40 protein-coding genes and 3 pseudogenes (1 of these 43 running past the window's edge) are annotated in these 57,671 nt (G+C 49.1%); 26 read left to right on the top strand and 17 right to left on the bottom strand.

The genetic code is table 11. From position 1 onward, the window contains the following. From AC2A06_RS11990 to AC2A06_RS11980, 3 genes are all read right to left on the bottom strand, one after another. A protein-coding gene (locus AC2A06_RS11990) for a DUF294 nucleotidyltransferase-like domain-containing protein (protein WP_473197737.1) crosses the window boundary here: on the bottom strand, positions 1 to 955 show its 5' portion. 914 nt of this gene lie to the left of the window's left edge; the window shows 955 of its 1,869 coding nt (coding positions 1-955); it begins with the start codon at positions 953 to 955; its stop codon lies off the left edge, out of view. 57 nt (positions 956 to 1,012) lie between these two features. Beyond that, the gene (locus AC2A06_RS11985) at positions 1,013 to 1,543 is read right to left on the bottom strand and encodes a YgjV family protein (protein WP_484380422.1); all 531 of its coding nucleotides are present in this window, start codon (positions 1,541 to 1,543) and stop codon (positions 1,013 to 1,015) included. Between the two features lie 98 nt (positions 1,544 to 1,641). Then, positions 1,642 to 3,414, bottom strand: coding sequence for a sodium:solute symporter family transporter (locus AC2A06_RS11980; protein WP_484380421.1), 1,773 nt, complete (start codon positions 3,412 to 3,414; stop codon positions 1,642 to 1,644). Between the two features lie 298 nt (positions 3,415 to 3,712). Here AC2A06_RS11980 and AC2A06_RS11975 point away from each other — a divergent pair, with 298 nt between their 5' ends. The 8 genes from AC2A06_RS11975 to AC2A06_RS11940 all read left to right on the top strand — a co-directional run bounded on the left by AC2A06_RS11975 (position 3,713) and on the right by AC2A06_RS11940 (position 14,874). Further along, entirely contained in the window at positions 3,713 to 5,740 is a 2,028-nt protein-coding gene (locus AC2A06_RS11975) for a heparinase II/III domain-containing protein (protein WP_484380420.1), read from the top strand. Positions 5,741 to 5,759: 19 nt separating this feature from the next. Next, on the top strand, positions 5,760 to 6,785 hold the full coding sequence (locus AC2A06_RS11970; protein WP_484380419.1) for a hypothetical protein: 1,026 nt from the start codon (positions 5,760 to 5,762) through the stop codon (positions 6,783 to 6,785). Positions 6,786 to 7,048: 263 nt separating this feature from the next. Then, complete coding sequence (locus AC2A06_RS11965; protein WP_484380418.1) at positions 7,049 to 7,825, top strand: SDR family NAD(P)-dependent oxidoreductase; 777 nt, start codon at positions 7,049 to 7,051, stop codon at positions 7,823 to 7,825. A 152-nt stretch (positions 7,826 to 7,977) separates the two neighbouring features. Further along, positions 7,978 to 8,331: a VOC family protein gene (locus AC2A06_RS11960; RefSeq protein ID WP_484380417.1), complete on the top strand. Its 354-nt coding sequence runs from the start codon at positions 7,978 to 7,980 to the stop codon at positions 8,329 to 8,331. 561 nt (positions 8,332 to 8,892) lie between these two features. Beyond that, positions 8,893 to 9,372 (top strand): hypothetical protein, encoded by a 480-nt coding sequence (locus tag AC2A06_RS11955; RefSeq protein WP_484380416.1) that lies wholly within the window; start codon positions 8,893 to 8,895, stop codon positions 9,370 to 9,372. A gap of 21 nt (positions 9,373 to 9,393) precedes the next feature. After that, positions 9,394 to 10,197, top strand: a complete 804-nt coding sequence (locus tag AC2A06_RS11950; RefSeq protein WP_484380415.1) for a TIGR02391 family protein — start codon at positions 9,394 to 9,396, stop codon at positions 10,195 to 10,197. 20 nt (positions 10,198 to 10,217) lie between these two features. Then, positions 10,218 to 11,651, top strand: coding sequence for a restriction endonuclease (locus tag AC2A06_RS11945; RefSeq protein WP_484380414.1), 1,434 nt, complete (start codon positions 10,218 to 10,220; stop codon positions 11,649 to 11,651). A 61-nt stretch (positions 11,652 to 11,712) separates the two neighbouring features. Further along, on the top strand, positions 11,713 to 14,874 hold the full coding sequence (locus AC2A06_RS11940) for a hypothetical protein (RefSeq protein ID WP_484380413.1): 3,162 nt from the start codon (positions 11,713 to 11,715) through the stop codon (positions 14,872 to 14,874). 134 nt (positions 14,875 to 15,008) lie between these two features. On the opposite strand, the pseudogene AC2A06_RS11935 reads toward AC2A06_RS11940, so the two are convergent. Further along, positions 15,009 to 15,320: pseudogene (locus AC2A06_RS11935) on the bottom strand (IS66 family transposase); the annotation flags it as partial. 322 nt (positions 15,321 to 15,642) lie between these two features. Between AC2A06_RS11935 and AC2A06_RS11930 the strand changes: the two are divergent. Continuing rightward, complete coding sequence (locus tag AC2A06_RS11930) at positions 15,643 to 17,262, top strand: phosphoethanolamine transferase (RefSeq protein ID WP_484380465.1); 1,620 nt, start codon at positions 15,643 to 15,645, stop codon at positions 17,260 to 17,262. A gap of 220 nt (positions 17,263 to 17,482) precedes the next feature. Here AC2A06_RS11930 and AC2A06_RS11925 read toward each other — a convergent pair whose 3' ends face one another. From AC2A06_RS11925 to AC2A06_RS11900, 6 genes and pseudogenes are all read right to left on the bottom strand, one after another. Beyond that, the gene (locus AC2A06_RS11925) at positions 17,483 to 17,920 is read right to left on the bottom strand and encodes a nuclear transport factor 2 family protein (protein WP_484380412.1); all 438 of its coding nucleotides are present in this window, start codon (positions 17,918 to 17,920) and stop codon (positions 17,483 to 17,485) included. A gap of 91 nt (positions 17,921 to 18,011) precedes the next feature. Beyond that, a complete protein-coding gene (locus tag AC2A06_RS11920; protein ID WP_484380411.1) occupies positions 18,012 to 18,221 on the bottom strand; it encodes a DUF1471 domain-containing protein in 210 nt (69 codons plus the stop codon). 643 nt (positions 18,222 to 18,864) lie between these two features. After that, entirely contained in the window at positions 18,865 to 18,969 is a 105-nt protein-coding gene (tnpA, locus tag AC2A06_RS11915) for an IS66 family insertion sequence element accessory protein TnpA (protein WP_484380410.1), read from the bottom strand. A 473-nt stretch (positions 18,970 to 19,442) separates the two neighbouring features. Continuing rightward, complete coding sequence (locus AC2A06_RS11910; protein WP_484380409.1) at positions 19,443 to 20,651, bottom strand: MFS transporter; 1,209 nt, start codon at positions 20,649 to 20,651, stop codon at positions 19,443 to 19,445. 178 nt (positions 20,652 to 20,829) lie between these two features. After that, a pseudogene (locus AC2A06_RS11905) lies at positions 20,830 to 29,943 on the bottom strand (non-ribosomal peptide synthetase); the annotation flags it as partial. Positions 29,944 to 30,610: 667 nt separating this feature from the next. Further along, positions 30,611 to 31,185: pseudogene (locus AC2A06_RS11900) on the bottom strand (Tn3 family transposase); the annotation flags it as partial. Positions 31,186 to 31,275: 90 nt separating this feature from the next. On the opposite strand from AC2A06_RS11900, the gene AC2A06_RS11895 reads away from it, so the two are divergent. The 4 genes from AC2A06_RS11895 to clcB all read left to right on the top strand — a co-directional run bounded on the left by AC2A06_RS11895 (position 31,276) and on the right by clcB (position 34,680). Further along, the gene (locus AC2A06_RS11895) at positions 31,276 to 31,812 is read left to right on the top strand and encodes a metal-dependent hydrolase (protein ID WP_484380408.1); all 537 of its coding nucleotides are present in this window, start codon (positions 31,276 to 31,278) and stop codon (positions 31,810 to 31,812) included. A 109-nt stretch (positions 31,813 to 31,921) separates the two neighbouring features. Further along, positions 31,922 to 32,671, top strand: a complete 750-nt coding sequence (gene ydfG / locus AC2A06_RS11890) for a bifunctional NADP-dependent 3-hydroxy acid dehydrogenase/3-hydroxypropionate dehydrogenase YdfG (RefSeq protein ID WP_484380407.1) — start codon at positions 31,922 to 31,924, stop codon at positions 32,669 to 32,671. 225 nt (positions 32,672 to 32,896) lie between these two features. Then, positions 32,897 to 33,259, top strand: a complete 363-nt coding sequence (locus AC2A06_RS11885) for a DUF1283 family protein (RefSeq protein ID WP_023492563.1) — start codon at positions 32,897 to 32,899, stop codon at positions 33,257 to 33,259. A gap of 140 nt (positions 33,260 to 33,399) precedes the next feature. Further along, on the top strand, positions 33,400 to 34,680 hold the full coding sequence (gene clcB / locus AC2A06_RS11880; RefSeq protein WP_484380406.1) for a voltage-gated ClC-type chloride channel ClcB: 1,281 nt from the start codon (positions 33,400 to 33,402) through the stop codon (positions 34,678 to 34,680). A gap of 3 nt (positions 34,681 to 34,683) precedes the next feature. Here the strand turns inward: clcB and bioD are convergent, their stop codons facing one another. Next, positions 34,684 to 35,349: a dethiobiotin synthase gene (bioD, locus tag AC2A06_RS11875; protein WP_484380405.1), complete on the bottom strand. Its 666-nt coding sequence runs from the start codon at positions 35,347 to 35,349 to the stop codon at positions 34,684 to 34,686. A gap of 277 nt (positions 35,350 to 35,626) precedes the next feature. On the opposite strand from bioD, the gene AC2A06_RS11870 reads away from it, so the two are divergent. Both AC2A06_RS11870 and AC2A06_RS11865 read left to right on the top strand, forming a co-directional pair. Continuing rightward, positions 35,627 to 36,385: a hypothetical protein gene (locus AC2A06_RS11870; protein WP_484380404.1), complete on the top strand. Its 759-nt coding sequence runs from the start codon at positions 35,627 to 35,629 to the stop codon at positions 36,383 to 36,385. 185 nt (positions 36,386 to 36,570) lie between these two features. After that, the gene (locus tag AC2A06_RS11865) at positions 36,571 to 36,918 is read left to right on the top strand and encodes a YgiW/YdeI family stress tolerance OB fold protein (RefSeq protein ID WP_484380403.1); all 348 of its coding nucleotides are present in this window, start codon (positions 36,571 to 36,573) and stop codon (positions 36,916 to 36,918) included. Between the two features lie 281 nt (positions 36,919 to 37,199). Here the strand turns inward: AC2A06_RS11865 and mlc are convergent, their stop codons facing one another. Further along, entirely contained in the window at positions 37,200 to 38,417 is a 1,218-nt protein-coding gene (gene mlc, locus AC2A06_RS11860; RefSeq protein WP_484380402.1) for a sugar metabolism global transcriptional regulator Mlc, read from the bottom strand. A gap of 316 nt (positions 38,418 to 38,733) precedes the next feature. On the opposite strand from mlc, the gene AC2A06_RS11855 reads away from it, so the two are divergent. From AC2A06_RS11855 to tus, 3 genes are all read left to right on the top strand, one after another. Next, a complete protein-coding gene (locus AC2A06_RS11855) occupies positions 38,734 to 40,029 on the top strand; it encodes an MFS transporter (RefSeq protein ID WP_484380401.1) in 1,296 nt (431 codons plus the stop codon). 50 nt (positions 40,030 to 40,079) lie between these two features. Then, positions 40,080 to 41,006 (top strand): fumarylacetoacetate hydrolase family protein, encoded by a 927-nt coding sequence (locus AC2A06_RS11850; RefSeq protein ID WP_484380400.1) that lies wholly within the window; start codon positions 40,080 to 40,082, stop codon positions 41,004 to 41,006. Between the two features lie 198 nt (positions 41,007 to 41,204). Next, positions 41,205 to 42,122 carry a DNA replication terminus site-binding protein gene (gene tus / locus AC2A06_RS11845; protein WP_484380464.1) on the top strand — a complete coding sequence of 306 codons (918 nt, stop codon included), beginning with the start codon at positions 41,205 to 41,207 and terminating at the stop codon, positions 42,120 to 42,122. A gap of 39 nt (positions 42,123 to 42,161) precedes the next feature. Here the strand turns inward: tus and AC2A06_RS11840 are convergent, their stop codons facing one another. Further along, positions 42,162 to 42,863: a helix-turn-helix transcriptional regulator gene (locus AC2A06_RS11840; protein WP_484380399.1), complete on the bottom strand. Its 702-nt coding sequence runs from the start codon at positions 42,861 to 42,863 to the stop codon at positions 42,162 to 42,164. Positions 42,864 to 43,148: 285 nt separating this feature from the next. On the opposite strand from AC2A06_RS11840, the gene manA reads away from it, so the two are divergent. Both manA and AC2A06_RS11830 read left to right on the top strand, forming a co-directional pair. Then, positions 43,149 to 44,327, top strand: coding sequence for a mannose-6-phosphate isomerase (manA, locus tag AC2A06_RS11835; RefSeq protein ID WP_484380398.1), 1,179 nt, complete (start codon positions 43,149 to 43,151; stop codon positions 44,325 to 44,327). 154 nt (positions 44,328 to 44,481) lie between these two features. Then, the gene (locus tag AC2A06_RS11830; RefSeq protein ID WP_484380397.1) at positions 44,482 to 45,963 is read left to right on the top strand and encodes a YdgA family protein; all 1,482 of its coding nucleotides are present in this window, start codon (positions 44,482 to 44,484) and stop codon (positions 45,961 to 45,963) included. Between the two features lie 152 nt (positions 45,964 to 46,115). On the opposite strand, the gene AC2A06_RS11825 is transcribed toward AC2A06_RS11830, so the two are convergent. Continuing rightward, positions 46,116 to 47,147, bottom strand: a complete 1,032-nt coding sequence (locus AC2A06_RS11825; protein WP_037386059.1) for a Mal regulon transcriptional regulator MalI — start codon at positions 47,145 to 47,147, stop codon at positions 46,116 to 46,118. 226 nt (positions 47,148 to 47,373) lie between these two features. Here AC2A06_RS11825 and malX point away from each other — a divergent pair, with 226 nt between their 5' ends. Together malX and AC2A06_RS11815 are read left to right on the top strand one after the other, a co-directional pair. Continuing rightward, positions 47,374 to 48,957, top strand: a complete 1,584-nt coding sequence (malX, locus tag AC2A06_RS11820) for a maltose/glucose-specific PTS transporter subunit IIBC (RefSeq protein ID WP_484380396.1) — start codon at positions 47,374 to 47,376, stop codon at positions 48,955 to 48,957. A gap of 45 nt (positions 48,958 to 49,002) precedes the next feature. Continuing rightward, entirely contained in the window at positions 49,003 to 50,184 is a 1,182-nt protein-coding gene (locus tag AC2A06_RS11815) for a MalY/PatB family protein (RefSeq protein ID WP_484380395.1), read from the top strand. 173 nt (positions 50,185 to 50,357) lie between these two features. Here the strand turns inward: AC2A06_RS11815 and AC2A06_RS11810 are convergent, their stop codons facing one another. From AC2A06_RS11810 to AC2A06_RS11800, 3 genes are all read right to left on the bottom strand, one after another. Continuing rightward, on the bottom strand, positions 50,358 to 50,675 hold the full coding sequence (locus AC2A06_RS11810) for an NIPSNAP family protein (protein ID WP_484380394.1): 318 nt from the start codon (positions 50,673 to 50,675) through the stop codon (positions 50,358 to 50,360). Between the two features lie 31 nt (positions 50,676 to 50,706). Continuing rightward, positions 50,707 to 51,705, bottom strand: coding sequence for a bile acid:sodium symporter family protein (locus AC2A06_RS11805; RefSeq protein ID WP_484380393.1), 999 nt, complete (start codon positions 51,703 to 51,705; stop codon positions 50,707 to 50,709). A 168-nt stretch (positions 51,706 to 51,873) separates the two neighbouring features. Continuing rightward, positions 51,874 to 52,914: an oxidoreductase gene (locus tag AC2A06_RS11800; RefSeq protein ID WP_484380392.1), complete on the bottom strand. Its 1,041-nt coding sequence runs from the start codon at positions 52,912 to 52,914 to the stop codon at positions 51,874 to 51,876. A gap of 222 nt (positions 52,915 to 53,136) precedes the next feature. Here AC2A06_RS11800 and AC2A06_RS11795 point away from each other — a divergent pair, with 222 nt between their 5' ends. The 4 genes from AC2A06_RS11795 to rsxC all read left to right on the top strand — a co-directional run. Then, a complete protein-coding gene (locus tag AC2A06_RS11795) occupies positions 53,137 to 54,549 on the top strand; it encodes a glycoside hydrolase family 1 protein (protein WP_484380391.1) in 1,413 nt (470 codons plus the stop codon). Positions 54,550 to 54,735: 186 nt separating this feature from the next. Then, positions 54,736 to 55,317, top strand: coding sequence for an electron transport complex subunit RsxA (gene rsxA, locus AC2A06_RS11790; protein WP_484380390.1), 582 nt, complete (start codon positions 54,736 to 54,738; stop codon positions 55,315 to 55,317). Further along, positions 55,317 to 55,892, top strand: a complete 576-nt coding sequence (rsxB, locus tag AC2A06_RS11785) for an electron transport complex subunit RsxB (protein WP_484380389.1) — start codon at positions 55,317 to 55,319, stop codon at positions 55,890 to 55,892. The genes rsxA and rsxB overlap by 1 nt, the downstream gene beginning before the upstream one ends. Beyond that, positions 55,885 to 57,671, top strand: a 1,787-nt coding sequence (rsxC, locus tag AC2A06_RS11780; protein ID WP_484380388.1) for an electron transport complex subunit RsxC, incomplete at its 3' end; no start/stop codon positions are given. The genes rsxB and rsxC, both read left to right, overlap by 8 nt.

Here is a 57,671-nt window from a genome sequence, read left to right as displayed (position 1 = left end):
CGCCTGGCACATTTCCTTCTACTAAGGCTTCAAAAATAGCCTGGCGTTCCACAGTGAGTGCGCTCAGGGCTTCAATACTTTCGCAATATTTAATTTTTTCAATCAGGAAGATGGCTTGTACGCGGTGGTTATGAACCAGATGCGAAGTGGTCAACAAACCCAGTACCTGATGGTCTCGAACTATTGGCAACCCACGAATATTGTGCTGCATCATTAACGATGCCGCTTTCAGTACCAAATCATCAGGATGAATGGTCACTGGGTTCGGGGTCATCACTTCACGGATAGGGCGTGTAATATCGAACCCTTCGGCAATCACCCGTTTGGTCATGTCACGATCGGTGATCAGGCCAACCAGCTCTCCTGCGGCCATCACGACCGCCGTGGAAGAGCGGCAATTCAGACGCATTTCCCGTGCGACTTGCTGGATGGACATATTTTCATCCACCACTGCAATCTTGCCGCTATGGATTTCACTGACACGGCGCATGAAGAGCCCTTTGTCATTATCCGACCAAACCACATTCAGTGCGGATTGCAAACGCTCTCGCGCTTGGGCCGCAAACAGGTTGGCATACTGCGGGTGTTCATGCAGTAACTGCTTGAGCTTGCTATGGGGGATTTGGTACAGCAAAGTGTCATCAATAGCCGTGACGTTGTAACAATCAGCAGGGTTGCCCGGCGTACTGGCAAGAAAGGTAAAACCAAACAAGTCATCAGGCCCGAGCTTTGCACGCAACACGCCGTTGGACATACGCTGCTCTAACGCACCAGTACGCACAATGTAGAGATAACGCTCCTGCGCATCAATATCAAAGGGCAAGCTTTCTCCTTGCCCAAGATAACTGATACGCACGGTTTGGGCGATTCCCTGTTGTAATTGGGCTGGCAACTGATCGAATGGATCGATACGTGCGATAAAATCAATGATATTGGGCAGTAGGGTCTGAGACATGTTAGCAACCTGTTGGATGTGGTTTCAGGCTGTGATGACAACCTGAATGCTGCTCGACTAGGGGTTTTCTTTAACCAGTGATGGCGTGCTCCGCTGAGTGCGGTACATTTTCAAAATAGTGTAGCTGTTGATAACCAGGAATGAGCCTTCCAGCAAAATGCCACCAATGGAACCGGCCCAAATATTATGTGTCACCCAACAGACCGTACTGGCCAGCATGCACAGGCGCAGCGCCAGCCCATCCAAGCGAAATAGTGCATAAGTGCTCAGGGTGGTACCAATCACGGTGAGCCATTGGATCGGATGATTGATCTGTGGAATCACCAGTCCCCAAGCCAAGACAATGAATAGCAGCATCACCAGTGTGGTGCGGTAATAACCTGAGATCCAGGTGCGCACGGCACATAACAAACAATTGATGGCGGCGACGGTTGCGCCCAGCATCAGGAAATGAACCGCCAGTAGGGCGCCGTTAAGGGTAAGATGCAACCGCAGTTTGCTATCTTGCCGTTGTAAAAAGGCGGTGATACCGATAGCACAGGCTAATAGCCCAAGGAGTTGTGCCAGCCAATGTGTATCAAAAGACATTATCAGTTTCCCTATGTGTAATTGGCAACAAAGGCGCCATCCGGCGCCTTAGGTCTATCGAGGCGCTCACCAAGCCGCCTTGTAGAGTATCCATCTTATTAATGAGAATTCAGAGCCGCTTTACGGCGGTCTTCTGCACCCGCACTGCGCTTTAATAGATAACCAATCAGCAAGATGGAGCCCGCACAGGCGGCATACAACACACGTCCCCACAGCGGGTTAGGCAGCAACACCATCAACATTAAACCCGCGCCCATCATCAGGGTGATATGCCCCAACTTGTTACGCTGCATACGGTCAAATGTATCTTGTTCATCATCAGCGATGACCGGTGTTTCTATATCTTTAAAGAAATCCTGAATGCGCTGACTTTCTGCCGCAGTGAAACTCTCAGGCTTGTAAAATAGGGTTGTCGCCCAGAAAAAACCACCTGTGAGGAATAAATGAGCAGCAACAGTGATAGTGGTGGTGAGTTCAGAGATTTCACGCTTGGTCAGAGTGACGCCAAACTGGTCAGCCAACCATTGTGCAGTAAAGACATTCATCACCAGCCACGAGACAAACATCCCGAAGCACACGGTACCCCATGCAGCCCATTTAGGCGTTTTACGAATAAACATGCCAAAAAACAGCGGGACTAAAATTGGCGACTGGAGCAGGGTGGCAACACGCATCATCAGCTCAAACAGGCTCAGCCCTTTAAGTTGAGCAAACAATTGAGCAACCAAGATAACTAATATGCCATTGATCAACGTCACCAACTGACTAATGCGCAAGGTTTTCGCTTCACTCATTGGTTTGTTACGGCAAACAATAGGCGCCCAGAAGCTGCGGACAAAAATACCCGCATTACGGCACAAGGCAGAGTCCATGGAAGACATGGTCGCTGCAAACAGCCCGGCAACCAGCAGACCGACGACACCCAGTGGCATATAACGTTCTGCAAACACCAGATACACCGCATCGCTTGCTTTATTGCCCAATTCAGCGTGTGCAGCTGCCGCATCAGGGACCAGGACCGCCATCGACCAAGGTGGAATAAACCAAATTATCGAACCAAAAATCATCAGGGCCATCGCTAATAGCGCGGCTTTTCTGGCGTTATTAGAATCTTTGGCATTCAAGAAGCGGTAAGAGTCCTGCATGTTATTGATGCTTTGCAGTTGCTTGACCAAGAAGAACAGGAAAGAACCAACCAACAACAGGCCATAGTTCATATCTGGCCCCATCACAAAGTTGGTTGGGAATTTCTCAATAATTTCAGTTGGCCCACCGACAACAATCAGCGCAACCACCGCACAAGCAACAGAAACTACCGCCACAACCAGTGTTTGCACAAAGTCACTGGCGACCACGCCCCATGCGCCACTAAGCATCGAAATCAACAGTACTGAGATGCCGGTAACCCAAATGGTGGTATCCATATCGTAGCCAAATACCGCGCCGACAAAAATAGCCAACCCGTTCAGCCAGACACCGCCGTTGAGGATACTCAGCGGAATGATGGCCCAGGTAAAGAATTGTTCATTGCCTTTGCCGAAACGACGATCGATCGCTTCGGTAGGGGTATCCACGCGCATTTGGCGGAAACGTTGGCTGAACCACCAGTAAGAGACAATATAGGCAAAGATATTGCCGAGAAAGACAAAGGTGACCGCGAAACCATCAGTAAACGCTTTACCCGCAGCGCCGGTAAAGGTCCACGCGGAAAATTGCGTCATAAAGGCGGTAGCACCGACCATCCACCATAACATCCGACCACCGCCCCGGAAGTAGTCACTGGCGGAGTTACTCGCCATTTTTTTGAAGGCGAGACTGATGAAAATCATCAGCAAGAAGTAGCCTCCAAGGACCAAGATATCAATATTCATAGCGTCTAACGCCCCTATTTAATTAAAAGTATTCCATTCTCGGGCCACAGAAAAAGATAAAATGAACCGATGTTTTAAAAATATTTGCACACTTTACATCTTTTAGGAACATTGTTTCAATTTCTTATCGATCTAGATCACAAAATTTAGGTGAGAATGACTAGTTTTTTTCGTTATTGAGGGGGTAGTCCCAAATTTATGAAACATGGGTTTAATTAGGTTTATTTCTCACCGTGCTGACTCTATCCTTTTGAAAACATAAAGCCTTGTAGGCAATAGGGTTAGTGGAGAGGGTGGTATGCAACATCATGAACGGTTACAGCAGGTGCGCGCTTTACGCAGTCATCAGTTTGCAGCGCAAGTGGTGGAGCGTCTCAAGGCTGATAATCAACAGGTTCTGACACACAGCGTATTGGTGCCCAACCATTCTAAAGCCACATGGAATCTCTACTACTTTTGTCCTGATCACGGTGTGCGTCTTGATTGGCGTTGGGACTCGCCAGAAATACATCGCTGCCCGGTGGATGGGGCGTTATTTACCGGGGAACCCTATGATGGTGGGTGGTGGCGCGGTCTGAATGGCTTGAATGCCAAAGCGTGCCATGAATTGGCGTTACTGTGGTTGCTGACCGATAACGTTATTTACTTACAAAAAGTACGTGAGTTGTTGCTGGGATATGCGGAACAATACCCTGATTATCAGGAACATGGGGGTATTCCTTATAATGGACCTGGAAAAGCCAACGCGCAAACACTGTGTGAAGCCAACTGCCATCTGGATTTCGCACAGGGTTATGACTACATTCGTACCGCACTGTCTACGGAAGAACAGCAAACCATTGAACAGCGTTTACTCCGTGAAGGGGCTGAGTTTTTAATGGTGCACCGTGGCGAACAACTGCATAACCATGAGGTTAAGATCGGGGCAACCATCGGCATTATCGGGTTTATTTTACAAGAGCCGCGTTATCTTGAGTTTGCGCTAGCTGGGAAGTATGGCTTGAAAGGGCAGTTGCAGCGCGGTGTCCTGGCTGAAGGCCTCTGGTTCGAAGGGTCGATCCATTATCACTACTACGCGTTGCAGGCATTTTTGCAGTTCGAAAAGTGGGCTTGTGATACCCCTTACTCGCTGGCTGCGGAACCGAATCTTGCCAAGATGCTCGCTTTCCCCTTGAAGTTACTGGATAGCAGCGGCCGTTTTCCGCGCATCAATGATTGCATCGCCGGGCAGGAGTGGTTAACGCATAATCATCTGTATGAGTTTGCTTACCGCAAGTATCGGCAACCGGCTTATGCGCAGGCACTGCAGACCATCTATCGCTGTAAACCACGAAATGATCTTGATGCATTACTTTATGGCTGTGAACCATTGCCCGCCGCTGATGATCAACCGCTAGCGGCCGAAGTGTATGCCCCTGTGGCGGGGTTGACCTTATACCGTGACCTGCAACATGGGCACCAATTATTGGTGAAGCACAGCCCCTATGGCGGTGAACACGATCACTATGATCGTTTATCGATCTCGCTGATGCGTGCGGGCGTTGATCTGCTGCCTGATCTTGGCACTACTGGCTATGGTGCTGAACTGCATTATGGTTATTACAAAAACTCCTCTACGCATAACACATTGGTGATCGACCAAAGTAATCAGCCGCCCGCTATCCCGCAATTGCTATCACGGCAGGGGGGCGATGGCTTCAATTTGCTGGATGTGAAAGTGGATTGGAGTCAACCTTATCCGGGGCTTGATAGCTATACCCGAGTTCAGTGGGATCAACAGGCCTATCAGGATGTCACCTACCGGCGCATTCTGCTGTGGCTGGATCAAGCGGCAGTGGAAATCGATCTGGTTCACAACCCGCATCAGCGCCAGATGGATCTGGTTTGGCTGGTCCGTGGGGAGTTAGCGCGGCCAGAAGCTATTTGGCAACCATTAGATAACCCGATCACCACCGGAGCATTGGCACGCATGCATCACTGCATGGGGTTACCGTTATCGGCCAAGCCTACACCGAGTGAAAGGTTACACTACAACGTGAATGCCGCAGCACCATTCCGCCAGTGGATCTTCGGTGAGGGTGAGCTCCTGAGCGGGCGCGCACCGGATAACCCTGCCACCCAGGATCTTTCCTGCCTGCTGTTACGTAGCCGCGCAATTCAGGGGCGGACGTTGATGCTACATGACTTGTCAGTGGATCGGCCGATAGAGGAAGTTAATGTAGAATGGCAACACAATAGACTGAGCTTGACTTGGGCGCGTGACGGCGTCACAAAATCACTGGTGTTGGAGATTACCGAAACACAATCACATGCTGGTTGGTGTTAAGGGGAATAGAAGGGGGCGTATGGCCGTTTATAGTAGAAAATTAGCCGTTTTAACTTTTTCGTTTCTTATCGTATTAACTGCTTATCCAGTTTCTGGAGCTGAAATAACCAATGTTACATTGAGCGAAAATCCGGTAGCCCAACCCATTCGGAATTGTGCTATTCCTCTCAGAAAACTCTTAGCAAGTTCTAACCAGGCTATGGTTGCCAGTGAACATCCGCGTCCAGAAGATCTGGGGTTCCTGATTGAACACCATGATGACCGCAAAGGGCTCGAATTTATTCAAATCATTAATGAACATCAACGGAAAACCGATTCAGCACCCAATGCAGGCCATTATGGATGGGTAATTTACGATCCAAAAACAGGTGAATTATTGGATGAGAGTCTCGATGAGGGCCATCCAGTAAAATTGAAGGTTGATACAACAGCAGCTAAGGAATATCAATCATGCCGTGCTGCTGATGAACAATGTTTTCAGGCCATTCAAAATATGGGCGATGATCCCACTGGGGGATTTTATCCTAATGCTTTCGAGGTGGCTGGCGATTCCAGCGAACGATATGTGAAGATTGCTGAAAATCGTCAACCCTTTTATTGGGCCCCCAACAAAAACTGTGCCGTGAAAGCATTTCTGGTTAATCGAGATAAGGTGCTGGCGTTATCCTGGGGGCAGAATAATGGTTTTGTATGGACTCGCTATATACATCCAGCAACGCAGAAAATGACTGAAGGATGGCTACCGCAGGAAGTTTTGGAAACAAAACAACAACGATGTGATGATGTTCGGCAGGAGTCTGGCGTGGGTTCCACCTCTATTGTGGAGTTTATAACACGAGAGGTCGCCAATAATCAGCAGCGGCTCTATTTCTACGATGCACCTGACCCGATTTGCCTCGGTGAAGAAAAGTCATTTATTGTCGATGGTGATAAAGTGCAGGTATTGAACGAGCCAGTTTTTGCTGGCTATCTCTTGGTTCGCTATACCCATCCGGTGACGCATGATGTGACGGAAGGATGGGTACCGGTGAGTGGATTGAAGTAAACCATAACAATTGGTGTCGAATGCCAACCCAATGCACTGTTCTTGACTTGGGGGTGTCGTGACGGTGTCATAAAATCACTGGTGTTGGAGATTACCGAAATCCAATCACATACTTGTTGGTGTTAACCTGCCTGATTAAATTCTTGCAATGATAACAAAACCATTTGGAGCAACAGATGTTTTCGGTGGATATTATCTGAGTAGCCAAAAATTGATTGTGTCGGGTTGGCTAACTGTATATTCACTTATATTTTGAGGTGCACATGTTTACTGATTTACAAGGACGACGCGTCTTGATCACCGGATCCAGTGCGGGTATCGGGTTGGCGGCAGCTAAAGCCTTTGCTGCGCAAGGCGCATCAGTGGGGATCTGTGGGGCGCGTGATGCTAAAGAAGGTGCTAGTCTGCTGGCAGAATTCAAGACACTGGGTGCTAACGTCGCCTATTTCCAAGCTGATTTGACCCAATCCTCTGAGTGCTCCCATTTGGTTGAAGCCTTCGTCAACCATTTCGGTGGTATAGATGTACTGATCAACAACACCGGTGGTTTGGGCGGCCGTCAGGGCTTGGAGAATATCGACGATGCTTTTTTTGATCATGTGATGGACCTCAATGGACGTTCAGCTTTAATGATGACCAAATATGCCATCCCGCATTTGCGCCATAGCGTAAAAACCCATGGACAGACGGCCTCGGTGATCAGTACAGGGTCGATTGTCGCTCATGAGGGCGGGGGGATGGGAACATCACTCTATGCCGCTTCCAAGGCTTGGTTGCACAATATCAATCGTAGCTGGGTCAAAGAATTCACTCAGGACGGGATTCGCTTCAATATTATTTCCCCAGGTGTGATCGATACTGCTTTTCACGCTGATAAGAGCGATGAGTTTAGAGCGCGCATCGCAGAAAATATCCCGATGAAACGCTTTGGGCACAGTGATGAAGTGGCTCCTGCATTCCTGTTCTTTGCTTCCCACACCTGCAGTAGCTATATCACCGGCCAAATCCTTGATATTAATGGCGGGCAAATAATGCCTTAAAGGCTTTAGCAAACGGTGCGTTAAGTTAATGCAACTGGCTGTCGCGATGGCAGCCAGTAGATGTGGGGAATGGCGGGGGATTCGTACTATTAATATTTTGAGCCTACAAGTACAAAAAACGGATATTTTAATTTGATAAGGAGAATAAGGAAGTGTCGAATAACAACTTTACGAACATAGTCTCCGTTCTTCACGTGAATGATTTCGACGGAGCCGTTGAATGGTATGCCAAATGGCTTGGGCGCAAGCCAGATGTTACACCTGATGAGGGAATCGCCGAATGGCAACTGGCAGAAAATGCTTGGATTCAAGTTTCGGTTGCTCCTGACCCAAGCCTTGCAGGTAAATCATTTGTAGTTTGCGGTGTCCGCGATATCGAAGTACAAAGGGCCGTTTGTCAAGACGCTGGTGTTACCGCTAGCGAAACGCAGGACCTAGGATTCGTAAAGCTTGCGCAAGTCTGCGATCCAGCCGGAAACACCGTGATGTTCGTCCAAGAAATGTAGATGAGTATCTTAAAGGCAAAGTGACTGGTATGAATCTGGAAAGCCGATAAGAGATCAAGTGATTGTGTCCGTGTTAAGCGTAAGGCGGGTAACACCATATATATGCTGTTTTTGTATGATCTTGCCCGATAATGTCTCTGAGCAAAAAAAGCCATAAACCTTGGGGATGGTAAGACTGAAGCGAGTGGTGAGGGAAGTGTATGACTAGCAGGGTTCACAGGGGAGTTATGTACTAAGTAACCCGATATTCAATTTAACTATTCTGGGTTTGAGGGAAATACATAATTAAATTTATAATCAAAAAGTTCACAACCCACTGTAATAAAATAATTTTTTCTCATCGAGCAATCAAAGCATGCGCTTATGAACTAAGTTTTGGTTCATAACTGTGCAAGTAGCCGAACACAAATCATACGAATTTTCTACCATTGGTTCATGAACTGGTTTTTCTGATTTTGTGATGAGCATCAAGTTTTAGTATTCAGTTATTATACCTTTTAGTTGGTAACCGAATGCGTACTGAAAAATCCAATAAAATTCCTTAAGTATGCGAGCGTGATAATGGCACTGACCCCGGATCAAATACGCTACCTCAATCAATGTGAACCAGGCGAACCTGTGTCACATGCATTGTCCGAGCTACTATTCAATGATCATGATCTACTCAGTATTGATGCTAACGAACGGTCCATTACCTTTCGCTTTGCGATGTACCTCCAGCTATCTTTCCCCGGTTGGAATGTAGATTGCGAATATAACCGGGATGGTGTAGAACCTAAACGGCTCAGGCATTTGGAGCTTTATCCAGACAGCGAAGACGTTGAAGCAAAGACAGTATTTCCTGATGTGGTCGTGCATCGGCGAGGTACACAACAGAATCATCTGGTCTTAGAATTCAAAAAATCAACGAGTCGCGTCGATAGACGAATCGATCTACTGAAACTTCAAGGTTATAAGCAGCAGCTTGGCTACGAGCACGCTTTGTTTGTGGAGGTCGGTACTGAAGGACAATCGATTATCACGGCGCTCGAGTGGGTCTGAAAGGTGATAAAAAGATAATTTATGATACGTATTCCATTATTCAACTCTCAGCACCTTGAGGCCGCCTGTCGCGTTCTTGCTGATACCGAACGTGGCTTGAGTGGGTCGCAGATCGAGCGACTTCTACAAGAAATCAAAGTTGCCGACACATCGCCAGGCATGACAAAATGGAAACGGCTGTATAATGCGCTCGTAGGTGCGCAGAACCAATATCAGGTCGGCAACCATCTCATCATGTTCATTAACCGTGCGATGAACCCGGTAAATTACGCTCGTGATCCAGCAGTATTTACCTGGAGGCGTGATGAACTCAATGTTGTCCTAGCTTTTTCCGGCTTTTATGTCCGTGAAGATGGTAAGGTCACGAACGCCACTAAAGCAACAACACTCGATTCTGCCCGAGCCCGCGCCGGGCGACTTAAGGCTGCACTCGAAAGCCGTGCTGTGCATGCAGAAGTTTTGAACTATTGTCGTGCAGAACTTCTGGACGAAAACTATTTTCATGCCGTCTTCGAGGCGACGAAAGGGGTTGCGGAACGTATTCGTCAGTTGTCTGGGTTGAGCGGCGATGGTGCCGACTTGGTGAACAAGGCATTTACCGGACAACAACCAGTTCTGACCTTGGGACCGCTCACTACCGACTCAGAAAAGAGTGAACAAAAAGGTTTTGCGAACCTACTCATTGGTCTATTCGGCGCTGTGCGCAATCCACTGGCCCATTCGCCTAAGAAGAATTGGCCCATGTCTGAACTGGATGCGCTGGACATCCTTACGTTGGTTTCGCTTATTCATCGCAAGCTGGATGGCACACAGAAAAAAATATAGTCACATTATTGGGGAGTTGCATGAGCTACGCGGACTGGCGAGTTTATCAGGAGGCCACAGCTGACGTATTTCGACGTCTTGGATGTAATGCTTTGGTTGATTATCGAGCCAAAGGTGTTCGAGCGACCCATGATATTGACGTCTACGCGACCTTTCTTCGATCGGGTATCCTCTGTACTTGGGTAATCGAATGCAAATTGTGGAAAACTCGCGTTCCTAAGGAAAAGGTGCTTGCTCTCAAGAGCCTCATTGATGACCTTGGTGCCGATCGAGGAATCATGGTCAGTGAGGTTGGTTTCCAACCTGGAGCACAGGATGCGGCACGAGGGTCGAACATCACTCTGGTCACATCCTTGGATGATTTTGCCAAGACTGCACGGGCAGCAACATCAGAAGCCTCTCTTACTCTAGACAGTAGTGGTGATGGAGCCCCGATTTATAAATTTCCAAGCCGCTCTGAACCACATGACATTCTCCTGCATAACAACTTCCTGATAACTGCAAATTGGGCTGGATGCAGCATTTCAATCGTTAATCCATCATCCAAATCAATCATACGTACCATCGACCTGGATAAATATGAGTCGATCTCCCCGCAAAACGGTGAAAGAGAGATTTTGAGCCATCCTCCTGGTAGCTTAGTTATTGCAGATGGCCGTTTGTTTGTCGGCCAGGTTTTTTCGGACTTTGTGCTCGTTATTGATTTGGCTACGCATGCTATCGTTAAAAGAATAGTGTTACCTGGGGGCGGTGACGGACAATTAGCCGTGTCACAAAACGAAAAAGAAATCTATTTCGCAAGCAATCGAGTCAACCAGTTCTACATCATTGACAGTGCCACATACGTTGTAAAGACAGTAGCATATCCCGAAGGTGGCCGAGGCTGCATGTCGCTGCTACGACATCCGACGCTGCCATTAATTTACATTGGCATTCAACGCGGCGGACGCATCCACGGGCTGAGTTATCCACATGCTAACTGCTATTTAGCTATCTACGACCTAAGTCGTCAAACATATACGGCGGACGTCCAGCTCGCCGAGATAAGCAATGGTCGCGCAGATGATTCAACCCCTGCATGTCTAACATATGACGATCTCTACAATCGCATCTATGTCGGCATGTTCCAGTCCAAGCGTGGCATCTGTGTAATAGAGCCGGAATCAGGGGAGCTAATTCAAGAAATTCGCTTTGCCTCAAATGATAATAATAATTTTTTCGCATGGGCAGACCCGTTATCGCAAGCGGTGAGTGGAGACTTGCTGTTATCGGTCAATCGAAACAATCATGCGCTTGTAGCGTTAGATCGTGCTTCACTTCAAATAAAAAAAAGTCTATTTGTTGGTGAAGCGCTTAACGGCCCGAGAGCCGTTTTGGTGTGGGGAGATCATGCCGTTGTCAGCTACCCAAGTCGAAATGGATTACTTTTCATTCCACTTGGAACTCTGAAATAATAAAATCTACTCCTGATGCTTGACTAGTCACGTTCTTGAGGATGTGGTTAAAGCGAAGGCGATGACTGTTCCTCAAAATACTTACAAAGTGGCTTGTGCAATGGACTTTATTGACAAACAGATTCTCCCGCCAAAGTCGTGGGAGAAATTCGAAGATTTGACTCGTGCATTGTTTGCCGCAGTGTGGAGGTCTCCCCTTACGCAAAAAAATGGTCGGTCTGGGCAAAAACAGCACGGTGTTGATGTCTATGGAACGCCACAGGCAACACCTGGCATAAATTTTGGTGTGCAATGCAAAGGGAAGAACGAAGGTTATGGGGCCAAGGCGACTATCGTGGAGTTCGATACGGAACTCATCAAGGCCGAAAATTTTAAACCACAGCTTGGACACTGGACATTTGCTACTACAGCGCCTAATGATGCGCGACTTCAAGAACATGCCCGACTAGTGTCCGAACAACGCGTGAAGGAAGGAAAATTTCCCGTAGTTGCTATTGGATGGGATACGATTCAAGCGCTGCTATCCACTCATCAGGAAGTGATCGAAGAAATTTATCCCGAACATGCAAGCGATCTGCCTAAAATCATGGCAGCTCTGCGCGCGTTACCAAGTTCCGAGGAGCTCGATCAGATCCGGCGGAGCCTCATTGTGTTCGCACCAAGATCATCCGTACTCAATATTGAAGCATCAGTTTGGTCTGAGGTTAAGTTCGAAAAGCCTCGTGATCTTGGGCCTGCTCTAATGGGTCGTCCACTCGGGCCTGCAGATGTCGCTGCTTGTCCCATCCTTCCGGAGGTAGCTCTACTGACTGCAGACCTGGAGCGCGCAGGAACTGCTCGACTAGCGGGGGTGCCGGGAGCTGGGAAATCAATCTCAATTCTTCAAGTGGCACTTCAAATGTATTGTCGCGGCTGGCGTGTCCTAAGATTAGCCGACCCAATTGGAAAGATACCTTCTTTTGATGAGAGTCTGAAACCGACACTCTACATCGTTGATGATGCACACCTGACTCGCCCAGCATTGCTTCGTGAGTTGGAAGAACGGGCCACTGCATCTCGATGGGTATTAAGTGCGTACACGATTTCCGAAGATAAGAGCGGCTTTCCAGGCGCCATCCATCTTGATGCTAAGCGAGCGGTTCGGGTTATTGCGAATGGTTTTCTGGCTTCCCGCGAAGCAACACTTGCCGCTGTTCGTCAAGCCGATGATCGCATCGGCGATCGGCCTGGAGATGAGCAGTTCGATCTACGCCTTGAGCATGCAGCGGAGAAAGCGCTTTATCCCTGGCAATTCTGTTTCATCCTTGGAGGAGGATGGCGTCGAGCGAATGCAATGGCAAGTTCTGCGCGCGCAGCAGGCGCTGACGTGGTTCTTGCCGCTGCGGCAATTCGACAGTTGGCATCACGTGATGCGCACTGTTCGCGCGAAATGTTGTTGCGGTTAGTCGGGGACGAGTTGTCGAATTCTGATGGAAATGCTGCGATTGATTGGCTTGTAGCGCAACGATTTTTACTGAGTTTCAACGACCTTCGCTGTCCACACCAGCGTCTTGCCATTGTACTCCTGGCACGTATTCTCGACGGACAGACAGCCGAAGAGCGCCAGACAATTGCAGTTATGCTCAGAACAGTTCTGACCGACATTCAGATGCCTCTCAGTGGCCTAAGTGTTCTACTTAGCGAACTTTCGTTAGCTGGCGAATTTGGGATGTGGCGAAGGCTTGTACAGCCCGCATGGCTTACTCCCGCTTTAGAACGCTGCTGGGTAGCGACAGAACCACTTGATATTCGGCATGCTTGCTGGTTACTGAATAATTTGCATAGCTATCTGCCCGATGAGATGGAAACGATTGCCGATCATAGTGAGACTCTTGCAGAGTGGATACAGGCGGCGCCGGAAGGTGCATGCTATGCGATTGGCCGCGTGCTTAATCATGTACTCAATACTAATAGGGCACTTGGTGAAAACATCGTCATGCTAGTTGATCCACGCGCATTAGCAAAGGCGATCAGTGCTGCTGCCCCGTTGCATGCGGGTGAGATTGCCGATCTGCTTTCGATGATAGGTGCTTGTAGAGATGATATGTGGAAAGCATGCTATCTCGAACACATTGATCACGATGCGTGCCTTCGCATTGTGTCACAGTGGCCGCAAGATGCCTACCTATCGGTCGTTGCCGATTTTTGCGAACATTTCTGCTACGTCGAATCAGAGTTTGGGTTCACGTTGATCGAAGCACTTATCCCTGCCATCGCCGATCGACTGCGTGCCGCTCCGCAAGAGTCTTTCCACGAACTAAACGATATCGTGTGGAACGCGTTGCGGCTCTACGATCCGCTTAACATCTATGTAGGCAAGTTGGCACCGTCCCGAAGAATGCGGCAGGTGGGGCGAAAAATCTGCCGTTGCTGGTCGCCGAAGGATCTCGCGATCTCTTTGTCGCGCAGTACGCAACGAAACTTCCAAGCTGCCGCAGGGCTTCTTAGCTTCATGCATAAGGCCTCGCCAAAGCAGTTCGAGGAGACGGTATTAGCACTCAATTGGAGCGAGATCGACCAAGCGATAGGCTCGGATTGGGCGGAAAATATCGGCGATGCGAGAATGCTTCTCGGAGTTGCGTACACCGTACCAGCAGCGAGACTCGCAATTCAGGAGATGATTGCGCGCAATGAGCCGCGTATCGTCAACATGTCGACGCATCTCGCAGCCATCGCGCCGGCTAGCGCGTTACGTCATATAGCCGCGGGCAGACGCATTGCACTAAGCCATTGGGGTCACGTCGATTGGCAACTGGGAGCATTAGTTTTGGCGAGGATTGCTCAGTCGGAGCCAACACTGGTTTCTACATTTCTTGGACCGCACTACAGTGGGTTAGCAGAGGCGTTATCTCAGCCCAGCCCCACTTTTTACAATGAGGCTCTGATGTTTCTTCGCCTCCTCGTGCAAGTCCAGTCTTCAGGCTTAATTCGAGTGCTGGATCAAATTGATGTAAACAAGGCAACACTGGGGTGGCGTAATGCACTTCGCGGGCAGGATAATAGTCGTGAGCCTGGCGCAAAGGCTCAGGTTCGGCAGGTTGCGTCTTTGCTAGTCCATCATGCGATGGATCGTAGTGATGCATTGGGGGAGCTAGCCCGCCGACTCCGACGTGACTTTCCCCGTCAATCTATACCTTTAGCAAAGACTATTGAGTCCATTGATTTAAGCGAACCGATTGTATGAACACACGTTAGCGGTTGCCGGATCGCAGTGGTGGAATCAGGCAAACCAGCCACTATGGCCGATCTAGAGCATTCTGCTCAAACAAGAAAGAGAAATTGGAACAGAAACGATAAGCAGGACGTTATCAATCAATTTAATTTGTACAACTCGCGGATGCCGTCCAGTACGCGTTTGGCCAGTGGCTGATGGTTAACTTTGTATTGCTCAAAGAACTTGCGTCTGACGTGGGCAAGGCACCCGGCTTCTTTTATTGCGTCAGAAGCAAAGAGTGCTTTATAGCCGGCATAGTCATCAATAACCAACGTACCGGTAAATGTCGCGATGGCAGCCAGTAGATGTGGGGAATGGCTATAAACATAATTAAACATGAAAGGTGAGGGAAGTGCATGACTAGCGAGGTTCACAGGGCAGTTATGTACTAAGTAGCCTGATACTCTATTTAACATAATATACATTATGCGCACCATGATGACGCTACGTGGAATCTAGATATCTAGCGCAGATTGCCCCAAACCAGGCAAATCCTCTCGCAACGTCACTGTGTACATTGCTATTAGGCAGACATTTCTAATGAGCCTTGACAAATGGAACGATAAGCGAAATCAGAGGTCATATGGTCTTGGTTATGTTCATGCGACAACTCAATGGCGCTTGGATGACCGATTGGCGTGCTAATTTGCGTTAGGAAATGCTATCTGGCAACCTGTTTGCGAATTTGATGAAGCACCTTATGTATAGATTTGAATGGATTTATTTATGGAGTTCGCAATGCCCGTACTTTTCAGGATGAAAGTTGTACCACTGGTTTTACTGTTGGCAGTCGTTTTTGCATTCTTACTTAACTGGCCCGTGTTATTGCATTTTTACGATATTTTGACCCATCTCGAACACGTTAAGATTGGTTTCATGATCTCGATTCCGTTCGTGTTGGTCGCGGCACTCAACTTCGTGTTTATGCCCTTCTCGATTCGTTATCTGTTAAAACCATTCTTCGCCTTGTTGCTCGTCACAGGCTCCATGGTTAGTTACTCCACACTCAAATACAAAGTGATGTTTGATCAGACAATGATCGAAAACATCATTGAAACAAACCCTCAAGAAGCCCATTCCTACCTGAATGGATCACTTATTTTATGGATTCTATTAACCGGCATTGTTCCGGCTATCTTGCTGTTTTTGATAAAAATTGAATATCCATCAAAATGGTACAAAGGCATTGCCTACCGTTCTCTGTCAATGATGGCATCGTTGATTTTAGTTGCAGGTGTTGCCGCGCTTTATTACCAGGATTATGCCTCTGTCGGGCGCAATAACTCGACGTTGAATAAAGAGATTATCCCGGCAAACTACACTTACAGCACTTTCCAGTATGTTAAGGATAGGTACTTTAAGACTAAAGTGCCCTTCCAGACGCTGGGGGATGATGCTAAACGCGTCGCCAGTAACGAAAAGCCCACGCTGATGTTCCTGGTGATTGGTGAAACTGCACGTAGCCAGAATTTCTCGATGAATGGTTATTCACGTGATACCAACACCTTTACCAGCAAATCTGGCGGCGTTATTTCGTTTAAAGACATGCATTCCTGTGGTACTGCGACAGCAGTTTCCGTGCCGTGCATGTTCTCGAATATGAACCGCACCGAGTACGATGGTAATAAAGCATCCAACAGTGAAAACTTCCTCGATATTGTGCAGAAAACCGGGGTCTCGCTGTTGTGGAAAGATAACGATGGCGGTTGTAAAGGCGTGTGTAGCCGCATTCCGACTATCGAAATTAAGCCTAGTGATAACGCAAAACTGTGCGATGGAAAAACCTGCTATGACGAAGTGATGCTGGAAAACCTTGATAAGGAAATCGCAAAAATGGCTGGAGACAAGCTGGTCGCCTTCCATATGATTGGCAGCCATGGCCCGACCTATTACCAACGTTATCCGGCTGAGCATCGGCAATTTATGCCAGAATGTGCGCGTAGCGATATAGAAAACTGTACTCAGGAACAACTGGTTAACACCTACGACAACACCGTTCATTACACCGACTATGTCTTAGCGCAGATGATTGAAAAACTAAAATCATACAGCGGTCAGTACAACACCGTGCTGCTGTATGTTTCCGATCACGGTGAGTCTTTGGGCGAAAGCGGGCTGTATCTCCATGGCACACCATACAAACTGGCACCGGATCAGCAGACGCATATCCCGATGCAGGTCTGGATGTCACCGGGATTTATCGCTGAGAAACACATCAACATGTCTTGCCTGCAGGAAAATGCGGCGAAAAAACCGTATTCCCACGACAATCTGTTCTCGTCCGTTCTGGGGCTTTGGGACATCAGCACCAGCGTCTATAATCCGGACAGCGATTTGTTCCGCGAATGTCGAGGCTAATGGTCCGTTGACAATGGCATAAAGCTTGGCACAGAGGTGACGGAAAAATCAGGGGTTCCAGTGTAGAACCCCTATACGTTACATATTACGATTTTCAGTGCGCGAGTTAAGCAGCGGAATAGAGCTGCCTTGTACTTCTTTCGCAAGGCTATCCGTCATCACTGAAAACCCGATGAGGAAAAGATTACCCTAATGAACAACCTTTTACCCAGAGTTCAGGTTACTTAGGGGCATAAAGCGGAGCAATGTCCATATAGATATATGTGCCAGCCACTTTATTATCTTTTATTTTAAATACATCGGTCACTGGTAATGTGATGGTGCTGCCATCATGACGGGTATAAGTGACATTCATTTCAGCAACAATACTTGATTTATCATGCCAAGAGTGAACAACTTCATGTTTTAACCCTTTAATGCTGCTATAAAAGTCAGTCTGATATTTTGCAATCGCTTCTTTTCCAACTGCTTCTGGAAAATTACCGAATTTAAACTTTGAATTGTCAGTTAATACTTTGGCAAATTGCGTAGGATCCATGCTGTCAATTGCCTGTAAAATCGAATCAAGTTTGATAGTTTCTTGTTGAGCCGCTTGGGGAGCAGTAGCCATAACAAAGCTAGACATCAGGATCATCGAGGGGATTAGAGAGTTTTTCATTAAATTACCTATTGTTAATAATTATTTATTTTTGCTGCGCAATTTATTGTTAAATAGAGCTGCTTTTGTGATGTAGAATCAAAATAAAGTATTAATTTACCAGCTTGGCAAGCATATACACGCCATTTTTATCGAGCGTAGCAATAATATTATAATTCATGTTGGCTTTTTTCGCCTGAGCGGCAATCTGTGCCTCAGCGCTGTCAATGGTAGAGGCTCTTGCAGTGACATTATGAGCCTGACTACTGAAGGAGACTAGAGTAACAGTAGATAATAAAGCAAATAATTTGACTTTCTTCATGGCATTATCCTGGTTAAAATATTTAGATTTAACAAAGTGATTTATTGTATTAAATAAGCATACATCAGTTATCATCATTAAAGAACACTAACTATTTGCACCAGTCTTTCAGAAAAAATGAACTAGTCGGTTTTGTTGAAGTATATGGATGGCAATAGAGATTATATGCTGATGGACCATGATGTATTAAAGGGCTTTAAACTTTTTTGCTCTTTAGCCCATTAGCCATCCCACTATTTCCAGGCAATAAATCTGGCTTAACGAAAGTGGAGCGGTGGTAAGCAAAATTTGCTCTATCACCAAGTTGCCTTTTATATCTCAGTCCGAAATTCAGCAATTAGCGCGTCAACAAAACTCCGCAGTTTGATTGTTGGCTTGCGCGATGCTGGATATACGTAACCGCCGTTAAATCGACGTACTTGCCCTATTCATATTGCGGCACATTTTTTGAAAAAGGGGCCAGGTCAACATTCCACGGTAACTGTGCTTCTATCTTGTCCACCGTATAAAATCATCGAGATCACAGAAGAGTTCTACTAATTTGTTCATGCCTGTTCCCCACTCGATTGATCCGTTTGTTTTTTCATCAAAAGATCGGATCTGGGAACAGGCACTTAGTTCAATTTTTTATCCAAAGCTCAGGTTAAGTAAGTTGATGTTGCTGACAAAAAATCTGACCGGAGAGTCCGGATGTTTGCCAGAGAGTAATTTGTTCACGCCAATAGTCGGCACGTTGTTGAGATTTCATGATTGCGCCCTGTGTTTATCGTAGAGAGCAACAGTGTGGCGCAGTGAATAGCTGAAAAACAGATGCTGAATTAAGGGCGCTTAGTACGTCAGAGCCGGTTTGTTGATGAAGTAGCCAAGCTGTGGTTAAAGGCGTTAAGACGGCGAAGTCAGCGACAGCACATGACTTGGTTACCCTTCAAGGGTCTGTTAAAACGGTGGATACCTATCCCTCGAATTCTCCATCCTTATCCTGGACAGCGCTTTTACGCCAAACACCCGTGGTAGGAGCCGGATGCGTTAGCAGCGCACGTCCGGATCTGTGCGGGGGGTGGCAGGTGACTGCCATTCCTACCGCGACCCATGTTCAAAACTAAGCCAAATGTCGTCATATTGTAGTTTCCCTCACGTTAGGTCATGTAGACAAGATGTGGTCATTTAACGTAGCTCGAAAAGTGCTGCCCTCAGACAACAAGGGCGGCCTGATCGGGACGATTACTTGAAGGTAGGTTCGGCATCAACCGCTGACGTGGCACGAAGTGTACGTAGTCCCAAAAGCACGATAACCACCATGACCAAGCCCGAAACAATGGCTACACTGAACCCTGACCGTGCGCCATAGACATCGATGACCATGCCCGCGAGGACACTCCCGAGCGCTACACCGATGCTGATACCCGTCGTCATCCAAGTGAGTCCTTCGGTGAGCCTGGACGGCGGAACAATGATCGTACCGAGATTCATAACAACGACCATCGTTGGTGCAAATGACATACCTGCCACAAAGAGCATCATGGAAAGGATGTAGACATCCGGTGAGAAAATAGGCAATACAGCTGTGACTGAAGTTACCAGTACCCCCACGAAGAACTGCTTTTCAATGGGTAAGGAAATCCTTAATGCACCGAATGTCAGGCCCGCGATCATTGAGCCTAGCGCATAGGCTGCCAGGATGAAACTGGCAGACGCTGGCCAACCTTGTGCGTTGGCAAAGGCAACCACAGCCACATCGATGGAGCCGCCAATCACTCCCATCGCCAGTAGTGCCAGAACAATGGTACGAACGCCGGGGATAAGTAAGGTCGAGCTTGTGTTCCTCCTGACGCCTACGACGACCTTCGGTTCTGTCTCTCGCTGTAGAAGAAACGCTGTCACGCCGGTGATCAGTAGCAATACGGCAACAAGAGGTCCGGCCTCGGCGAAAAAACTGGTACTCAGGCCAATGGCGAGTGGTGGGCCGATTATAAAAGCGAGTTCAGTGAGAACTGTGTCCAAAGAGAAGGCCGTGTGTAATTGCGGCTTGCCGCGGAAAAGCTGTGTCCAGCGTGCTCTTATCATGGCAGGCATGCTTGGCATCGTGCCCGACAATGTAGCAAGAATAAAAAGCAGTGGAGTCGGAGCACTCATATAGACAGCAATTATCAGTGCCAGCAACATACCAATGCTAAAGGCGGTCACAAAGGGGAGAATCCGGCTCTGGCCATGCTGATCAACGAGTTTCGAGACTTGCGGGCCGACAATCGCATTCGCCAAGGTAAAGGTCCCGGCGACCGAGCCAGCCAGCCAATAAAGACCCGTCTGCTGCACTAACATTGTAATGATGCCGATGCCGGACATTGCCTGTGGCAGGCGAGCAATGGAACTCGCGATCACTAACCCCATGACGCCGGGGGTTGTGATAAGTTCGCGGTAGGGATTAGCCATGGTTTCTCCGGTTTATAATTCGGCGCTGAGGAGTATCCCGCTGCACGGGATACAAGCTTTTGGGATAGTTTACTGGCGACAGAATGTTGTATTTAATCGTGCAAGCAAGTGAGGGAGTTACAGCATGTTTAACAACCCCACTTGCATATAGATGAGCGTACTGCTCAATCATTGTTTACTACAAAAGTGCTCGATCGAATGCTTCAGCCAAGTGTTTGCGATTACTAATATCCTCCATCATGGACACATGTCTGCCTGGAATAGAAACAGAACTAATTGCTAAATCAGGTAATAGTTCTCTCCAACCGCCCACCATATCAACTTGAGGCAGATGAGAATGTTCACGTTCAGCCGCGTAGAAATAAGAGATATTGATCGGTAATGTCAATGGCTTATAGGCTCTGGCAATTTTTGAAAAATGATAAATGGCTTGCCATTTGACTGTTTCCAGTGAGATGTCTGCATTTAAATCATAGCCTCCCAATTCCTGTGCTTTTTTAATCAGCACAGCAAGCTCATCTCCTTTATTTAGCGTATCGAATTTATGATATTCATCCTCTGAAACTACCGCTTTAACATGTTCAATGAAATAGTGTTTAATATCTTGATTTTTATAAAGTAAATCCTGTGGCGCAGGAACATCAATAAATCCTAAAAATTCAACGTTTTCCCCTGTGCAAATAAGCACATGGGCGATGGTATAAGCAAGTATCCCTCCAGAAGAATACCCCGCAATTCGATAAGGTCCTTCTGGCTGTATCGCTTGGATAAGCGGTATCATCCTTTCGGCCATATCCTCTATTGAATGAGGTAGAGGGTCGCCAATGGCTGACCACGGCAATACATGGATTGGGCAGTTAACGCGGATTTGTTGGGCCAGAGAAATTGCATACGAATAATCAGCCAGTCCCGAGGGAACAAAAAAGACCGGAGGCTCACTTCCGCCAGCGCGCACCGTGATCGCTCCGCTATGTGATTGAAATACAGCAGTTTGTGCGATTTGTGAGGCAAGGTTAGCCAATCGTGGGTGTTCAAAAATGTCGCTCAGTGAACACTCCAAGCCATAACTCCTGACTTTCTTCATCAGTTGGATGGCCATGAGCGAATGACCGCCGAGGGCGAAGAAGTTGTCATGGCGACCGATCTGCTCAATCCCGAGCAACCCTGACCAAAACGCTGCCAGGATAGTTTCAATCTCACCTTGTGGTGCCTTGTAGGCTACATGGGCAAAAGCCTCGCCCTCAGGTACAGGTAACGCCTGTCGATCAAGCTTGCCGTTAGGGGTTAGCGGCAAGCATTCCATGAGCACAAAAGCAGACGGTACCATGTAATCGGGTAAACGTTCACTCAGATGATCGCGTAATTGTCCCGCAAGTGGTAAACCCTCCTCTGATCCGACTTGGGATATGAAGGTATCACTTCCTAAGACTGGATGAGCCACGACATAAGCGACCAGTCGTTTGTCCGTGTCTACACCTTGCACTTCCACTACCGCCTCGCGGATGGAAGGATGCTCGGTCAGTCTGGCCACAATTTCACCCGGCTCAATCCGCAAACCCCGGATCTTGACTTGGTCGTCATTGCGGCCCAGGAACACCAGGTTCCCGTTGGGCAGATAGCGGACCAAGTCCCCTGTCTTATACATACGTGCGTCAGGCTTGCCTACAAATGGATCAAGCAAGAAACGCTCGGCCGTCAGTTCGGCGAGATTCAGGTATCCACGTGCAACACCTACCCCTCCGATATACATCTCTCCCACCGCGCCTATCGGAACAGGTTGACCATGTTCGTCAAGAAGGTAAATGTATGTGTTTGAAATCGGACGGCCTATCGGAACCTGATCAACGTCACTAGAGGAGCAGCGATAAACTGTTGCCCAGACTGTCGCTTCAGTTGGGCCGTATTCATTGAATAATTCAACGGCAGTAAATACTGAGGTTACTTCCTGAACTAATTTCGCAGGGCACAATTCCCCAGCCACGATCACCTGACGGAGTTGGCCATATCCGAGTTGGGCGACTTGCGGCAGAACTAATCTGGCAAGAGATGGTACCAGCAAGACTGAGGTGACTTTGTTTTCAATTAAAAGGCGGCTGATAATGTGTGGATCTACGACCTTATTGCTCCCTGGCAAACACAAAGCACCACCGGTTGTTAACGTTCCGAATATACCTGCAATGGAACTGTCAAACGCCATCGATGATAGGAGTAAAAATACAGCCTCGGAATTCGCCTTATAGACCGTGGTTCTTGCCAGAGTTGATGCGATTAATCCACGGTGCTCAATCATGACGCCCTTTGGGTGCCCGGTTGAACCTGAGGTATAAATGATATAAGCGAGGTTGTGGGGTGTAAGACCGAGAACCTGGGGATTGGCATCAGTTTCCGCAAATACCCTTGTTTGGGTCTCATTGGGATCAAGCACAGTGTGGGATTGCAACGCCTCACCCAGTACCTGCCGCCCAGCCGTATCGGCTAGCACCAGGACCGGAGCAGTGTCGGCAAGAATGTAGGCCAGTCGATCTCCCGGATAGGTCGGATCAAGCGGCACATAGGCCCCACCTGCTTTAAGGATCGCCATAAGGCCAACAACCATGGCCACCGAGCGCTCGACACAGATCGCCACCCGCTGGTCTGGCTCAACGCCCAACGCGATTAGCCGGTGTGCCAGTCGATTGGCCCTGACATTGAGCTCACCGTAACTGAGTATTTCTCCCTCAAAGATCAGTGCTGTTGCCTTTGCACTGCGCTCTACCTGCTCCTCGAATAAATGATGAATACACAAATGATCTGGACATGATGTATCTGTTGCGTTCCACGTTTTGAGCAGCAATGTACGTTCAGACGCAGGCAGAATATCCAACTGTCGAATCGGACGGTGCGGTGAGAGCTCCAAGGTTTGTACCAGACTGTCTAATGCCTGTTCCATATAGCTACACACACGCTCGGAATCAAACGGTGTGATCACTTGGGTTGTCAACCCCAGTGAATGGCTGAAATCTTCCACAGACAATGTGAACGGATAATTGGTCCGCTCTTGTTCACTCAAGAACTCGGCGCCTGGCATTTTCCGCATGGTTTGGACAATGTTACCCTCACCAGACAGATCATTGTGCCGATAGTTGAGCAATGCGCTGAACAGTGGCGTACCTGTGGCGACCGCACTGCACCGTTGCGCCAGCGCCAGAGAAGCATGCTCGTGGGCGAGCAACTCTGCCAGCCTAACATGAGCCTGCTGGACACTCTCAGCAGTATCAAGGTCACCTGAATCAAATCGGATTGGTAGCGTGTTGATGAACATGCCCATGGCGCGATCTAACCCGTGGCCCGCTTGCATACGTCCAAACAGTACTGTGCCAAACACAACCTTTTCCTGGCCGCTGGTGCGCGCCAGTACCTGAGCAAAGGCAACGTGACACAGACTTGCGAGACTCACATTCAAACGCCTCGCCTGCGCTCGCAACCGATCATTTAGTTCGGCCGAAACCATGCGGTGGGTCTGACCTACCTGCGCGCCGTCCAGATGCACCTCCGCTAATCCGAATGGCAGCGTCGGCTCTTCTATGTCAGCCAGCATTGATTTGAAGAAATGCTCATGTTCCTCCACGCTTTTGCCCAACTGCACTTGACCGATCAGGTTGCGGAACGACTGAGGCGACGATAATTTCTCACTCTTATCGGCAAGGAAAGCCTGCACTTCGTTATAAAAAAACTGTAAGGAAGAAGCATCATCAATCAAGTGATGCTGCAGTTGCATCAGAATGTAGCAGCCTGAGACGGGATCATGGGCAACAATAAAGCGCAATACCGGTGCTTGAGTCAGGTCAATTCGGTACCGGCATGAATCAAAGCGCCAAGAAAGTTGCTCGGTAATGGGGCCATCTGCCGAATCGAGGACAATATCCGTGACTGAGAGTGGAGCCTGTCGCCAGACAACTTGCGCGGGTCGAGACAATCCTTCCCAAACAAAGGCGGTACGCAAAATGTCGTGGCGGTCTACAACCTGTTGCACGGCAGCCAGATACCGCTCCAATGTCTCACGATCAGCAAAGGTCATCTGGGCAACCAGCAAATAGGGGTCACCTTCTTTTGCCAGCATATGGTGGAACAGGATGCCGTCCTGCATAGGCGAGAGTGCATAGATATCCTGGATGTTAGCTGCCCCCCCAGGAACCTGTGAAATGATCAGGTCGATGTCTGATTGGCTGAGGTCTATCAATGGCAGCAGTTCGGGCGTAATTCTTGACGTATCGGGCTTGATCAGATTGGGCGGTACCACCATCTCACCGTGCTGCCCAAGTGTGCTGGCCAGAGTCGACAACACGGGAGTTTGAAACAAATCACGCACAGCAAGACTCAAACCTTGGCGGCGTAACCGCTCGATCAACCGCACTGCCAAGAGTGAATGGCCTCCGAGGGCGAAGAAGTTGTCATGGCGACCAACATGTTCAACGCCAAGCAGTTCTGACCAGACTCCAGCAAGAGTGAGCTCTGTTTCGCCCAACGGTGCTTCGTATACCGCATGAGCAAAGGCATCGCTTTCGGGCACCGGTAACGCCCGCCGATCAAGTTTGCCATTGCCCGTTAGCGGTAAGCTCTCCAAGCGTACAAAGGCAGACGGCACCATATAGTCGGGTAAACGGCCGCTCAGGTAATCACGCAGTGCTCCCGCCATCGTCAAGCCAGCTTCAGCGTCTACCGACGTGTTTTGAGCCCCGAACTGTGCCACTATATAAGCAACCAGGCGCTTATCGGTCTCCTTGCCTTGGGCCACCACCACCGCTTCGCGGATGGTGGGATGTTCGTTCAATCGGGCCGTAATTTCACCCAATTCAATCCGGAAGCCCCGGATCTTGACTTGGTCATCATTGCGACCCAGAAATGCCAGATCGCCGTTCGGAAGATAACGGGCCAGATCCCCTGATCTGTACATCCGTGCGTCAGCCTTACCCGCAAAGGGATCGTGCAGGAAACGCTCTGCCGTCAGTTCGGGACGATTCAGATATCCACGCGCAACACCGGCTCCCCCTACGTACATTTCACCCACGGCACCCATCGGAACAGGCTGGCCATGCGCATCCAGAAGGTAGAGATTCAGGTCCGGCAGACGCTGGCCGATCACGCTGTCGTCTTGTTGCGTATTGGATGAGGTCAACGGGTAATAGGTGACATGGACCGTAGTTTCCGTGATCCCGTACATGTTCACCAGTTGTGGGGGAGATTCGCCACGTATTCTATACCAGTCGCGCAAGGTTGATGGCTGCAGCGCTTCACCGCCAAAGATGACATAGCGCAGCCGATCCGATGACGGTTGTGCATACACCATCAGGGCGGTAAAGGCGCTCGGAGTCTGGTTCAAGACGGTGACACCCTGCTCGCAAATCAACTGGTAGAATGCCTGCGGAGAGCGGGTAATGGCATGGGGAACCAGCACCAGCGTGCCGCCATAACGAAGGGCTCCCCACAATTCCCAGACCGAGAAGTCGAAGGCGAAAGAGTGGAACAGGCACCAAACGTCATTGGCCTCAAAACCAAAGGTGGCGTGTGTCGTGTCGAACAGACGCACCACCTGAGCATGCTCGATCATGACCCCTTTGGGCTGTCCGGTCGAACCCGAGGTGTAGATGATATAGGCAAGGTTATTGGGAGTAAGACCAGGAATTTTAGGGTTGGCATCCGTTTCAGCGTGGTCATCACAGGGATCGAGTACGGTATGCGCCTGCAAAGTGTCCCCGAGTGCCTGGCGTCCGGCCGCATCAGCCAGCACCAGGACCGGTGCCGTATCGGCAAGAATGAAAGCCAGTCGCTCCCCCGAGTTCTCTGGGTCGAGTGGCACATAGGCCCCACCTGCTTTCAGAGTTGCCATCAGGCCAACAACCATCGCCGGAGAACGCTCGACACAAATCGCTACGCGCTGATCAGGCCTGACACCTAAAGCAATCAGTCGATGCGCTAGCCGATTAGCCCTGGCGTTGAGTTCGCCGTAGCTGAGAGTTTTTTCCTCAAAGACCAATGCTGTGGCTTCAGGACTGCGTGCAACCTGCGCCTCGAATAGATGATGAATACACAGATGGGTTGGACAGGATTCATCCAACGAGTTCCACGTCTTAAGCAACAATGTGCGCTCGGACGCATCAAGCAGGTCTATTCTGGCTACAGTCTGGCTGGCATCCCTGGTCATCTCGGTAAGGACGGTCTTCAGATAGCCCACATGACGCTCAACAGTGGCCGGGTCAAACAACGCGGTCGCATAGGCAAGGGCACCAACGATCCGATCACCAACCTCGGCCAGGTTCAATTCCAGATCGAACCGGGCTACTTCATAGGTAGAACCAACTGGGCTGACTTCAAGGTCGGGTAAAGCCCATTCGCCTGCATCATGGTTTTGCCAGGCAAACACCACCTGAAACAGTGGCGTATGGCTCAACCGCCTTGGCGGTTGCGTTATCTCCACCACCTGCTCGAACGGCAGATCCTGATGGTACTGGGCCTTGAGTGCCTGTTCGCGTACTCGAATGATGAGGTCGGCAACGCTTGGGCTGTTGCTGAGATCAATCCGTAGCGCCAGTGTGTTGACGAAGAAACCGATCAGCGGCTCAATGTCACAATGACCCCGGTTGGCACTGGGCGCTCCGATGACAATATCTTCCTGCCCCGACAGACGTGACAGCACTGCGGCCCAGGCCGACAACAGCGTCATGAAGAGTGTCACCCCCTGCTGCTGGCTAAAACGCTTGAGGGCCGTTGTCAGCTCGGCACTGAGTTCGATCGGCACAGAGGCACCTACAAGGGACTGCTGCTCAGGTCGCCGCCGGTCTGTTGGCAAGTCGAGCAGTGTTGGGACATCAGCCAATGCCTGCTTCCAGTAAGCCGCTTGCTCATTCCTGCGCTCTCCCGACAACCATTGCCGCTGCCAGGCTGCATAGTCTGGATATTGGATCGCTAATGGCGATAACGGACTTGCCTGATGGTTGCTAAAAGCTGTGTACAGCGCACTTAACTCTGGCAAAAGAATACCGAGCGACCAGCCATCTGAAACGATGTGATGTTGTGTGAGCAGTAATATATGCTCATCTGCGGCTGAGGTAACAGGCACCGAGATCAGGCAAGCCCGGATCAACGGACCGGTATCTAGATCAAAGGGTGCCCGAGCCTCGTCGGTGCAAAGCCTTGTAAGCTCGGCCTCCGTGCTCGATCCACCATGGAGACCAATCCGGCGCAATGGTAAACCGTGGTCGCATGCCAGCAGACGTACTTCTACCTCCCCCTCATTGGTGACGAAGACCGAACGCAATGCTTCATGACGTGCCCACAATGCATCAAGGGCCTGCTGCAAGACCGCCACGTTCAACTGGCCACGTAATCTCAGCGCCAAGGGGATGTGATAGGCGTCGCTGATCCCACTGTCGAGTTGGGCCAGAAACCAAAGCCGCTGCTGAGCAAAAGACAGCGGCAAGGACCCGTCGCGAGAGAGAGGCTTGATTGATCCACGCACCACAGAGCCAGCATTAGGCTTAGCTTCAATCGCCAAGGCAACAGCCTTGAGCGTTGGAGAGGTAAACAAAGTTGCGAGCTGCAATTCAGTTCCAAGGGCAGCTATGCGACTGACCAATCGCACGGCCATGAGTGAATGGCCGCCGAGGGCGAAGAAGTTATCATGGCGACCAATTTGTTCAACGCCAAGCAGTTCTGACCAGATCCCGGCAAGAGTGACTTCTATTTCGCCCAACGGTGCCTCGTATGCCACATGGGCAAAGGCATCCATCCGCGGAGCAGGCAATGCCTTGCGATCAAGCTTGCCATTATCCGTCAAGGGGAAGCTTTCTATCCGTACAAAGGCAGATGGCACCATGTAGTTGGGTAAGCAGCCACTCAGATAATCACGCAGTGTTCCCGCCAGAGCCGAGCCAGCCTCAGCGTCTACCGACGTATCCTGAACCTCAGACTGCGCTACAACGTAAGCAACCAGGTGCTTGTCGGTCTCCTCACCTTGCGCCACGACTACCGCCTCGCGGATGGAGGGATGTTCGCTCAACCGGGCTGTAATTTCACCCAATTCAATCCGGAACCCCCGGATCTTGACCTGGTCATCATTACGGCCCAGGAACGCCAGATTGCCGTTCGGAAGATAACGGGCCAGATCCCCCGACTTGTACATCCGTGCGTCAGTCTTACCCGCAAAAGGGTCGTGCAGGAAACGTTCTGCCGTCAGATCAGGACGGTTCAGATATCCACGTGCAACACCGGCACCCCCTATGTACATTTCACCCACGTCCCCCATTGGAACAGGCCGGCCATGCGTATCCAGAAGATAGAGATTCAAATCCGACAGAGGTTGGCCGATCACACTGTCGTCTTGCTGTGCATCCGATGAGGTCAACGGGTAATAGGTGACATGGACCGTGGTTTCCGTGATCCCGTACATGTTCACCAGTTGTGGGAAAGATTCATCATGCACTCCATACCAGTCGCGCAGGGTCGATGGCTGTAGAGCTTCACCGCCAAAGATGACATAGCGTAGCCGGTTCGATGACGGTTTTACATGTCCCATCAAGGCAGTAAAGGCGCTCGGAGTCTGGTTCAAGACGGTGATGCCTTGCTTACAAATCAACCGGTAGAATGCCTGCGGAGAGCGGGTAATAACATGAGGAACCAGCACCAGCATTCCACCATAACGAAGGGCCCCCCATAACTCCCAGACCGAGAAGTCGAAGGCGAAAGAGTGGAACAGGCACCAAACGTCACTGTCTTTAAAACCAAAGGCGGCGTGTGTCGTGTCGAACAGACGCACTACCTGTGCATGCTCAACCATAACGCCTTTGGGCTGTCCGGTTGAACCTGAGGTGTAGATGATATAAGCGAGGTTATTGGGAGTAAGATCGGGAACTTCAGGATTGGCGTCTGCTTCAGGGTAGACATCACGGGGATCGAGTACGGTATGTGCCTGCAAAGTGTCCCCAAGTGCGTGGCGTCCGGCCGCATCAGCCAGCACCAGGACCGGAGCAGTATCGGCAAGAATGAAAGCCAGTCGCTCCCCCGAGTTCTCCGGATCAAGCGGCACATAGGCCCCACCTGCTTTAAGGATCGCCATCAGGCCAACAATCATCGCCGGGGATCGTTCAACACAGATCGCTACATGTTGATCAGGTCTGACGCCCAAAGTAATAAGCCGATGCGCCAGTCGATTGGCCCTGGCGTTGAGTTCCCCATAGCTGAGCGCCTCTCCCTCAAAGACCAATGCCGTGGCTTCAGGACTGCGTGCAACTTGTGCCTCGAATAGATGGTGAATACACAAATGAACAGAATATTTAGACATAAATTGGTTGTACATCCTTGCCTCCAGAAGTGAAGAAATTCATTTTTATTAGTTAATTTTATTTATATGATGTAAGTGCGAGTCCATGGAGTATTATCTATTTAACCCTACCTGCCATACGTCTTAAATCGTCCAACAGCAAAGTATCGATCATTAGAGCTCATCACCATCTATTACATAGAACAGGCGCATTAGTTGATGCCATATTGACAGTGTTATCACACATAACCTGCATCGTGATGGTCATGGTCAGTATGGTCTAAAAAATTGGAAAGTAATTATTTTTATTCATTATTGCCTCTGAATGAGCATTTAGACCCCCCAAGCAGTGTCGGCTTGATATCGGGATTTGGAATCCCATCGTGCGAAGGTATGTTATTGAGTAAACTTTTTGAACGGAAATATAAGATTAAAATAGCTTAAGATTAGTGAGTGTTATAGACGAAAGGATGTCAATTTTTTGAGTAGGTTAATGTTCCTTCCTCACATAACCCTTGATATACAGTATTCATAAATATCCCAGGGGATTTGACAGCACCACAGTCAGGGGGGATCACTGTTGTGATGCGGGTTTCAGTAGCCGTGGTGGTCAGGAGAATCTGTAAAATCGCCAGCAGAAACGTGCTCAGTGAGATTCTGATACCAGGTGAGAAACCAACGACTCATTAATCTGGATCCCCTTTCGTTTTAGCGATTCGACGGCCCTTTCTATATACACCGTATTCCACAACGTGATCGCCGCAGTCAACAGCGTCAGCCCGCTGGCGCGATAGCTTTGATTTTCCAGCCCCTGTCTCTTATTTCACCCAACCGATGCATAAAAACGGCCCGCGCAAGCGCATTGCGGGCTTCACCCTTATTCAAACCGGCTTGCACACGACGGCGCAGGGCCGGATCGCGAAACCAGTCCAGCATAAACAACGTTCGCTCGATACGGCTAATTTCCCGTAACGCTTTTGCCAAGCCGTTTTGTTTGGGGTAGCTGGCCAACTTTTTTAACATCAGCGATGCGGTTACCGTGCCCTGCTTGATCGAGGTCGCCAAGCGCAGTACCTCATTCCAGTGTGTCTCAATTTCTTTGAGATTCAGACTGGTCGTGGATATGATCGACTGAAGCCCAGAATATTTTTCCGCCTTTCCATGAATGAATAGCCGTTTGTCATGGAGATCCCGGATCCTTGGTGCAAATGCAAACCCAAGTAGATTCATTAGCGCAAAATGATATCCAAGTAACTCACTTGCTGTAACTTGCAGACGACCAGGATATCATGTACCACTGTTGCCAACTTGAAATCACGCAAGATAATTATGCCCACAATTATTACCCATGCTGCGGTGCCCTTGTGTCTCGGTTTGGGCCTCGGTCAGAAGGTTATCCCCCCTCGCCTGTTACTGGCGGGTATTGCACTTTCCATGCTGCCGGATGCTGATGTAGTGGCGTTTAAATTTGGTGTAGCTTATGGCAATGCTTTCGGGCATCGGGGTTTTACCCATTCACTGCTGTTTGCGGTACTCATGCCTACCTTGGCACTGCTGTTTTACCGTTGGTTTAAAGTGGCTCCCATCAAAACCTGGTTATTCCTGTTTATCTCGTTACTGTCGCATAGTCTATTGGATTCAGTCACCACCGGGGGTAAAGGCGTTGGTTGGTTATGGCCTTGGAGTAGCGAACGCTTTTTTGCACCTTGGCAAGTGATCCGTGTTGCTCCTTTCGAACTGCACAAATATCTCACTCCAAGCGGGCACGCTGTGATTGTTTCAGAATTGCTTTGGGTATGGTTGCCTGGCGTAATCCTTATGGCTGCCTTGATCATCGCGCGTAAATACCGGAGCAATAGCCAGTAAAAATAGACAATAGCAGATATAACTCTTGCGCTATTGGCAATTCAATTTGTGAGTATTACGCCATCGCGCTAGAGTAGCCGGTAAAGTAAAAACAATTGAGGACAGTAATATGATTATTTTTGTCACCGGTGCTACCTCCGGTTTTGGTGAAGCGATCGCCCGTAAGTTTGTCGGTGAAGGTCACCAAGTGATTGCCACAGGGCGTAGAATTGATCGCCTGGAAGCATTACAGGCAGAGTTAGGGGATGCACTGTATATTGTCCGCTTGGATGTTCGCAATCGTGCTGCCATTCAACAAGTTATTGCTGAATTGCCAGCCACACTGCGTGATGTGGATGTATTAGTGAATAATGCAGGCTTGGCATTAGGCCTGGAACCGGCCCATAAAGCCAATATTGATGATTGGGAAACCATGATCGATACCAATACCAAAGGGTTGGTCAATATCACTCGGGCCTTATTGCCAGCCATGGTCGAGCGCAATGTGGGCCATGTGATTAATATTGGCTCCACCGCCGCCAACTGGCCGTATGCCGGTGGTAATGTTTATGGGGCTACCAAGGCGTTTGTGAAGCAATTCAGCCTGGGGCTACGTGCTGATCTGCATGGAACACATATTCGTGTCACCGATATTGAACCCGGCATGGTAGGCGGCACAGAATTCTCTAATGTCCGCTTCAAAGGCGATGATAACCGGGCAGAAAAAACGTATGCGGGGGTCGATAGCCTGACACCAGAAGATATTGCCGAAGCGGTATTCTGGGTAGCGACATTGCCTGCTCGCGTTAACATTAATACTCTTGAAATGATGCCGGTCAGCCAGTCCTTTGCCGGGTTAAGCATTCACCGCAGTGCTTGATGTTTTACCTCGTTAATGTTTCTTCGTTAATGTTTTCCCCGTGGCAGGGCCGATGCTCTGCCGCGAGGGGTTTCCCCCCACATAAGCCCACTTCCATCTCATTTTCTCGCCCCAAGCTGCCTTTACAGGCTGGTGTAATGCAAGAGCAGAATGATATATTTAGCCATTGCAGGAGCCTGTGTTGTTTTGCTGAGGGATGCAACACTCACTAATAAGGATAAAACGATGAAACCCATTTTTATTCAACGACTGATGCGCGGGATGTTGCCAGTCACCATGGTTATGTTGGCAGGCGTCTGGCAAGCCCCAGTGTTTGCCGACACCTGTACTCAGGGGGGGACCTGCGTTACGGTCAACGGTAGTAATGCAATGAGCAATGAGCAAGCTCGCCAAAGCAAAGAGCAATGGGATGCCAGCCGTTCTCTGCGTAACAAGGTTAATACTCGCGTTGAAAAGGAGTTTGATAAGGTTGACCGTGCCATTGACGATGAAGAACGCTGTGATAACAGCTATAACGTTAATGCTTATTGGGAACCCTCAACCCGTAAATGTCTGGATCGTACAACTGGCCGTCAGGTCACACAATAATTCGGCCATAACGTTAAACGATACATCTGTAATCGGTGGCACAGCATGCTGTGCCCTGCTCTATTTATGATTGACTGACTTCCAACTGGACAGGCAAGCATCATGCCCAACGACTCAGTGATTCTCATCTTTACCAACCTATGAAACGATGGGTACATCTACGTCGCTATCGTGCCTTATTGCGACGTTTGCTTATTGCTATTTTTCTCGGTATTTCAGCAGCATTGGCGGTATGGCTTTTTCACCAAGCCATGCTGATGCTTGAATGGCTATTTTTCGATCATGCCAATGGTAGCTTGGTCGCGGCGGCCGCTACACTGCCAGGATGGCGCAGAGCTTTGACACCCATGCTGGGTGGCCTGGTGGCCGGTTTATTACTTTGGGCTTACCAACATTATCAACACCAACGGCCAGTCGCGCCCACCGACTATATGGAAGCCATTGAAACTGGTGATGGTCGGCTAGATGTGGGCGCCAGCCTGGTGAAGAGTCTTGCTTCACTACTGGTGGTCTCCAGTGGTAGCGCCATTGGCCGCGAAGGGGCGATGATCCTGCTGGCCGCCCTGGTGGGGTCGGTATTTGCCCAGCGCTTTACTCATGCCCGAGAGTGGAAGTTGTGGGTTGCTTGCTCCGCAGCGGCCGGTATGGCCAGTGCCTACCACGCCCCATTGGCCGGTAGCCTGTTTATCGCTGAGATTTTGTTTGGTTCATTAATGTTAGCGTCCCTTGGCCCGGTGATTATTGCTGCCGTGACTGCACTGTTAATGACCAATCTGCTTAACGGGGGGCAAACACCGCTGTATATCGTCACGCCACTGAGTGCTCCATGGCCAGAACAATACCTGCTGATGGCCCTACTAGGAATATTGGCAGGTATCTGCGGCCCACTTTTTTTATGGGGGATGGCGGCCAGCGGGCGAGCATTTCGTTCACTTAACCTCAAACCCCCATTACAACTGGCATTAGGTGGCTTAATTGTCGGGTTGCTGTCCTTGCTGTATCCCGAAGTGTGGGGAAATGGTTATAGCGTAGTGCAATCATTGCTCTCCGCACCGCCGGGTATTTTGCTGCTTGGCGGCCTGCTGGTTTGCAAGTTATTGGCGGTGCTTGCCAGTAGCGGTTCTGGCGCGCCAGGGGGAGTATTTACGCCAACGCTGTTTGTTGGTGCCGCTTTAGGGTCGCTGGTCGGTCAGTTTTTAACCAACTGGCCGGAGCTCGGCATGGCAGTACCGATTCTGATGGCCTTGACGGGGATGGCAACGCTACTGGCTGCCACCACTCATGCCCCCATTATGGCTGCCTTGATGGTATTTGAGATGACCGGTGAATATACCCTGTTGCCCGGTCTGCTGTTAGCTTGTGTTATTGCCACAACCATTGCTCGCGGATTACGTCCACAATCGGTTTACCATAATGCGTAGCGTTTACTTTAGGCGCGAAATATCCAGATATTGCGCCAATTCACGCTGTTCGGTACGGGGAAGATAAGGGATCTCACCCAGTAATGGGGCCGGAATACGTTTTTGCAAAGCATCAATGGTTTCGGCATAGTGGGCTAAACCCGGGTTGATACGGTTAGCCACCCAACCTAATAAAGGCAAGCCATCGTTAATAATTGATTGTGCAGTAAGCAAGGCATGGCTGACACAACCTAGTTTAATTCCCACAACCAGAATAACTGGCAACTGTTCCTGTACCACCCATTCGGCATACGGGCGTAGATCGCTCATCAACACACGCCATCCCCCGGTCCCTTCTACCACGACAACATCAGCCTTGCTGGATAAATGCACTAGGCCACGGCTCATCACGCCATAGTCAATATCTTGGGTTGTCGGTGTGTGAAACACCTCATCAATACAGGTAATGGGGTTAATTTCATTATAGGACAATGGCATGGTGGAAGATGCCTGTAGAACCAAAGCGTCTCTATTCTGAAAGCCTTCGCTGGTTTCCTGGCAACTTGCAGCAATGGGTTTATACCCCGCAGCAGAACGGCCCTGTGCGGCGAATGCCTGCAATAAAGCACGAGAAACTACAGTCTTACCTACGTCGGTATCCGTGCCTGTAACAAATAAACGCTTTAACATGAATAGATTGCCCTGATATGCCACGTTAATGAAATGACCTCTGCGAATTACGGAGAAAGTAACTCACTGAGAAAAGTCTAGGGGATACCAATCAACAGGGGCTTGAGATAGCTCAATCTTTTAGCGGTAAGCAATAATAAATTTTGATAATGTTGTTGCGAGAAACAAAAAATAATCATGCTAATGATTAGTTATCATACATAAATGGGTGCACTCAAAAATGATATCATCCTGTGATTTTATATTTGTCATCAGCCAGAGACTGCAACGAATGAACATGAGATTAAATCTGTCTATTCTCCTGACAACAGCAATAATGTTATTCCCTGCTCTATCGCCAGCGAATATGCGAGCCCCCCATTTAATCTGGCAACCCCCTTCGTTTTCTCTGAGTTCGCCGCAGAGCAACAAATTCACGGTAAAAAGAGAAAAGTTAAATATTGATTGTGACTACGAAAACTGTCAGGTTCAGGCTGTTTACGAGATCACTTCTGATATTCAAGCTGATGTTGCATTTGTTTTTGTGATGCCTGCAAATACGCCTGTTAGCGCAAGGGTGAATGGAACGCTGCAGCCTGCGACGGTTACGCTTGATGAAATAAATGCATGGAAATTACGCGATAGCGATACTCGAGAATATCCGTTATATAAGGCGGCTTTTACTGGGCAGGTCTCCATAGGCAAAAATACAATCAATATTAAATACAATCAACCGTTAACATTACTAGAGCGTGATTATGGTTACTTTACTGACAGTCGCTCTATTGAGCAATTTTCCTACCAGCTCGGGCCATTAAAAGAGTGGCCGCTTGCTGATGATTTTTCCCTTGATGTGACATTATCCAGCCTGCGTAAACGACCAGAACGTGATGGTGGTTGGAGTATATTGAAGTCTCGTACTATTGATTGTATGCAGCCTGAACAGAAAATAGAAAAAGATAGTGATCATCTGAATTTGAGTGTTAAATTCGGCAAAAAATTCCCAGATACGCTGATTTGTAAAATTGGGGATAGTGATTTATTAGAGGAAAAATAAGAGGCGCTAATACACAGTGACACTGGAGCCGCCGGGAATTTTTACCCTGACTTAAACCCTTACAATGCCAATTAGTCATTACAGTGAAATTTTTGAGACTCAACAGGCGCTTTCTTTGCCAATTTGACAATAGCTTGACATCATCAATACTTAAGGCTCTACAAAAATGCAAAGAGGAACACAATATGAAGAAAGTTTTATCTATCATTATGTTATTAGGTACTCTTTTTGCGGTTAATGCTTCAGCCAATTTCACAGGGCCTAGCGTAACTGGCCAAACCAGTACTGTACAGCAAGCCATGAGTGCACGGGTAGGAAGTTATATTACTCTGACTGGTTATATTGTTGCACACCAACGTGAGGACTATTTTACTTTCCGTGATGACTCTGGAACTTTGCGCGTCGAGATAGAAAGTTCCGTTTGGCGCGGTCGTGACGTAAGCCCACAAACCCGAGTTCGATTGATGGGTGAAGTTGATACTGGCGCTGCAGGACGTTATTTGTGGGTAAAATCATTGGATGTAGTCAACTAGAAACCGCCTGAGTGGATTAAGGGCCAATGTGACAAAAACTTACACTAAACATTGGCCTTCCCATAAACTTCCCGACCCTTTGTTTTTAATCCTTCCAAAGCGTGGCTCATAAAACCAAGATCATCAAACCAAGAACTTGGTGGCCCCACTATTGTCCTTAATTCCTGCTAGTGCTTTCACTTTCTGTTGCAGCGATAAAGGTCTTTGATAACAGCTGATTATAATAGTGGATAGAAAGTGAGCGGGATTTGCCCCTCTGCAATTGGCAAAGTGATGTAATATTACCCTTGTAATAATTTGATCAGTAATGAACCATTATACAACGCCTCTTTCACCAGTGCTGCTCCAGGCATGGTGCCCTGGTTAAAAAACAGCGTGGATTCAACCTTCAAATGTTCACTATAAGCGGGTAAAGATTGTTGGCGGATGCAGGAGATGATAGCAGGATAGAGAATCTCAGCCGCGCGGTTTAACGGTGAGCCAACCAGAATCTTTTCTGGGTTAAATAAGTTGACCATAATCGCCACGATACGCCCGACACTATGCCCTACACCCAGAATAATATCCTTGGCCAATTGGTCACCCGCTAGCGCTGCATCGCACAGCGATTCTACCGTGAGTTCCATACCTTGAAGTATTGATGAGTGTGCACCTGCCAAGCGCTGTTGAGCAATTTCCAGCATATTATCGATACTGGCTACGGTTTCCAGGCAACCATGGTTACCGCAGTAACAACGTTTACCGTAAGGATCAACCTGCGTATGCCCAATCTCTACCACACTACGGCTACCGGCATGCAACACTCGCCCATTGGTGATCACTCCAGCACCCACGTTATGGTCAATCACCACCTGAATGACGTTCTGGGTACCACGAGAGGCCCCGAACAACGCCTCTGCCATGGTCCAAGCACAAATATCATGTTGCAGATAAACCGGCAGGCCGGTGCGTTTTTCAAGTGCGGGCCCCAATGCCATCTCATCGACTTGATAAAACGGCATACGATGAACCACCCCGGCAGCGGCATCAATCATACCGGGAAGCGTAATGGCGATGGCAGTTAAACGTTCGAGTTTATTTTGGTGACGAATAAAGAAGCTGTCGATTTCGTCGACAATATGTTGCAGTAGCGATTCCGATTGCTCAGCTTTCAGTGGCAACAACTCCTCCACCACCATTTTGCTACTGAGATCGCGCAGCGCTAAGGTAATAGTGCCGAGGCTGATACGCACAGAAAGATAATGCCAAGCGTCGGTATCTAGCACTAATCCGATAGCCGGGCGGCCACGACTCCCTACTTCCTGATATTCGGTCTCTTTGACCAGGTGAGCTTCCAGCAACTCACGTACAATCTTGGTAATACTGGCAGGTGCAAGCTGTGCCAACTTGGACAACTCGATTCGCGAAATCGCCCCCCGTTGATCGATCAACCGATAAACGGCGCCAGCATTTATTTGTTTGATTTGATCAATATGTCCAGGTTGCCCATCCATAATCACAAACCTGCCCCCGCTATTTTTCGCGCTTCTAAATAAAGACTAAGGGCTATGGTGGGGCTTTTGGTATACAGCGTCAACTATTACTCCTTGATTCGTTATGCGATTAACAGCACAAATTGCATGTTATCACGGCAAAAAAATTTCACTTACGCGCAGGGATCAATTTGATTAGACAAAAAACGGCCTATTCAATACTATTTTGTAAATCAGAATCTGTTTTTTATACCCGAATTAGTTCAAGTTGCAGGTCGTGTGGCGACCGAGTAAAGCGATATCTTGCCACCCGAATGATCACCGAACTCGGTAAGGAAATGCTGTGATTACCCCTCCGCGTGCTGCGGCTAGTTTGCCGTTAACGCCACCTGAAAGTGACAACGTAGCAACAGTGTCTGACAGTAAATGTTCAACACCGAATAAACTGCCTTATATTGAACGGGGAACGCCACAGTTTATGCTCGTCACCTTGGCGCTGTTCTCTGCGGGTCTGGCAACCTTTGCGTTACTGTATTGCGTGCAACCTATCCTGCCGGTGCTTTCGCAAGATTTTGGGGTTACCCCAGCGGAAAGTAGCCTTTCTCTCTCATTGTCTACAGGCTTGTTAGCTGTTGGCCTGCTGTTTACCGGGCCGTTATCGGATGCGATTGGCCGTAAATCGGTCATGGTGATAGCCCTGTTTCTGGCCGCTATCTTCACCTTAATCTGCGCTTTTATGACCAGTTGGCACGGTATTTTATTGATGCGAGCACTGATTGGGCTTTCATTAAGCGGAGTGGCGGCGGTAGGCATGACCTACTTGAGCGAAGAGATCCATCCTGGGGTTGTCGCCTTTTCCATGGGATTGTTTATCAGCGGTAACTCTATTGGGGGTATGAGCGGACGGTTGATTACCGGGGTACTTAGCGACTTTTTCTCCTGGCGCATCGCACTGGCGGTAATTGGGCTTACCGCCCTGGTGTTAGCAACACTGTTCTGGCGTATTCTGCCGGCTTCCAAACATTTCCGCGCGACATCGTTACGACCCCGTACCCTACTGGTTAATTTTAAATTGCACTTACATGACCAAGGGTTGCCACTGCTGTTTGCTGCAGGTTTTTTGTTGATGGGGAGCTTTGTAACCCTGTTTAACTATATTGGTTATCGCCTGCTGGATGATCCTTACCATCTCAGCCAGGCCGTGGTTGGCTTTTTGTCGGTGGTTTACCTTATTGGCTCATACAGTTCACCTAAGGCGGGAGCATTAACCTCTCGCTTTGGGCGCGGACCGGTGTTGCTAGCGTCTATTTTGATTATGCTGATGGGCGTAATCATTACTGCCTTCTCCCCCATCGTACTGGTATTTATCGGCATGCTGCTGTTTACCGCTGGCTTTTTCGCTGCTCATTCGGTGGCGAGTAGCTGGATTGGTCGTAGAGCGCGTCGAGCCAAAGGACAAGCCTCGTCGCTATATTTATTCAGTTTTTACGTTGGCTCAAGTATTGCCGGTACCCTGGGCGGTGTATTCTGGCACAGTTTTGGCTGGTTAGGTGTGGTCACTTTTATCAGTCTGATGTTATTCCTCAGCATATTGGTTGCCTATTATCTGAACAAACTGCCGGAAGCTGCGCGTATTTAACCCCACCCCCTGGCCTTAGGGTTATGGGGGCTTATCTTTCAGGTGTAGATATGGATTGTGTAAAGAGATCTTCTGATGTTAGTGAGCTTGGTCTTCGTCTCACCAATCTTAGGTGTAACGGTGGATTCGCTGTCGGGGCAGAAATTGACGGTAAAATCGTCAACATAACCCAAGCTGGAGCGATATTTGGCCTGCCTGCACCATCAGATATTGACGATTTACTGCAGAATCAGCGTGCGGCGGATGTCAGGGCGATTGTCGAGCGTATTCGATCCTCTGCGGATCATGCGGCAATTGAAGTGACCGAGGTTGATTTCGCCCCACTGGTGACTCGTCCAGGCAAGATCATCTGCGTGGGGTTCAACTATCGCTCCCATGCGGCGGAAATTGGTGCTCCGGTGCCCAAAGCCCCGCCACTGTTTAGCAAATTTGCCAACGCGTTGAACAGTAACCAGGGCGTGGTGCACCTCCCGACACATATTGACCATGAATTTGACTACGAAACTGAACTGGTGCTGGTTTTTGCCAAGCGCTGTCATCAGGTAGCGGAAGCCGATGCTTTATCCGTGCTGGCGGGGTATGCCGTAGGTAATGATATTAGCGCTCGCGGGTTGCAGAATATCACCTCGCAGTTTACCGCCGGAAAAACATCGGATGGTTTTGCCCCTATCGGACCGTGGCTGGTCAGCCGAAATTTAGTTCCCAACCCCAATGTACTACGGTTGAAGACCTGGATGAATGGTGAATTACGCCAAGACAGCAGCACTGAGGAGATGATTTTCAATTGCCAGCAACTCATCCATTACGTGACGAGCATTATGACTATCGAACCGGGGGATATTCTATTCACCGGGACGCCGCCTGGGGTGATTTGGGGGCAGAAAGTACCGCGTGAACAACGGCGCTGGCTCAAATCAGGGGATAAGGTGACCTCCTCCATCGAGGGGCTTGGTGAGCTAAACATTAGGTTTTCATGAACATCAGGTTTTCATAAATAGCAGGTTGAGTGAATGGGGCTTAACCGGTAAAGATATCGGGATACCGTTCGCTCAATCCCTCCTTTTTTCCCCTACTCAGCTTGGACCAGGTATTATTTACATGAGGTCACAATAGCGAATGTTAGCGCCTTGATTGTGTTATCTTACAATGTATGTTGTAACTAAAATACGTGAATGATGAATAAATATACACTAATAGGCCGGATGAACAGTTGTTTTAATACGCTAGAACAAGCGTTAATCGAACTGAGCCAACAAATTCAGTCATTACCCTTGTTAGCAGCTCGGGTATTCACCCTACCGCAAATCGAGAAAGGCAAAGAGCATGACAGCATAGAGAAAATCGAGGTTGTGCAAGAGGTTGGTCAGGTGGCGCGGGATTTAGCTCTACAGCAGTATCAGCGGTTGTTTATCCATCATCATCAATCATCGACCAGCAGCAAAGCCGCAGTCCGTCTACCTGGTGTTATTTGCCTGGCTGTTGATGACAACGGTTGCGTGGCGTTACGGCAGCAGATTGCATTGATTAACCAGTTAAAGGCCGAGCTCGAACAGATTATTACTGTCGAGTCTGGGCTGACACCAGAACAACGTTTTGACTTTGTCCATGATCAGCTACACGGATTGATTACCCTCAGCGCCTATCGGGCAATCACCCTACTCACTGACCCAGATTCAGTGCGCTTTGGTTGGGCCAATAAGCACATCATCAAGAATGTGAAGCGTGATGATATCGTTGCCCAATTGGAAAAAAGCTTAAAAGCAGGCCGTGCCGTTCCCCCCTTTAACCGTGAACAATGGGCAGAATTAGTGAGCCGTGAAATCGATGATGTTAGCCGCTTACCACAACAGGCAAGATTAAAAATCAAACGGCCCGTGAAAGTGCAACCCATCGCACGGGTCTGGTATCAGCAACAGCAGAAACAGGTACAACACCCCTGCCCACTGCCGCTGATTGCATTCTGTCAGCAGAAAACACCCAAAATTGGTGCGTTACCCAATTACGATGCTGCAACAGTAAAACACAAATACAAACCGGATGCCGAGCCACTCAGGCTTGTGGTCAAACGTTTGCATTTATATACCGACCAGTAACTGATAATTAAGCGCCTTAGACGCTACTCTGCTTCGCTGTCAATTTTTGCCAGCAGTATGCTCATTACATTCGCGTTCCCGCCATAGCTTCATCAAGGATCTACGCCCTTGCGGATAACGCTGCGAAGACAGTGCAATACGGCTAATGCGGTCAAAACGAAAATGGCGCAGAGAACCTCGCAGTTCACACCACGCCATCAGGATCCTTACCTGTTCGAAATAACCTATAGCAAAGGGCCATAGCGTTCTTTCACTGCTGTTACCGTTGCTATCGCAATACGCCACGGCAATTTTACACTCCTGGTGAATCGCTTTACGCACTGACATCAATAGCTCATCGTCAACATGAGTAATAGAAACAGGGCCTATCAACAAGGTATTGGCATTCAGTTCTTCCCGTAACTCTACAGGTAATACTGAGGCAATCTTGGCCAATGCATCCGTCGCCGCAGAGGCAAGTTGACTATCCCCCCGTTGTTCTACCCAACGCATTCCCAATACCAGCGCTTCAATTTCATGCTGGGAAAACATCAACGGCGGGAGCATAAAGCCAGGCCGCAAGATATAGCCAACCCCCGCCTCCCCGGTGATGTCTGCCCCCTGCTGTTGTAAAGTTGCAATATCACGGTACAAAGTACGCATACTGATTCCCAGCTCCTGCGCCAAACTCTGCCCAGTCACCGGATAACGGTGGCGGCGCAAAATCTGCATCAAGCCAAGCAGACGTTGAGTTCGTGTCATCTCTTCCTTCCATCCTTGTATTGGTTGAATAGCATTAACTAACGCCCCTACAGTCAACAACATGTTCTTAATGACACGACAAATGTGACATCGTCACTTAAATCTATCTAGTTAGATAAATGGATCCCTATCTATCTCAACAAAATTAGTCAAAATGCACAACATTAAATAAGAATCACTCTTATTGACATATTGAGTAATAGACTTTTTTAAATATATCGACTTGCAATACAACCACAGCACATTGTTTACTTAACACAATTTTTTTAAAAGTAGGTATCACTCATGCAAAAAATGACCAATGCAATCCAAAACTATGCTTGGGGTAGTGTTGATGCATTAACTCGCTTGTATGGCATTGCCAATCCTTCGTGTAAACCCATGGCGGAATTGTGGATGGGAGCACACCCGAAGAGCAGCTCTCAACTCGCTGATGCCGCAGGAAATTTCTGTTCATTACGCGCAGTGATTGATAGCGACCCTGCTAAACAGTTGGGAACCGAAGTGGCCCAACGATTTGGCGAATTACCGTTCCTGTTTAAAGTGCTATGTGCCGACCAACCACTGTCGATCCAGGTTCACCCCAGCAAGCGTGCCGCTGAAATAGGCTACGCCAAAGAAAATGCGGCGGGCATCCCTCTTGATGCTGCTGAGCGCAACTATAAAGATCCCAATCACAAACCGGAACTGGTGTTTGCTTTGACGCCATTCCTGGCGATGAATGGCTTTCGTGAACTGGATGATATTGCTTCCCTGCTGCAACCCCTCTCCGCAGCGCATCCTGATATCGCATCATTTTTGCAACAACCGGATATTGCTCATCTGACAACTTTGTTTGCCAGTCTGCTAGCCATGAGTGGCGAGCAAAAAGCACAAGCACTATCAGTACTAAATAGTACGCTGAAAAACCAGCAAGGTGAGCCTTGGGACACCATTCGCTTTATCGCCGCTTTTTATCCAGATGACAGCGGCTTGTTCTCCCCATTGCTGCTCAATGTGGTTAAGCTGGCCCCAGGGGAAGCCATGTTCCTTTATGCAGAAACCCCACATGCTTACCTCAATGGTGTCGCGCTGGAGGTGATGGCCAACTCAGATAACGTTTTGCGTGCCGGGTTGACGCCTAAATTTATCGATATCCCTGAGTTATTGGCTAACCTGCAGTTCCGGCCACAAGCTGCATCCTCGTTATTGACGCAAGCTGAAAGCCATGGCGATGAGTTATTATTCCCGGTTCCGGTTGAAGACTTCGCCTTCTCATTACACCACCTCACGGCGACAGCACAACCGTTAGCGCAACAAAGTGCGGCTATTGTCTTCTGCCTGGAAGGCGAAGCTACATTGGAAAAACAGGAGCAACAGATCATATTGCAGCCAGGTGAATCCTGTTATATTGCTGCCTTTGAATCACCCGTTAACGTCGCCGGTAGCGGCCGTATCGCCCGTGTTTATAATACATTGCAATAATTCAGCTAAACTTTGGCAACTACGCAAGGCAAATTAGTTGCCAAGATGATTTAATTAGCTTCACAATAGCTGTCTTCAGGTGTTTATTGCCTACAGACTCATTTTGCCCAGCCATTTTTTGTATTAGTTGGCCTTAGAAAGGATAAACGGAACTATGAAAAAATCAGTCGTTGCAGTCAGTATCATTGTGGTTCTTGGTGCTGCATGGACCGGGGCCTCTTGGTACACCGGTAAGCTAATTGAACAACGAATGGGTGAAGTGGTCGCTAATGCCAATAACCAATTGAACGATTACCTACCGAAAGCGGGTCTTAAGCTCAGTGCTGAAAACTATCAGCGCGGTATTTTCAGTAGCCAGATGCGCTATGTTCTCCGTACAAATAGCACCAGCGATAATGCATTATTGAAGCCCGGTGATGAAATTGCATTTATCGAAACTATTGACCATGGCCCTTTCCCACTGAGCCAACTGAAAAGACTCCACCTGCTGCCAAGCATGGCTTCGGTTTACACCGAATTGGAAAACACCGCGAAAGTGAAACCTTTGTTTGAGATCACTAAGGGTAAATCGCTGTTTAGCGCTAATTCACGTGTTTCCTATAGTGGTGCTATTAACACCGTTGCTGACGTTATCCCTCTTGAGTTCACCAAAGATAAAGTGTTACTGAAATTCAGTGGTGCACAGATTAATGCGGATATGGGCCGTGATATGAAAACCCTGAAACTGGATGCCAATAGTGACAACCTCACCATTAGCGGGCCCAGTGCGTTGGGGCAAAATGAACAAGTGACCATACAAGGCGTTACACTCAACGTTGATACTCATCTAGGTCAATCTAACATGACTCTCGGTAACCAGAATATGGGCGTCAAGCAGTTTGCAGTGGCCGTTGACGGTAAAACGTTAATGTCAGTGGAAGGCTTCAACCTGGGCAGTAAATTTGATGAACAAGGCTCAAATTTGGCAGGCCAACTCAGTTATACGTTGGATGGGGTAAAAGTTCAGGATATGGACTTTGGTTCTGCTAAGTTGTTACTGAAAGTTGATAATCTGGATGCTAAAGCCCTAAAAGAATTCTCTGAGCAATACAATCAGCAAGCCATGACTTTGTTGAAAGATAGCCAAGAGATAGATCCAGTGGCTTATCAGGAAGAGGCCAGAACGATTCTACTGAAGAATCTGCCACTATTGCTGAAAGGTAACCCAAGCATCGCTATTGCCCCGTTGAGTTGGAAAAACAGTCAAGGTGAAAGCAGCTTTAATTTGAATGTTGCTTTCCAGGATCAGGCACAGTTTGCTACACCAACAGAAGATCCAGAGCAAAAATTCGCCCGTACATTCAAGAAAATTGAAGCCAACCTCTCCATCCCTATGGCAATGGCAATAGAAACCACTACCCAGGCAGCAAAACTGCAAGGTTATAGTGCTGAAGACGCGCAGAAATTTGCACAACAGCAAGTGCAAAGCTTGTCGGCAATGGGGCAGATGTTCAAACTGACGACGGAAAAAGATGGGGTAATCAGCAGCAGCTTCAATTATGCCGACAATCAGATTGAGCTCAATGGCAACAAAATGTCACTGCAAGACCTTTCTCGCCAGCTCGGTGCGTTTGGCGGTAATGATGGGCTAGAGTGAATTAGAGCGCCACATTCTGATCGGCATAATTCACCGGTACCACTATAACAATACATTAAGGGCCCACATTGGGCCCTTAACTGTTTTTGTCGTCAATGCAACTGTCGCGGCTGGCTGTAAGGTTTTTGGGCCTCACTCAATATACAGGTAGATCAAGCGGATCCGCGTTTGATCAATGTGGGTTGCAATATCACGCTTTGTGGTGGTAACTGATCGTTATCAATACGTTGCAACAAACGGCTAGCAGCACTGCGGCCGACATCGCGCGCCGAGTTAGAGATAAACGTCAGCGGCGGTTCCGTTAACTCAGCTTCGGGGACATCCCCAAAACCAATCAATGCCACCTGCTGAGTATAAAAACTGTCTAGGCCTTCGGAACCAATATTACGGCCACTGCGCACAATACCAAAATAAGCCCCCAATGCCACAGAGGCCTTATGACATACCAGCGCACTAATATTCGGGTACTGACTTAATAGGTTTTCGGCGGCTTGCGCCGCTATGCGTTGATGGCAATCGCATTCCACAATCCACTCCGTGCGAAATGGCAAACCATACTGCACCAGCGTGGCACAGAACCCGCCTAAACGTTCAGCCCGGGTCAAAGAATCGCTCTTCCCACCTAAATAGGCAATTTGGCTATGACCGCGCTTGATTAAAAACTCGGTCGCCATCTTGGCCGCCTGCATATTATCTGGCCGCACTACATCTACCCCTTCCAGGCCATTAGATCGTGCAGCGCACACCAGTGGCACCCCCTGCTCTGCCGCTTTTTCTTGCAAGCCGCTCACAGAACGCAGCCCGCCGGCCAAAACCATCCCATCCACACCCTGCTCCAGCAGCGTATCAAAACAGCGCCTTAAGCCCTTACCATCTCGGCCACTCTGCGTCAGAAACAGCACCTTGCCATGAGCTTCCAGCACCTCACTCAAGCCTGCTGTCACCTCAGCATAAAAAGGTTCACTGATATCACGCAGAATCAACCCCACTATGCCTGACGCTCCGCCACGTAATGTCGCCGCCTGACGATTACGGACATAGCCAAGCTGCTCGATGGCCTGATTAACACGCATCATGGTGGCCGGAGAAATACGCCCTTTACCACTCAGGACTAACGAGACGGTGGTAACGGATACCCCAGCCAATTGGGCAACTTCAGTGATAGTGATCTTTTTGATGGTTATAGCCTCTGCCAAGCCATATCGGAGTGCTTCTCTCGCTGACGACAAATGGTATACCGAATTTCTTTACGCAGTAAAACGATTTACTGATATTGCGGCTGAGACAGCAAAAAGATGATTCACATTTGTGATTATTAGCGCATTTTTAGTAGGTAAAACCTTTTATCTTATTTTTTACCTAATAGAGCACGCACATTGTTGCGTATTTTTTTGCCAGGAGTTATCGGTTATGCCCGCACCCAAAAAACAAAAAATTACGCTTTGGGAGTTCTTCCAGAGCCTGGGCAAGACATTCATGTTGCCCGTCGCACTGCTTTCCTTCTGCGGCATCATGCTGGGGATCGGCAGTTCCCTCAGTAGCCGAGATGTTATTACCCTGCTCCCGGCGCTCAACCATCCGGCGTTCCAGTTACTGTTCACCTGGATGAGCAAAATCGGTTCTTTTGCCTTTAGCTTCCTGCCGGTGATGTTTGCTATCGCCATTCCATTGGGTATGGCGCGTGAAAACAAAGGCGTTGCCGCCTTCTCTGGCTTTGTTGGTTTTGCCGTGCTTAACCTGGCAACCAACTTCTATCTGACTACCGCCGGGATTCTACCGACCACTGACCCACTGATACTGAAAGCCAACAATATCCAGAATATTTTAGGTATCCAATCCATCGATACCGGGATCTTGGGGGCGGTGATCGTCGGTGTCATCGTTTATCTGTTGCATGAACGTTTTAATACCATCCGCCTGCCTGATGCACTGGCATTTTTCGGTGGTACCCGGTTTGTGCCTATCGTTACCACCGTGGTGTTGGGCCTTTGTGGGCTGGCGATCCCATTAATTTGGCCATGGTTTGCCATGGGAATCAACGGGCTGGGGAATATGATCAACAGTGCAGGGGCGTTTGGCCCGATGATCTTTGGCTCCGGTGAACGTCTACTGCTGCCATTTGGCTTGCACCATATTCTGGTGGCACTGATCCGCTTTACCGAAGCGGGGGGAACGCTGGAAGTCTGTGGCCGTGAAGTGAGTGGCGCGTTGACCATTTTCCAGGCACAACTCTCTTGTCCAACCACTCATGGCTTTGCCGAGAGCGCCACTCGCTTCCTGTCACAAGGTAAAATGCCGGCCTTCCTTGGTGGACTGCCAGGGGCTGCTTTAGCCATGTATCACTGTGCAAAACCAGAGAACCGTCATAAAATCAAAGGATTATTAATTTCCGGCGTCGTTGCTTGTGTCGTGGGTGGCACCACAGAGCCAATCGAATTCCTGTTCCTGTTTGTTGCACCATTCCTCTATTTGATCCACGCAGTGTTGACTGGCCTCGGTTTCACCGTGATGGCGCTGCTCGGGGTGACTATTGGTAATACCGATGGCAATATCATTGACTTTGTGGTGTTTGGTATTCTGCATGGTACTGCCACCAAGTGGTATTGGGTGCCAGTTGTGGCCGCCATCTGGTTCGTTATGTACTACGCTATTTTCCGCTTCGCCATCCAGCGTTTTAATATTAAAACACCGGGCCGTGATAATGACACCAGTGCGTCACAGACGGTATCAACGGGCAACGTCGGTAAGTCCGGTTATAATGTGCCCGCTATCCTGCTGGCTCTCGGCGGTAAAGAGAATATTATCTCCTTGGACAACTGTATCACCCGGTTGCGTTTGTCGGTTAACGATATGAGCAAAGTGGATGACTCGCTACTCAAAGCCAACCGTGCCATTGGTGTGGTTCATCTCAATGATCACAATCTGCAAGTGGTGATCGGCCCACAAGTACAATCCGTGAAAGATGAATTAGACTATTTGATGACTAGCGCATAATTTCTTTCAGGCGCAGCATTGCTGCGCCGTTGCCCGGAGTTTTACATGTTTGATTTTTCCACCCCGGTTGATCGCCATGGTACTTGGTGCACCCAGTGGGACTATGTTGCTGACCGTTTTGGCAGCGCCGATCTGCTCCCATTTACTATCTCCGATATGGACTTCGCCACCGCCCCTTGCATTCTTCAAGCCCTGCAACAACGCCTGCAACATGGTGTGCTGGGCTATAGCCGTTGGCAGCATGAAGACTTTCTCGGTGCCATCAGGCACTGGTACCAACAGCGTTTTCATTGCGCAATTGATACTCATCTAGCGGTGTATGGCCCATCGGTGATTTACATGGTGGCGCAGTTGGTACGCATCTGGTCGGCACCAGGTGAGTTTGTGGTTACCCATACCCCGGCTTATGATGGGTTCTATAAAGTGGTGGCAGGCAATCAGCGTCAAATACTCCCTTGCCCATTGCACAAAGTGGGTAATGATTGGCACTGTGATATGGCCCAGTTGGAAGCCCTACTGGCGTTACCACAAACCCGGATCTTGCTGCTGTGCAGCCCACACAACCCTACCGGCAAAGTTTGGACCCAGCAGGAGTTGGCGCAGATGGCGACACTCTGTGAACGCTATAAGGTCAAGGTGATCAGTGACGAGATCCATATGGATATGGTTTGGAACGGACAGCAACATATCCCATGGAGCCAGGTTGCCACCCCCCCTTGGGCATTACTGACTTCAGCTTCTAAGGCGTTCAATATTCCGGCTCTCACCGGGGCTTATGGCTTGATCAGTGATGATTACACCCGTGAAAGCTATACCCGTGCACTGAAAAACCGTGATGCTATCTCATCACCAGCGGTGATGGCACTTATCGCCCATATTGCCGCCTATCGTCATGGTGAGCCTTGGCTAGATGCACTGCGCGATTATCTGCAAGCAAATCTGGCTTATGTCGCCGAGCGCCTTAATCTGGCCTTTCCACAGCTTAACTGGCAACCACCGCAGGCCACTTATTTGGCATGGATAGATTTGCGTCCACTGGCGATTGATGACCAACAGTTGCAACAGGTTCTGATTGAGCGCGAGAAAGTGGCCATTATGCCGGGCTTTACCTATGGCGAAGAGGGGCGCGGTTTTGTGCGCCTGAATGTCGGTTGCCCACGCAGCAAAGTAGCGGCGGGTGTAGATAAATTGATTAATGCCTTGAATTTTCTGTTAGCCAGCAGCTAAAAACATCGTCAACTTACTACTGAACTCCTCGCCCGCATTTCAATTAGGGCGAGGGTTTACCACAGTTTTTTGCTGACACGCTATCTCATCCGGTTAGGTGACTCAGCTAAACAATCAGCTAAATAAAAGGGATAGTTGCCGAGATGCCTTCGTGATGATTAATCGACCTTAAATCAGCGAATCAATCCTGAATGATAAGGCAATACCACTCGATGACTTTCCTCAATCAATGACACAATCTCTGTTCGCGGCCCTTCTCGCCAGGCTTGGCTGTGATAGAAATCATGCAGTACCTGCTCCATTTCCTCCATGCCATCAAACAAACGAATCAAATAGTAGGCATCGGCGGCATGCAATGAAATACCATACTCAAGCACAGTAATGCCTGATGTTAAATGCAATGGCACACTGTTATGTTGCATTATATGGTGAAAGCGTTCTCCACTTCCCACCCGTAATCGGTACTGTAAAATCTCGATCACTTTGCCCATAGAGGCTCCTTCGGTTGAATGCGCTGACAAGTTATTTCCCTACCTCTGCGTCTGCCTGCTGCTGCGCCGTCTTGCGCGCATAACGTTGCGCCAGTACCGCGCACACCATTAACTGTATCTGGTGGAAGATCATTAAGGGTAATACCATAGCTCCAACGGCAGATGCCGAGAACAGGACATTGGCCATCGGAATACCATTGGCCAGACTCTTTTTCGAACCACAAAACACGATGGTGATCTCATCGGCGGTATTAAAACCGAGCCAGCGCGCAATATAAGTGTTGAAAATCAGTACCACCGTTAGCAGCAGCATTGACATAATCACAATCATCAGCAATGACCAGCCATCAATACGCTGCCAGATCCCTTCAACGACTGCGGCACTAAACGCGGTGTACACCACCAGCAAGATTGATGAGCGGTCAGTGAGATTAATTAATTTACGATGCCGCTCAACCCACTTGGCAATCAGTGGTCGCGACAGGTGGCCGATAATAAAGGGCACCATCAGCTGCAAAATAATGGCGCCAATGGCCTGCCAGATATCCGTTCCTTCCCCTTGGGCATGCATTAGCGCCCCCACCAGCAACGGTGAAAGAAACACGCCCAAAAGACTAGAGGCAGACGCACTACAAATCGCCGCCGCCACATTTCCCCCGGCAACAGAGGTAAATGCTATCGCCGATTGAACCGTGGCAGGCAAGGCACATAAATAGAGAAAGCCGAGATAAACCGTCGGGGAAAGATAATCTGGCACCAAGAATTCCATACTCAGCCCCAGCAACGGAAATAGCGCAAAAGTACTGAACAACACCAGTAGGTGTAACCGCCAATGGCTGATCCCGGCAATAACTGCGGCACGGGAAAGTTTTGCCCCATGCATAAAGAACAACAAAGCGATAGCGGCAGTAGTGAGATGCTCAAAGAACGTTTTCCAAGCCCCCTGGCAAGGAAACAGTGAAGCAAGAATCACCACTATAATCAGAACCAGCAAAAATCTATCGATACGTAGGCGCTGCAACCAGGACATTTAACACCCTACCTTGAAATTAATGGCCTATCCCATGGGTTCGGACCGCTGGATGATCGGTTATCATAAAAGCTACCTATACCCTCAATACACTTAAGCAGCGTACATAAAAAAGGGTTCAAACCGAACCCTTTGATAAGCTGATTATTATATAACTTATACTGCCACTTAAACTATCGGCAGTGTTTTTTGCTGCCGGGCAGAGTCAATACCCAGTTCAATCAGCTCCATCACTTTGATCGCTTCATTCGCCGTTACCGGGTTAACCCCCTCACCGTTGATGGCATCACGCACCGCAGCATAATAGGCAGGATAGTTACCCGGAATGGTCAGTAAAGGTTTCTCTGTTAACACCCCATCAAGTGACAACGTCACCACACCATCACGCATATCATAACCCCAATCTGCTTGTGGCAAGCGTTCACCGGCTTTCAACCGATCTTCTTGTGGGTCGAGTCCAAATTTAACAAAACTGCCTTGAATGCCATGGACCACATAGCGCGGGCTTTCTGCCGCCGCCAGCATGCTACTGTGCAGCACCACACGGCGATTGGCATAAGTTAGCACTGCATGGAAGTAATCCACTGATTGTGCACCGGGGCGCAACTCCCCAAGGTCAACAAACAGCGTTTGCGGCGTGCCAAACAGTTGCAGCGTCTGGTCAATTAAGTGTGGAGCCAGATCGTACCATAACCCACTGCCCGGCCCGCCTTGCTCGCGCCAACGCTGGCGAACTTCTGGCCGAAAGCGATCAAAATGAGATTCAAAGTAGACCACTTCCCCGAGCGAGCCCTCTTTTAGCAATGCTTTCAAGGTCAGAAAATCACTGTCCCAACGGCGATTATGAAACACCGAAAGTAGTAGCCCGCACTGTTCTGCTTGCTGCTGTAACTGTTGCGCTTGTGACAACGTCACCGTAAACGGTTTATCCACCACCACATGTTTACCGGCGGCCATCGCCTGCTGTGCCAACGGGAAATGGGTCTCATTCGGGGTCGGAATAACAATCAGATCAATCGTGGGATCATTAAACAATACCTGCGGATCACTCACCACTTTCATGGTGGGCCAATCCGCATGAACTTTACCGGCATCACTACTAGAAACCGCGGTCAACTCCATCCCAGGGGTTGCAACAATCAATGGGGCATGGAAAGTCTTACTGGCATAGCCATAACCGACCAGGCCAACATGGATTTTTTCGGTCATTTTGAGTCCTCATAACAGAACAATGCTATCGCTAAGTGTATATCAGTTGCCGATAAGCAACGGCGCCATTAAACCTGCATAATCCTCTACTGACTGTAATTTGAATAGCACTCATTATTTAAAAAATTGAAACCGGTTTCAGAAACCGGTTGTAATCCTCAGCGCATCCCCCCTAAACTAGACTCAATTTTTATTATCCAACGAGATGTGGAGTAAGAGGTTATGACTGCTTTTCCAAAATCCTTCCTTTGGGGTGCCGCTAGCGCAGCGTATCAAGTTGAAGGGGCCTACAACAGCGATGGCAAGGGCCTATCTATCTGGGATACCTTTTCCCACCTGCCTGGCACCACCTATCAGGGCACCAATGGTGATGTCGCTGTCGATCACTATCATCGTTTCCGTGAAGATGTGGCCTTGATGGCAGAAATGGGCTTGCAGAGCTATCGCTTTTCTATCTCCTGGCCACGTCTGTTGCCACAAGGACGGGGCGAGATCAATGAAGCGGGCGTCAAGTTCTACAGTGACCTGATTGATGCCCTGCTGGAACATAACATTGAGCCGATGATTACGCTTTATCACTGGGATTTACCGCAAGCATTACAAGATGAAGGTGGCTGGGAAGCACGCAGTACCGCAGAGGCGTTTGAAGAGTATGCCCGCCTGTGTTACGAGCGTTATGGCAAGCGCGTCAAACTCTGGTCAACCTTCAATGAAACCGTATGCTTTATCGGCTTTGGTTATATTACCGGCGGGCATCCACCGGGTGTAAAAAACCCCGCACGAGCGATACAAGCCTGCCATCATGTTTTTGTCGCGCACGCCAAAGCCGTCGCCGCCTTTCGCACCAGTGGCATTGAAGGCCAAATCGGCTTCGTTAATGTACTGCAGACCCATACGCCACTCAGCCAATCGGCAGATGACCTTGCCGCCTATCAACTGGCCGAAGGGATCTTTACCCATTGGTTCTATGATCCGGTGCTGAAAGGTGAATACCCGGCAGAACTGCTGGCTCAAGCTCAAACCATATGGGGAGTGCCGCTGTTTGCCCCTGGTGATGAACAACTATTACGTGACAATATTTGCGACTTTATTGGCTTGAACTACTACAAGCGTGAAACCATTGCCGCCAATCATCAGGACTCACACCTGAGTATGAATACCACCGGTGAAAAAGGCAGTGGTCACCAGCAAGGCAACGAATTTGGCTTTAAAGGGCTATTCAAGTTCGTCCGCAACCCTCACGGCGTGTATACCGATTGGGACTGGGAGATTTACCCACAGGGCCTGACCGAAGGCATTATGAACATCAAGGCACGCTATGGTGATATCCCACTCTACATTACCGAGAATGGCCTGGGTGCCAAAGACCCTATTATCAACGGTGAAGTGGTGGATGATGCGCGTATCGATTATCTGAACCAGCATATCAGCGCGGTTGAAGATGCCATCAAACAAGGGGCTGATGTTCGCGGTTACTACCCATGGTCATTTATCGATCTACTGAGTTGGCTCAATGGCTTCCAGAAGCAATACGGCTTTGTTTATGTCGACCATAACAAGGGGCTGTCTCGCCAACGCAAGAAGAGCTTCTTCTGGTATCAGCAGTTAATCGCCAGCAATGGTGCTGAGCGTTAATCCCTTTCCGGCGACGTTTGCTGTCACCTGAACTTGGCAGCGTCGCCGTCTATCGGCTCATTTAACTTAATTAACCGCACTATTTTCAGCAAAACCGACAAAAAGAGCCATAACCCTACAATTCAAGTGTTGTTGTTACGCCGCCAATTTCCGATAATAGGCGGCTTTTATTTTTTAGGCATCGCAATGACCGAATACCTGCTCCTGTTCGTTGGCACCGTGCTAGTGAATAATTTTGTCCTGGTGAAATTTCTGGGGCTGTGTCCTTTTATGGGTGTTTCCAGCAAGCTGGAAAGTGCCATAGGCATGGGCATGGCGACGACTTTCGTCATGACACTGGCCTCTATCTCTGCCTGGTTGATTAACAGTTTGATCCTGATCCCGCTGGATCTGGTGTATCTGCGCACCCTATCCTTCATTTTGGTGATCGCGGTGGTGGTGCAATTTACTGAGATGATGGTGAGAAAAACCAGCCCGGCACTGTATCGTCTGCTGGGGATTTTCCTGCCGTTGATCACCACCAACTGCGCGGTGCTGGGTGTCGCTTTGCTGAACGTTAACCTGGGTTATAATTTTCTGCAGTCTGCCGTCTATGGCTTTAGTGCCGCCGCCGGTTTCTCCTTGGTGATGGTGCTGTTTGCTGCTATTCGTGAGCGTTTGGCGGTTGCTGATGTCCCCGCCCCCTTCCGCGGTTCGTCTATTGCGCTGATCACTGCCGGGCTGATGTCCTTGGCCTTTATGGGCTTTACCGGATTGGTGAAATTCTGATGAGCGCGTTATGGATTGCGATTATCGCATTAAGCCTGTTAGGGCTGCTATTTGGCGTGGTGCTGGGTTTTGCTTCACACCGGTTTGCAGTGGCAGAGGATCCCCTTGCCGAACAGGTCGATGAGATTCTGCCGCAAAGTCAGTGTGGTCAATGTGGTTATCCTGGTTGCCGCCCCTATGCCGAAGCGGTGGCCAATGGCGAGATGATCAACAAATGTGCGCCTGGTGGTGAGGCAGTGATGCTCAAACTGGCTGAATTGCTCAATATTGACCCGCAACCCCTTGATGGCGGCGAGGCGGTGGCCGTACCAATCCGCACCGTGGCTTTTATTGATGAAGCCAACTGCATTGGTTGCACCAAATGTATCCAAGCCTGCCCGGTAGATGCCATTGTAGGGGCAACCCGGGCGATGCATACCGTGATCGCCGACCTTTGTACTGGCTGCGATTTGTGCGTTGCCCCCTGTCCGACGGATTGTATTGAAATGATACCGGTCACCACCACTACCGCCACCTGGAAATGGGATATGAAAACCATTCCACTGCGCGTGATCCCCGTGGAGCCACATGTTTAATCTGTTTAGCCGCGCGAAAAAAGGAAAGATTTGGGATTTCACTGGGGGGATTCATCCACCCGAAATGAAAAGCCAATCGAATAGTGTGCCTCTTCGTACGGTGCCTCTACCTGATATTTTTATCGTCCCATTGCAGCAACACCTGGGGCCTGAAGGTGAGCTACGGGTTAAAATCGGTGATTCGGTATTAAAAGGCCAGCCTCTGACCTTCGGACATGGGCGAACACTGCCGGTACATGCCCCGACATCAGGGATGATCCGCGCTATTGAGCCCCATATCACTGCTCACCCTTCTGGCTTGCCTGAACTCTGTGTCATTCTGCAACCTGATGGTGAAGATCGCTGGTGCCCACTGTCACCAATCGCCGATTACCATCAATGGGATGCCGATGAGCTAATCCAACGTATCCACCAGGCCGGAATAGCTGGCTTGGGTGGAGCGGGTTTCCCCACCGCCAGTAAACTGCAGGGCGGTGCGGATAAAGTGGAAACACTGATCCTCAACGCTGCTGAATGTGAGCCCTATATCACCGCCGATGATCGCCTGATGCAAGAGCACGCCGATCAAATCATTGAAGGCACGCAAATTTTACGCCACCTACTGCAACCCAAGGTGACGTTGATCGGTATTGAAGACAATAAACCACAAGCTATTGCGGCATTAAAAAAAGCCCTTGGTCAACAGCGTGATATTACCTTGCAGGTAATTCCCACCAAGTACCCTTCCGGTGGTGCCAAGCAGCTAACCAAGATCCTGACGGGTAAAGAAGTCCCCCATGGTAAGCACTCCTCGGCCATTGGCGTGCTGATGCAAAATGTCGGCACCGCCTTTGCCATTAAGCGTGCCATTATAGACGGTGAACCACTGATTGAGCGTGTGGTGACATTAACTGGCGAAGCCATGAGTCAACCGGGCAATGTCTGGGCACGCATTGGCACGCCTGTACAGCACCTGCTGAATATTGGCGGCTATCAACCGCAACCTCGGCAAAGCGTTATTATGGGCGGGCCACTAATGGGCTTTACCCTACCGCAACTTAACGTGCCGATTGTGAAAATCAGTAACTGTATCCTGGCACCTACGGCCAACGAGATGGCACCACAAGAAGCGGAGCAATCTTGTATCCGTTGTGCCTTGTGTGTTGATGCCTGCCCAGCCGGTTTGTTACCACAGCAACTCTACTGGTTTAGCCGTGGTGAAGAACATGAGAAAGCGCGTAATCATCATCTGTTTGACTGTATTGAATGTGGTGCCTGTGCTTATGTTTGCCCCAGCAATATTCCGCTGGTGCAGTATTACCGCCAGGAAAAGGCTGAGATCAGAGCCTTGGATCAGGAAGCAGTACGAACTGCTGCTGCCAAAGCCCGTTATGAAGCCAAACAAACCCGTTTAGCGCGGGAAAAAGTGGCACGGGAAACACGCCATCAGCAAGCAGCAGCAAAATCGAATAGCAGTGACCAAGCAAAGGTTCAGGCAGCCCTGGCTCGAGTTCAAGCTAAACATGTCGGGGATACTCCGATTATCATCACTGGCGGTGAACCTGACAATAGTACCGCTATTGCCGGCCGTGCAGCGCTTAAGGCGCAAATACGCGCACGTAAAGCCGAGCAGCTCCCTGATACCAACCAGGCTGACACGCCCGCTGATGATCCGCGCCAGGCAGCTATTGCCGCCGCATTGGCAAGGGCTAAAGCCAAGAAAGCTGAGCCACAAGCAGAGCAGCCAGAAAGCACGGAAGCGGAAGCTCAACCAGACCCGCGCAAAGCAGCTATCGCGGC

This window comes from Serratia sp. HNCC26DJ244 (genome assembly GCF_057180565.1).
This window is presented reverse-complemented; position numbering and strand designations above follow the sequence as displayed.

Bases quoted from the DNA above. Each gene is read 5' to 3' on its own strand.
- AC2A06_RS11975 (WP_484380420.1), top strand. From the start codon at position 3,713: ATGCAACATCATGAACGGTTACAGCAGGTGCGCGCTTTACGCAGTCAT.
- ydfG (WP_484380407.1), top strand. From the start codon at position 31,922: ATGATTATTTTTGTCACCGGTGCTACCTCCGGTTTTGGTGAAGCGATC.
- manA (WP_484380398.1), top strand. From the start codon at position 43,149: ATGCAAAAAATGACCAATGCAATCCAAAACTATGCTTGGGGTAGTGTT.
- AC2A06_RS11870 (WP_484380404.1), top strand. From the start codon at position 35,627: ATGAGATTAAATCTGTCTATTCTCCTGACAACAGCAATAATGTTATTC.
- AC2A06_RS11815 (WP_484380395.1), top strand. From the start codon at position 49,003: ATGTTTGATTTTTCCACCCCGGTTGATCGCCATGGTACTTGGTGCACC.
- AC2A06_RS11940 (WP_484380413.1), top strand. From the start codon at position 11,713: ATGACTGTTCCTCAAAATACTTACAAAGTGGCTTGTGCAATGGACTTT.
- bioD (WP_484380405.1), bottom strand. From the start codon at position 35,349: ATGTTAAAGCGTTTATTTGTTACAGGCACGGATACCGACGTAGGTAAG.
- AC2A06_RS11810 (WP_484380394.1), bottom strand. From the start codon at position 50,675: ATGGGCAAAGTGATCGAGATTTTACAGTACCGATTACGGGTGGGAAGT.
- AC2A06_RS11885 (WP_023492563.1), top strand. From the start codon at position 32,897: ATGAAACCCATTTTTATTCAACGACTGATGCGCGGGATGTTGCCAGTC.
- AC2A06_RS11965 (WP_484380418.1), top strand. From the start codon at position 7,049: ATGTTTACTGATTTACAAGGACGACGCGTCTTGATCACCGGATCCAGT.
- rsxB (WP_484380389.1), top strand. From the start codon at position 55,317: ATGAGCGCGTTATGGATTGCGATTATCGCATTAAGCCTGTTAGGGCTG.
- AC2A06_RS11910 (WP_484380409.1), bottom strand. From the start codon at position 20,651: ATGGCTAATCCCTACCGCGAACTTATCACAACCCCCGGCGTCATGGGG.
- clcB (WP_484380406.1), top strand. From the start codon at position 33,400: ATGAAACGATGGGTACATCTACGTCGCTATCGTGCCTTATTGCGACGT.
- AC2A06_RS11955 (WP_484380416.1), top strand. From the start codon at position 8,893: ATGGCACTGACCCCGGATCAAATACGCTACCTCAATCAATGTGAACCA.
- AC2A06_RS11945 (WP_484380414.1), top strand. From the start codon at position 10,218: ATGAGCTACGCGGACTGGCGAGTTTATCAGGAGGCCACAGCTGACGTA.
- rsxA (WP_484380390.1), top strand. From the start codon at position 54,736: ATGACCGAATACCTGCTCCTGTTCGTTGGCACCGTGCTAGTGAATAAT.
- AC2A06_RS11805 (WP_484380393.1), bottom strand. From the start codon at position 51,705: ATGTCCTGGTTGCAGCGCCTACGTATCGATAGATTTTTGCTGGTTCTG.
- AC2A06_RS11795 (WP_484380391.1), top strand. From the start codon at position 53,137: ATGACTGCTTTTCCAAAATCCTTCCTTTGGGGTGCCGCTAGCGCAGCG.
- AC2A06_RS11830 (WP_484380397.1), top strand. From the start codon at position 44,482: ATGAAAAAATCAGTCGTTGCAGTCAGTATCATTGTGGTTCTTGGTGCT.
- AC2A06_RS11840 (WP_484380399.1), bottom strand. From the start codon at position 42,863: ATGACACGAACTCAACGTCTGCTTGGCTTGATGCAGATTTTGCGCCGC.
- AC2A06_RS11925 (WP_484380412.1), bottom strand. From the start codon at position 17,920: ATGAAAAACTCTCTAATCCCCTCGATGATCCTGATGTCTAGCTTTGTT.
- AC2A06_RS11850 (WP_484380400.1), top strand. From the start codon at position 40,080: ATGGATTGTGTAAAGAGATCTTCTGATGTTAGTGAGCTTGGTCTTCGT.
- AC2A06_RS11980 (WP_484380421.1), bottom strand. From the start codon at position 3,414: ATGAATATTGATATCTTGGTCCTTGGAGGCTACTTCTTGCTGATGATT.
- AC2A06_RS11970 (WP_484380419.1), top strand. From the start codon at position 5,760: ATGGCCGTTTATAGTAGAAAATTAGCCGTTTTAACTTTTTCGTTTCTT.
- AC2A06_RS11800 (WP_484380392.1), bottom strand. From the start codon at position 52,914: ATGACCGAAAAAATCCATGTTGGCCTGGTCGGTTATGGCTATGCCAGT.
- tus (WP_484380464.1), top strand. From the start codon at position 41,205: ATGAATAAATATACACTAATAGGCCGGATGAACAGTTGTTTTAATACG.
- malX (WP_484380396.1), top strand. From the start codon at position 47,374: ATGCCCGCACCCAAAAAACAAAAAATTACGCTTTGGGAGTTCTTCCAG.
- tnpA (WP_484380410.1), bottom strand. From the start codon at position 18,969: ATGAAATCTCAACAACGTGCCGACTATTGGCGTGAACAAATTACTCTC.
- AC2A06_RS11930 (WP_484380465.1), top strand. From the start codon at position 15,643: ATGCCCGTACTTTTCAGGATGAAAGTTGTACCACTGGTTTTACTGTTG.
- AC2A06_RS11895 (WP_484380408.1), top strand. From the start codon at position 31,276: ATGCCCACAATTATTACCCATGCTGCGGTGCCCTTGTGTCTCGGTTTG.
- AC2A06_RS11920 (WP_484380411.1), bottom strand. From the start codon at position 18,221: ATGAAGAAAGTCAAATTATTTGCTTTATTATCTACTGTTACTCTAGTC.
- AC2A06_RS11950 (WP_484380415.1), top strand. From the start codon at position 9,394: ATGATACGTATTCCATTATTCAACTCTCAGCACCTTGAGGCCGCCTGT.
- AC2A06_RS11865 (WP_484380403.1), top strand. From the start codon at position 36,571: ATGAAGAAAGTTTTATCTATCATTATGTTATTAGGTACTCTTTTTGCG.
- AC2A06_RS11985 (WP_484380422.1), bottom strand. From the start codon at position 1,543: ATGTCTTTTGATACACATTGGCTGGCACAACTCCTTGGGCTATTAGCC.